At 70.7% G+C, this 54,983-nt stretch carries 53 protein-coding genes and 1 tRNA gene (1 of these 54 running past the window's edge); 29 read left to right on the top strand and 25 right to left on the bottom strand.

Features of this window, described 5'->3' with window-relative positions; all coding sequences use genetic code 11:
• The 3 genes in view from ACMGFG_RS02770 to ACMGFG_RS02760 are tightly spaced (each overlapping or abutting the next) and all read right to left on the bottom strand, a layout consistent with a single transcriptional unit that may run on beyond the window.
• Positions 1-468: the 5' portion of a metallophosphoesterase gene (locus ACMGFG_RS02770; protein WP_436928829.1), read on the bottom strand. It extends 285 nt beyond the left edge of the window; only the first 468 of its 753 coding nucleotides appear in the window; it begins with the start codon at positions 466-468; the stop codon falls past the left edge of the window.
• Entirely contained in the window at positions 468-2,192 is a 1,725-nt protein-coding gene (locus ACMGFG_RS02765; protein ID WP_436928828.1) for an RPA family protein, read from the bottom strand. Before ACMGFG_RS02765 ends, ACMGFG_RS02770 begins: the two co-directional genes overlap by 1 nt.
• Positions 2,189-3,460, bottom strand: coding sequence for a Single-stranded DNA binding protein (locus ACMGFG_RS02760; protein ID WP_436928827.1), 1,272 nt, complete (start codon positions 3,458-3,460; stop codon positions 2,189-2,191). The genes ACMGFG_RS02765 and ACMGFG_RS02760 overlap by 4 nt, the downstream gene beginning before the upstream one ends.
• 254 nt (positions 3,461-3,714) lie before the next feature.
• Here ACMGFG_RS02760 and ACMGFG_RS02755 point away from each other — a divergent pair, with 254 nt between their 5' ends.
• Positions 3,715-4,170, top strand: coding sequence for a hypothetical protein (locus ACMGFG_RS02755; RefSeq protein ID WP_436928826.1), 456 nt, complete (start codon positions 3,715-3,717; stop codon positions 4,168-4,170).
• Between the two features lie 96 nt (positions 4,171-4,266).
• Entirely contained in the window at positions 4,267-4,929 is a 663-nt protein-coding gene (locus ACMGFG_RS02750) for a 2,5-diamino-6-(ribosylamino)-4(3H)-pyrimidinone 5'-phosphate reductase (RefSeq protein ID WP_436928825.1), read from the top strand.
• A gap of 138 nt (positions 4,930-5,067) precedes the next feature.
• Here ACMGFG_RS02750 and ACMGFG_RS02745 read toward each other — a convergent pair whose 3' ends face one another.
• Both ACMGFG_RS02745 and ACMGFG_RS02740 read right to left on the bottom strand, forming a co-directional pair.
• The gene (locus ACMGFG_RS02745; RefSeq protein WP_436928824.1) at positions 5,068-5,358 is read right to left on the bottom strand and encodes a DUF7545 family protein; all 291 of its coding nucleotides are present in this window, start codon (positions 5,356-5,358) and stop codon (positions 5,068-5,070) included.
• Between the two features lie 323 nt (positions 5,359-5,681).
• Complete coding sequence (locus tag ACMGFG_RS02740; RefSeq protein ID WP_436928823.1) at positions 5,682-6,728, bottom strand: NAD(P)/FAD-dependent oxidoreductase; 1,047 nt, start codon at positions 6,726-6,728, stop codon at positions 5,682-5,684.
• A gap of 382 nt (positions 6,729-7,110) precedes the next feature.
• Here ACMGFG_RS02740 and ACMGFG_RS02735 point away from each other — a divergent pair, with 382 nt between their 5' ends.
• Together ACMGFG_RS02735 and ACMGFG_RS02730 are read left to right on the top strand one after the other, a co-directional pair.
• A complete protein-coding gene (locus ACMGFG_RS02735; RefSeq protein WP_436928822.1) occupies positions 7,111-7,239 on the top strand; it encodes a hypothetical protein in 129 nt (42 codons plus the stop codon).
• Positions 7,240-7,350: 111 nt separating this feature from the next.
• Positions 7,351-7,635, top strand: coding sequence for a DUF357 domain-containing protein (locus tag ACMGFG_RS02730; RefSeq protein WP_436928821.1), 285 nt, complete (start codon positions 7,351-7,353; stop codon positions 7,633-7,635).
• 16 nt (positions 7,636-7,651) lie between these two features.
• Here the strand turns inward: ACMGFG_RS02730 and hepT are convergent, their stop codons facing one another.
• Both hepT and mntA read right to left on the bottom strand, forming a co-directional pair.
• Positions 7,652-8,080, bottom strand: coding sequence for a type VII toxin-antitoxin system HepT family RNase toxin (gene hepT / locus ACMGFG_RS02725; RefSeq protein ID WP_436928820.1), 429 nt, complete (start codon positions 8,078-8,080; stop codon positions 7,652-7,654).
• Between the two features lies 1 nt (position 8,081).
• A complete protein-coding gene (mntA, locus tag ACMGFG_RS02720) occupies positions 8,082-8,501 on the bottom strand; it encodes a type VII toxin-antitoxin system MntA family adenylyltransferase antitoxin (RefSeq protein ID WP_436928819.1) in 420 nt (139 codons plus the stop codon).
• A 221-nt stretch (positions 8,502-8,722) separates the two neighbouring features.
• Between mntA and ACMGFG_RS02715 the strand changes: the two genes are divergently transcribed.
• From ACMGFG_RS02715 to ACMGFG_RS02700, 4 genes are all read left to right on the top strand, one after another.
• On the top strand, positions 8,723-10,444 hold the full coding sequence (locus ACMGFG_RS02715; protein ID WP_436928818.1) for a type II/IV secretion system ATPase subunit: 1,722 nt from the start codon (positions 8,723-8,725) through the stop codon (positions 10,442-10,444).
• Entirely contained in the window at positions 10,441-13,023 is a 2,583-nt protein-coding gene (locus ACMGFG_RS02710) for a type II secretion system F family protein (RefSeq protein WP_436928817.1), read from the top strand. The genes ACMGFG_RS02715 and ACMGFG_RS02710 overlap by 4 nt, the downstream gene beginning before the upstream one ends.
• A 27-nt stretch (positions 13,024-13,050) precedes the next feature.
• A complete protein-coding gene (gene ligA / locus ACMGFG_RS02705) occupies positions 13,051-14,760 on the top strand; it encodes an ATP-dependent DNA ligase LigA (RefSeq protein WP_436928816.1) in 1,710 nt (569 codons plus the stop codon).
• A gap of 67 nt (positions 14,761-14,827) precedes the next feature.
• Positions 14,828-15,574 (top strand): MBL fold metallo-hydrolase, encoded by a 747-nt coding sequence (locus ACMGFG_RS02700; protein ID WP_436928815.1) that lies wholly within the window; start codon positions 14,828-14,830, stop codon positions 15,572-15,574.
• A gap of 644 nt (positions 15,575-16,218) precedes the next feature.
• Here ACMGFG_RS02700 and ACMGFG_RS02695 read toward each other — a convergent pair.
• The gene (locus ACMGFG_RS02695; RefSeq protein WP_436928814.1) at positions 16,219-17,247 is read right to left on the bottom strand and encodes an SGNH/GDSL hydrolase family protein; all 1,029 of its coding nucleotides are present in this window, start codon (positions 17,245-17,247) and stop codon (positions 16,219-16,221) included.
• 155 nt (positions 17,248-17,402) lie between these two features.
• On the opposite strand from ACMGFG_RS02695, the gene ACMGFG_RS02690 reads away from it, so the two are divergent.
• The 3 genes from ACMGFG_RS02690 (at position 17,403) to ACMGFG_RS02680 (ending at position 20,333) form a co-directional block, all read left to right on the top strand.
• The gene (locus ACMGFG_RS02690) at positions 17,403-18,287 is read left to right on the top strand and encodes a CAP domain-containing protein (protein ID WP_436928813.1); all 885 of its coding nucleotides are present in this window, start codon (positions 17,403-17,405) and stop codon (positions 18,285-18,287) included.
• 137 nt (positions 18,288-18,424) lie between these two features.
• Positions 18,425-19,429, top strand: a complete 1,005-nt coding sequence (locus ACMGFG_RS02685; protein ID WP_436928812.1) for a mannonate dehydratase — start codon at positions 18,425-18,427, stop codon at positions 19,427-19,429.
• A 1-nt stretch (position 19,430) separates the two neighbouring features.
• Positions 19,431-20,333: an SMP-30/gluconolactonase/LRE family protein gene (locus ACMGFG_RS02680; RefSeq protein ID WP_436928811.1), complete on the top strand. Its 903-nt coding sequence runs from the start codon at positions 19,431-19,433 to the stop codon at positions 20,331-20,333.
• 42 nt (positions 20,334-20,375) lie between these two features.
• Here ACMGFG_RS02680 and ACMGFG_RS02675 read toward each other — a convergent pair whose 3' ends face one another.
• Positions 20,376-20,900: a hypothetical protein gene (locus tag ACMGFG_RS02675; RefSeq protein WP_436928810.1), complete on the bottom strand. Its 525-nt coding sequence runs from the start codon at positions 20,898-20,900 to the stop codon at positions 20,376-20,378.
• A gap of 161 nt (positions 20,901-21,061) precedes the next feature.
• Here ACMGFG_RS02675 and ACMGFG_RS02670 point away from each other — a divergent pair, with 161 nt between their 5' ends.
• A complete protein-coding gene (locus tag ACMGFG_RS02670) occupies positions 21,062-21,634 on the top strand; it encodes a flavodoxin domain-containing protein (RefSeq protein ID WP_436928809.1) in 573 nt (190 codons plus the stop codon).
• Positions 21,635-21,647: 13 nt separating this feature from the next.
• Here ACMGFG_RS02670 and ACMGFG_RS02665 read toward each other — a convergent pair whose 3' ends face one another.
• On the bottom strand, positions 21,648-21,902 hold the full coding sequence (locus ACMGFG_RS02665) for a hypothetical protein (protein ID WP_436928808.1): 255 nt from the start codon (positions 21,900-21,902) through the stop codon (positions 21,648-21,650).
• A gap of 94 nt (positions 21,903-21,996) precedes the next feature.
• Entirely contained in the window at positions 21,997-23,004 is a 1,008-nt protein-coding gene (locus tag ACMGFG_RS02660; protein ID WP_436928807.1) for a TIGR03557 family F420-dependent LLM class oxidoreductase, read from the bottom strand.
• 114 nt (positions 23,005-23,118) lie between these two features.
• Between ACMGFG_RS02660 and ACMGFG_RS02655 the strand changes: the two genes are divergently transcribed.
• Positions 23,119-24,126: an FKBP-type peptidyl-prolyl cis-trans isomerase gene (locus ACMGFG_RS02655; protein ID WP_436928806.1), complete on the top strand. Its 1,008-nt coding sequence runs from the start codon at positions 23,119-23,121 to the stop codon at positions 24,124-24,126.
• Positions 24,127-24,219: 93 nt separating this feature from the next.
• Here ACMGFG_RS02655 and ACMGFG_RS02650 read toward each other — a convergent pair whose 3' ends face one another.
• The gene (locus ACMGFG_RS02650) at positions 24,220-24,618 is read right to left on the bottom strand and encodes a DUF7522 family protein (RefSeq protein WP_436928805.1); all 399 of its coding nucleotides are present in this window, start codon (positions 24,616-24,618) and stop codon (positions 24,220-24,222) included.
• Positions 24,619-24,794: 176 nt separating this feature from the next.
• Between ACMGFG_RS02650 and ACMGFG_RS02645 the strand changes: the two genes are divergently transcribed.
• From ACMGFG_RS02645 to ACMGFG_RS02630, 4 genes are read left to right on the top strand one after another with little or no spacing between them, the layout of a single operon-like run.
• Positions 24,795-25,502 (top strand): DUF4129 domain-containing protein, encoded by a 708-nt coding sequence (locus tag ACMGFG_RS02645; RefSeq protein WP_436928804.1) that lies wholly within the window; start codon positions 24,795-24,797, stop codon positions 25,500-25,502.
• Positions 25,499-26,095: a DUF7269 family protein gene (locus ACMGFG_RS02640; RefSeq protein WP_436928803.1), complete on the top strand. Its 597-nt coding sequence runs from the start codon at positions 25,499-25,501 to the stop codon at positions 26,093-26,095. The genes ACMGFG_RS02645 and ACMGFG_RS02640 overlap by 4 nt, the downstream gene beginning before the upstream one ends.
• Positions 26,092-27,540, top strand: a complete 1,449-nt coding sequence (locus ACMGFG_RS02635) for a DUF58 domain-containing protein (protein WP_436928802.1) — start codon at positions 26,092-26,094, stop codon at positions 27,538-27,540. Before ACMGFG_RS02640 ends, ACMGFG_RS02635 begins: the two co-directional genes overlap by 4 nt.
• Before the next feature lie 58 nt (positions 27,541-27,598).
• Positions 27,599-28,276 (top strand): DUF7519 family protein, encoded by a 678-nt coding sequence (locus ACMGFG_RS02630; RefSeq protein WP_436928801.1) that lies wholly within the window; start codon positions 27,599-27,601, stop codon positions 28,274-28,276.
• A 48-nt stretch (positions 28,277-28,324) separates the two neighbouring features.
• On the opposite strand, the gene ACMGFG_RS02625 is transcribed toward ACMGFG_RS02630, so the two are convergent.
• The 8 genes from ACMGFG_RS02625 to ACMGFG_RS02590 all read right to left on the bottom strand — a co-directional run bounded on the left by ACMGFG_RS02625 (position 28,325) and on the right by ACMGFG_RS02590 (position 36,996).
• Positions 28,325-28,954, bottom strand: coding sequence for an RAD55 family ATPase (locus ACMGFG_RS02625; RefSeq protein ID WP_135362793.1), 630 nt, complete (start codon positions 28,952-28,954; stop codon positions 28,325-28,327).
• Positions 28,955-28,982: 28 nt separating this feature from the next.
• Positions 28,983-29,630, bottom strand: a complete 648-nt coding sequence (locus ACMGFG_RS02620; RefSeq protein ID WP_436928800.1) for a MinD/ParA family ATP-binding protein — start codon at positions 29,628-29,630, stop codon at positions 28,983-28,985.
• A 551-nt stretch (positions 29,631-30,181) separates the two neighbouring features.
• Positions 30,182-31,126, bottom strand: coding sequence for an ABC transporter permease (locus ACMGFG_RS02615; protein WP_436928799.1), 945 nt, complete (start codon positions 31,124-31,126; stop codon positions 30,182-30,184).
• Positions 31,123-32,055: an ABC transporter ATP-binding protein gene (locus tag ACMGFG_RS02610; RefSeq protein WP_436928798.1), complete on the bottom strand. Its 933-nt coding sequence runs from the start codon at positions 32,053-32,055 to the stop codon at positions 31,123-31,125. Before ACMGFG_RS02610 ends, ACMGFG_RS02615 begins: the two co-directional genes overlap by 4 nt.
• Positions 32,039-33,478 carry a nitrous oxide reductase family maturation protein NosD gene (gene nosD / locus ACMGFG_RS02605; RefSeq protein WP_436928797.1) on the bottom strand — a complete coding sequence of 480 codons (1,440 nt, stop codon included), beginning with the start codon at positions 33,476-33,478 and terminating at the stop codon, positions 32,039-32,041. The genes ACMGFG_RS02610 and nosD overlap by 17 nt, the downstream gene beginning before the upstream one ends.
• A gap of 3 nt (positions 33,479-33,481) precedes the next feature.
• The gene (locus ACMGFG_RS02600) at positions 33,482-34,318 is read right to left on the bottom strand and encodes a hypothetical protein (protein WP_436928796.1); all 837 of its coding nucleotides are present in this window, start codon (positions 34,316-34,318) and stop codon (positions 33,482-33,484) included.
• 124 nt (positions 34,319-34,442) lie between these two features.
• Positions 34,443-36,458, bottom strand: a complete 2,016-nt coding sequence (nosZ, locus tag ACMGFG_RS02595; RefSeq protein ID WP_436928795.1) for a TAT-dependent nitrous-oxide reductase — start codon at positions 36,456-36,458, stop codon at positions 34,443-34,445.
• A gap of 1 nt (position 36,459) precedes the next feature.
• Complete coding sequence (locus tag ACMGFG_RS02590) at positions 36,460-36,996, bottom strand: plastocyanin/azurin family copper-binding protein (RefSeq protein WP_436928794.1); 537 nt, start codon at positions 36,994-36,996, stop codon at positions 36,460-36,462.
• Positions 36,997-37,209: 213 nt separating this feature from the next.
• Between ACMGFG_RS02590 and ACMGFG_RS02585 the strand changes: the two genes are divergently transcribed.
• Positions 37,210-37,284 (top strand) — tRNA-Glu (locus ACMGFG_RS02585).
• A gap of 535 nt (positions 37,285-37,819) precedes the next feature.
• On the opposite strand, the gene ACMGFG_RS02580 is transcribed toward ACMGFG_RS02585, so the two are convergent.
• The 4 genes from ACMGFG_RS02580 to ACMGFG_RS02565 all read right to left on the bottom strand — a co-directional run bounded on the left by ACMGFG_RS02580 (position 37,820) and on the right by ACMGFG_RS02565 (position 40,738).
• Positions 37,820-38,905 carry a DUF7972 family membrane protein gene (locus ACMGFG_RS02580; RefSeq protein ID WP_436928793.1) on the bottom strand — a complete coding sequence of 362 codons (1,086 nt, stop codon included), beginning with the start codon at positions 38,903-38,905 and terminating at the stop codon, positions 37,820-37,822.
• Positions 38,902-39,096, bottom strand: a complete 195-nt coding sequence (gene sp36 / locus ACMGFG_RS02575) for a Sp36 family protein (RefSeq protein WP_436928792.1) — start codon at positions 39,094-39,096, stop codon at positions 38,902-38,904. Before sp36 ends, ACMGFG_RS02580 begins: the two co-directional genes overlap by 4 nt.
• A 170-nt stretch (positions 39,097-39,266) precedes the next feature.
• A complete protein-coding gene (locus ACMGFG_RS02570) occupies positions 39,267-40,310 on the bottom strand; it encodes a DUF7972 family membrane protein (protein ID WP_436928791.1) in 1,044 nt (347 codons plus the stop codon).
• A 128-nt stretch (positions 40,311-40,438) separates the two neighbouring features.
• Positions 40,439-40,738 carry a DUF5785 family protein gene (locus ACMGFG_RS02565; RefSeq protein ID WP_436910470.1) on the bottom strand — a complete coding sequence of 100 codons (300 nt, stop codon included), beginning with the start codon at positions 40,736-40,738 and terminating at the stop codon, positions 40,439-40,441.
• A 104-nt stretch (positions 40,739-40,842) separates the two neighbouring features.
• Between ACMGFG_RS02565 and ACMGFG_RS02560 the strand changes: the two genes are divergently transcribed.
• Positions 40,843-41,391, top strand: a complete 549-nt coding sequence (locus ACMGFG_RS02560; protein ID WP_436928790.1) for a GNAT family N-acetyltransferase — start codon at positions 40,843-40,845, stop codon at positions 41,389-41,391.
• A gap of 88 nt (positions 41,392-41,479) precedes the next feature.
• The gene (locus ACMGFG_RS02555; RefSeq protein ID WP_436928789.1) at positions 41,480-44,368 is read left to right on the top strand and encodes a DEAD/DEAH box helicase; all 2,889 of its coding nucleotides are present in this window, start codon (positions 41,480-41,482) and stop codon (positions 44,366-44,368) included.
• Positions 44,369-44,449: 81 nt separating this feature from the next.
• Here the strand turns inward: ACMGFG_RS02555 and ACMGFG_RS02550 are convergent, their stop codons facing one another.
• Positions 44,450-45,334, bottom strand: a complete 885-nt coding sequence (locus ACMGFG_RS02550) for an ArsR/SmtB family transcription factor (protein WP_436928788.1) — start codon at positions 45,332-45,334, stop codon at positions 44,450-44,452.
• A 122-nt stretch (positions 45,335-45,456) separates the two neighbouring features.
• Here ACMGFG_RS02550 and ACMGFG_RS02545 point away from each other — a divergent pair, with 122 nt between their 5' ends.
• From ACMGFG_RS02545 to ACMGFG_RS02505, 9 genes are all read left to right on the top strand, one after another.
• A complete protein-coding gene (locus ACMGFG_RS02545; protein WP_436928787.1) occupies positions 45,457-45,648 on the top strand; it encodes a hypothetical protein in 192 nt (63 codons plus the stop codon).
• Between the two features lie 164 nt (positions 45,649-45,812).
• A complete protein-coding gene (locus ACMGFG_RS02540; RefSeq protein WP_436928786.1) occupies positions 45,813-47,777 on the top strand; it encodes an ABC transporter ATP-binding protein in 1,965 nt (654 codons plus the stop codon).
• A 273-nt stretch (positions 47,778-48,050) separates the two neighbouring features.
• The gene (locus tag ACMGFG_RS02535) at positions 48,051-48,614 is read left to right on the top strand and encodes a hypothetical protein (protein WP_436928785.1); all 564 of its coding nucleotides are present in this window, start codon (positions 48,051-48,053) and stop codon (positions 48,612-48,614) included.
• Positions 48,615-48,739: 125 nt separating this feature from the next.
• Positions 48,740-49,909 carry a TIGR00341 family protein gene (locus tag ACMGFG_RS02530; protein ID WP_436928784.1) on the top strand — a complete coding sequence of 390 codons (1,170 nt, stop codon included), beginning with the start codon at positions 48,740-48,742 and terminating at the stop codon, positions 49,907-49,909.
• Complete coding sequence (locus ACMGFG_RS02525; RefSeq protein ID WP_436928783.1) at positions 49,906-51,081, top strand: DUF7972 family membrane protein; 1,176 nt, start codon at positions 49,906-49,908, stop codon at positions 51,079-51,081. Before ACMGFG_RS02530 ends, ACMGFG_RS02525 begins: the two co-directional genes overlap by 4 nt.
• A gap of 240 nt (positions 51,082-51,321) precedes the next feature.
• Positions 51,322-52,125 carry a copper chaperone gene (locus ACMGFG_RS02520; RefSeq protein ID WP_436928782.1) on the top strand — a complete coding sequence of 268 codons (804 nt, stop codon included), beginning with the start codon at positions 51,322-51,324 and terminating at the stop codon, positions 52,123-52,125.
• 1 nt (position 52,126) lies between these two features.
• The gene (locus tag ACMGFG_RS02515; protein WP_436928781.1) at positions 52,127-53,179 is read left to right on the top strand and encodes a twin-arginine translocation signal domain-containing protein; all 1,053 of its coding nucleotides are present in this window, start codon (positions 52,127-52,129) and stop codon (positions 53,177-53,179) included.
• Between the two features lie 98 nt (positions 53,180-53,277).
• On the top strand, positions 53,278-53,487 hold the full coding sequence (locus ACMGFG_RS02510; protein ID WP_436928780.1) for a heavy-metal-associated domain-containing protein: 210 nt from the start codon (positions 53,278-53,280) through the stop codon (positions 53,485-53,487).
• A gap of 225 nt (positions 53,488-53,712) precedes the next feature.
• Positions 53,713-54,983, top strand: a 1,271-nt coding sequence (locus tag ACMGFG_RS02505; RefSeq protein ID WP_436928779.1) for a permease, incomplete at its 3' end; no start/stop codon positions are given.

Below are 54,983 nucleotides of genomic sequence, written 5' to 3'. Positions count from 1 at the left end.
GTGGCCGACGCAGACGGTGTCGGCGGCGAGCACGTCCGGACTCGGCCAGGTGTGGCCGTGGGCGAACCCGACATCGCCGAGGCGGACGCCGTGACCCGGCGTGACTTCGGCGGGCTGGTCGATCCGTTCGAGGACCGCCCCGGCGTCGCCGTCGTGGTTGCCCTTGACGAGCGTGACCGGCAGGTCGGGCAGCGCGTCGAACAGCGCGCGGACCTCCTCGCGCTCGTCGCGGCCGGGGTCGCCGATCGAGTGCCCGAGGTCGCCGAGGAAGAGGAGCCGGTCCGGCCGCTCGGCGTCGACGAGCGCCCGCAGCGACTCGCGGCGGTCGGGCGCGTGGTCGGGGAGTTCGACGCCGTCGCTGCGCAGGCCCGCCTCGATGCCGGCGTGGAAGTCGGCGACGACGAGCACCCGCTCACCGCCGCAGGTCGCGACCGCCGCGGGCTCGTCGGGGATCGGTTCGACGCCCATCAGATCGGCTTGTACACGTCGTCCTCGGGCTCGTAGCAGCGACCGCCCATCAGCGCGTCCTGGATGGCCTCCCGGACCGCCTCCTCGGCGGCGCCGGTCCGCGCGGTCACCGCGTCGACGATCTCGTCGGCGTGGGCGCCGTCGCCGTCGTCGTGTTCGGCCATCGCGTCCATCACCGCGTCCTCGATGTCGACATCCTCTGCCGGCTCCTCGCCGTCGGCTGATTCGACCTCGTCGGTGGCGTCCGCCTCCGACTCCGGCTCGGTGTCGGTCGCCGGTTCGTCGGTCGCCCCCGTCGCCGGTTCCTCCGCCGTCTCGGTGGCCGTCTCGCCCGCGTCCGACGCGGGCTCGCTCGTCCCGGTGTCGGATTCGGCCGCCGCCGACGCCGACTCGCCGGCCCCGGCCTCCGCTTCGGCCTCGCCCTCTGCCTCGGCGAGTTCCTCGGGGTCGGGCGTCTCGATGTCGGCCTCGCCGGGGTCGCCGACCTCCGTGCCGCTCTGGAAGCTCGTTCCGTACTCCTCTTCGATCTCCTCGCGCTCCTCCTCGTCGAGTTCGAACTCGCCGTCGAAGTCCTCCAGGTCGTCGTCGCCGTCGGAGTCGGCGCCCGTGTCTACCGCATCGGCGCCGGCGTCGAGACCGATATCGTCGCTCCCGCCGCTCTCGCCGGCCGGAGCGGGGTCGGCATCGACGGCGGCGGACTCCGTCGACGCGGACCCGGACGGTTCGGCCTCGGCCCCGGTCGCTCCCTCCGCACCGACCGGTTCGGATTCGGCAGATGCCGGCTCGGAGTCGGCGGAGGTCGGTTCGGAGTCGGCCACAGAGGCCCCGGCCTCGTCCGTCCCCCCGCTCGCGGTGTCGTCGCCGGTCGTCGCTTCCGTCCCGGCCGCGTCGGTTCCGGCGTCCCCCGAGGCGGTGCCGGAGGCGGCCGACGGCTCCGCCTCGACCGGGCCGCCCAGATCCGTCGTCTCGCCGCCGACGCTCGCGGTCACGTCGAGCGCGGCCAGCGTCGCGAGGTCCGCCTCGCCGGACGCCCCGGGCGAGGCGGAGTGGGGTTCGACCTCCTCGCGCTCGCCGGCGACGACCTCGGCGGCCTGGACCGCCGTGTTCCGGACCGCGTCGAGGTAGGCCGCCGTCGTGCCGTAGTGGTCGATGGCCAGCGGGATCCCCGCGGCGAGCCCGGTGTCGACGCCCTCCGCTTCGAGCGCCGCGCGGAGTTCGTCGCCCTGCTGGTCGCGCGCGAGCGCGTCGGCCATCGTCCGCACGCGGTCGAGCGTCTGGCGGGCGGTACCGACCGTCCAGCGGTCGCGCGTCTCGGCGTCGACCTCGTTGACGTTCTCCGGCCGGATCGAGGTGTAGGTCACGTCCGAGTCGTCGGGCTGGAAGGTACGGGCCTTCCCGGTGACGGCGACGAACAGCGGCGGCTCGGCGCGCTCGAAGAAGGCCCGGGCGTCGGGCTGGTACTGGCCGGCGTAGACGACGAAGGCGCCAGTCGGGTCGACGACCCGGGCGCGGAGCACGTCCTCGCTGGCGTTCTCGACCTCGGTCAGGACGCCGACGACGAACAGCCGGTTGATCCGGCCGCCCGTCGGCGAGACGACGTAGTTCGGGGCGCGCTCCTCGTCGCTCTCGGAGTAGGAGAAGTCGGCGTCGTCGAACTCCGCGGCGAACACGCGGTAGGCGACCTCCCGCCGGCCCGCGCCGCCCTGGTCCTCCGATCCGCTCATGGCCGGACCTCCGTCAGCAGGTCGGCGGCGCGACTCGCCGGGTCGTCGTCGGTCTCGTCGAACGACCGGGCGTTGAGGTTGGCGCCGTACTCGTCGACCGACAGCGACCCCCGGACGACGAACTCGCGACCGACGAGCGTCTCGCGGATAGCGTCGGCCACGGCTTCCTGGTCCATCTCGTCGCGGGCGTGTTCCTTCGCGTCCGCCACGTCGCCGCCGTAGACCTCCTCGGTGAGTTCGTCGTCGAGGATGGCCGTCACGGTCCCGGTGCCGTCGTCGAGGATGGCCTTGATGCGCAGGTCGTCGACGCCGTCGACGGCGCCGTGGCTGCGACACTGGCCATTTTGAACGACGCGGCCACACTCCGGACAGCGCTCGATGAGGCCCGAGCCGTCGCGGACGGCGATGACGTTGCCGACCAGCTCCACGTCGAACAGCCCCCCCGACTCGATGGCGTCGCGGACCGCCAGCCGCGGGGCGTCCTCGGTCGCCTCGACGGGCCGGTCGAGCGCTTCCACCTCGGTGAACTCCGAGACGTTCACCGACGGAGCGCCGCGGAACTCGCGGACGAACACGTCCTCCAGGCGGACGGAGGCGCCCTCGGTGATCGCGTCGTGAGGATCCCAGTCGGTGAACGGGAGACGGGTCGTCTCGTCGGCGAAGATGCCGCTGAGGATCTCCGTCTCGCCGTCGCGGCCGTCGATGGTCTTGGTCTCGACCTCAAGGGCCCGTACCTCGACGTTGCGGCCGCGGTCCCCGGGTTCGAGTTCGGCGAGCGTCGAGTCGCCGCCGACCGGGAACGCCACGTCCAGGTCCTCGTCGGCCAACTGGATGGTCGTGCTCTCGCCGAGGTTGAGTTCCGGTTCGCCCTCCCACTCGCGGATGCCGGCGTTGCCGGCGGTGATGGTCTGGCCGGCCTGCAGGCCGAAGTCGTCCCAGGCGGTGTAGGAGATCTTGCCGGTCTCGTCGGCGATCTCCCCCTCGAAGATGACGTGGTCGCTCCCCTGGTAGCGGATCGACCGCTTGCCCACGGTGAGGACTGTCCCGGTGACGGTCAGGTTCGAGTCGCCGGTTGTGATCTCGGCGATGGACTTGGTGGTGGGGTCGCCGCCGTCGTCCGAGCCGTCGCCGTACTTCCGGCGGAGGCTGTCTTTGGCCTCCTCGACGGGGACGCTGTACTCCACGAGGTTCTCCAGGTCGCGTTTGACCTCCGTTTTGTCGACGCCGAGGTCGGAGGCGAGCTCCTCGGCATGGTCGTCTAAGCTCATCACCGGACCTTGTGGTGCCCCGGTGAAAATCGTTCCCGTCGGGTGGCACCGCTGCGCCCGCCCTCGCCCCGGCCGACGCGGCTCGCCACGGACGGGTCGGTCCGCGGCGGAGCTGTCATCGCGAGTTACGGATTATTGCAAGCGTTGACCGGGTCGACCGCACGACTGCGTGCGGTCGATCCCGGAATGACTTGCAATAATCCGTAAGTGACTTTCGCGGCAGCTATTTACCGTCCGACGGTCGAGTCGGGTGTATGCAACCTCCGACCTTCCGGGGGAAGCCGTCGGACGCCCACGTGCTCTGGCGGCGGTCGGGGGCGGGTGCGGACGGGCCCAAGCGGTTCGACGAGGCCCACCTCCGCGAGTGGTGTTCGGCCAGGGGCATCGACTTCGAGACCGACAGACGGGTCGACCACGAGCGGGCCGACCAGCCGCGCGAGCAGTACCGCTGCGTCTTCGCCTGGTCGGACGCCGAGAGCGAGTCGTTCGACATGGGCGACGACGAGTGGGAGATCGCCACCCAGGAGACGCCGCGCACATTCCTCGAGATCGACGACGCCGGCGAGGCGCGGCTGAAGTCGTGGACCGACGAGTACGTCTTCGACATCGAGGAGCTGTGGACCGACGGCGACGCGGTCGTCTTCCGCGCCGCCGGGGTCGACGGCGCAAAACGCCTCGACGCCCGGAAGCTGACCGAGCGACCGGAGTGACCGACGGGCGGGGCGAGGTGGCCCCAGCGGTCGCGCGCCGGCCGACCCCGTACCCACATCGAAAGCGGTTTTCCCGCGAGCGCGTAGCTACCGGGTATGCACGTCGTCGTCAACGCGGCCATGAGCGCCGACGGGAAGCTGTCGACCCGGGAGCGCGAACAGGTCGAGATCAGCGGCCCCGCCGACTTCGACCGGGTGGACGCCCTGCGCGCCGAGAGCGACGCCGTCATGGTCGGCGTCGGCACGGTGCTGGCCGACGACCCCTCGCTGACCGTCGACGACGACGCCCGCCGCGAGCGCCGGCGCGACGCCGGCAAGCCCGAAAACCCCGCCCGCATCGTCGCCGACTCCCGGATCCGCACGCCCACCGACGCGAGCGTCCTCGACGACCGCGCCGAGACCGTCCTCCTGACCAGCGAGGCCGCCCCGCAGGACTTCGTCGCCGAGATCACCGAGGCCGGCGCGGAGGTCATCTCGACCGGCGAACAGCAGGTCGACCTCCCCGAAGCCCTTGCCGAACTGGAGTCGCGGGGGGTCGAGCGGCTGATGGTCGAGGGCGGGGGCGAACTCATCTTCTCGCTGTTCGCCGCCGACCTGGTCGACGAGCTCTCGACGTACGTCGGCGCCGCCGTCATCGGCGGGTGGAAGGCCCCTACCCTGGCCGACGGCGACGGCTTCGTCTCCGACTTCCCGGAGCTGTCGCTGCGCGACGTGGAACGGATCGACGACGGCGTCCTGATCCGCTGGGACGTGCCCTGAGCGGCTCCGGTCCCGTCGTCGGTCGTAGGCTACCGCGACTACCGCGAGAAGCGTCTCATACGGCTTATTGCAAGTCATTCCGGGATCGACCGCACCCAGTCGTGCGGTCGCCCCGGGAAACGCTTGCAATAAGCCGTATCAGTGGCTGTGGCCGGTCAGTTCCGCGAACGAGCGGCCGAACCGCTTCTCGAACAGGTCGAGGGTCAGTTTCTCGGTCTCGGCGACCTCGTCGCTGGGCTCGCCCTCGCTGTGGTGGGCGGCGCTGTGGATGCGCTGTGCGAGGCCGAACATCGCGATGTCGCCGACGACCTCGGGCGGTGACTCGTCCTCGCTCTCGGCGAGCATCTCGACCAGCACGGTCGGCACTTCGAGTTCGTCGGTCGCGTCGTCGGTCTCGAGCGTCAGCGTGACCGTCTCGGATTCTGCCATGGCCTCCGTTGGGAGAGCCGACGTATGACTCTGGTGGATGCGTGCGGGCGGTTCGCGCGACAGAACTAAGCCCCGGACGACGCAACCCGGCTCCATGACGGACCCCGTGCCGGACTCCGGTCCAGTCGGCCGTGCGGACGCATGGCTCCGGTCTAGCCGCACGGCGTGGTACCTCTCGCTGATCGTTAGCGCTTGCCCGGTCGCTCCTGGCAGTCGGCCTCTCCGGAACCGGTATCGGGACTGCCCTCGCTGACGGTGTGGTGTTCGCGGCGGTATTCGTCGCCGCGTACGCCCTGTTCGACCGCTTCGTGTGAACGCCGTCGTCAGTCGTCGGCTTCGGCCGCGGCCTCGGCGCCGCTCTCGGCGGACAGTTCGCGTTCGAGGTAGGCGTCGGCGTCCATCGCGGCCTTGCAGCCCATGCCGCCGGCGGTGATCGCCTGCTGGTAGTGGTGGTCGACCACGTCGCCCGCGGCGAACAGCCCCTCGACGCCGGTGGCGGTCTGGTTGCCGCCCTCGCCGCCGAGCGTGCTGACGTACCCCTCGTCGTCGAGTTCGACGCCCGTGTCCTCCAGGTAGTCGGTGTTCGGCGTGTGGCCGATGGCGACGAAGACGGCGCCCACGTCGAAGTCGAACTGCTCGGTCTCGTCGTCGTCGAGGTTGTCCTTCGGGTAGCCCGACTCGTTCTGGGCGAGCGTCACGTGGTCGACGCCCTCCTCCTGGGAGCCGTGGACCTCCAGCAGTTCGGTGTTTTTCATGATCTCCACGTCGCCGTCATCGACCTTGTCCATCAGCCGGTCGATCCAGTAGTCCTCCGCCCGGAACTCCTCGCGGCGGTGGACCAGATAGACGGTGTCGGCGAAGCGCGTCAGGAAGTCGGCCTCCTCGAAGGCCGCGTCGCCGCCGCCGACGACGAGCATGTCCTCGCCGCGGAAAAAGGCGCCGTCGCAGGTCGCGCAGGTCGAGACCCCGAAGCCCATCAGGTCGTCCTCGCCGGGGACCCCCAGGGTGCGGGCGCTCGCGCCGCTGGCGGCGATGACGGCGTCGGCCGTGTACGTGTCGCCCGTGTTGACTTCTACCTCGAACGGGCGCGTCTCGTCGTCGACGTCCTCGACGATCCCGTGGGTGATCTCGGCGCCGAACTGCTTGGCCTGCTCTTTCATGTCGTTGACCAGCTCGGTGCCGCCGACGCCGTCGGGGAACCCGGGGTAGTTCTCCACGTCGGTCGTCAGGGTGAGCTGGCCGCCGGGCTCGTCGCCCTCCAGCACGAGCGGGTCGAGGTTCGACCGCGCCGCGTAGATGGCGGCTGTCAGCCCCGCGATGCCCGAACCCGCGATGATCAGCCGTCGATGGTCGGCCGTCTCTGAACTCATTGCTCGCCGGTAGTGGAGCGCGGGGTATTTAGCTTGCGCTCGCCCGCCACCGCCGCACAGCCCCGAAACCCCCCGAAACCGCTTGGTGTCGTCGCTCTCGTCTTTGTCGGAGCGTACTACCGTTCAGTCCAGACAGTAGGTGTTGCGGTGAGCGGTTGCGGTGCGGTCGGCGCGCGCTGTCGCGGCCTCCGTGCCGCGACGTAGCCGCGCGAGGGATGAGCGACGATAGGAGCGAATCGGCTGGGGAGGTATGTGGCTGTCTGCGGTGTCGTGCGGGGCAGTCTGCGGTGCGGTCCTGGCGGACTGAAAGGGCGAGGCGCGCTCGCGTGCAGTTCAGTCACCTGAGCGACCCCTACCCGAAGCGGCCGCAGGCCGCGAGGGTATGTCGCTCAGCGACCGCGAGCGCGCCGAGGGCTTTCAGCGCTTACTGTTTCTCGCGGTCGATCCTCCAGTTAGCGAGCGCGCCGAGGGCTTTCAGCGCCTGGTGTCGCCTGCGGTCGCTCTCGAATAACTTCCCTCCACAGCGGAACAACCAGAAACCACTACTCAACTCGCACACCGAACTGACCATCGTCGACTCGCGTCCGAACGCTTAGGCCCGCGGGCACACTCCACTCCGGGTATGCCCGCCGACCTCGAAGAGAAGACCGACCGCTACGAACGGCTGCTCGCGGAGGCGCTCGACGCCGCCGAAGTCGCACCGCCGGAGGGGACCCCGATGGCCGACGCCGCCGCCGAGTGCGAGGAGATGGCCCGCTCGTATCTGGAGGACGGTCGCCACTTCCGCGACGACGACGACCCCGTCAACGCGCTGGCCTCCTTTTCGTACGGCCACGCCTGGCTCGACGCCGGCGCCCGGATCGGCCTGTTCGACGTGCCCGAGGACGGCCATCTGTTCACGGTCTGACCGGGACCGGGAGACCTCAGTCGATAGCGTCTCGGATCTGTGTGAGGTACGCTTCGAACACGTCGAGCTGGTTCTGGAGAGAAGTATAGACGGCTTCGTCGTCGATGTCTGCGCCGTACTGGTGTGTGAGGATGTTTCGGAGTCCGGCAGCGCGCGCCATCCGGTCGGCCGTGGCGTCGTCTAAGACCTCTTGGGCTTCGAGGCGGCGGAACACGTCCCGGTTCGTCTCCGGGACGGCAATGTCTTGCGACCGGAGTAGCATCTCGCCGATATCGATACAGGCTTCGATCGCGGTCTGGAGCTCCCGTTCGACGACGGCACGGTCCTCTCGGCTATCCCGGTACTCTTCGAACGACAGCGAATCGCGTTTTTCGGCGAGTAATTCGACCGCATCCCGGACGTACGACGCTTTCTCCACGACCCGCCGTCTCGTCGGCTCGTCCATCCTACACCACTCGTCTGAGGTCTCCGAGTATGTCGTCGAACGAGTCGAGCGGTGCCTCGTCGGCTTCGGCGTCCGGCGCCGCGAGCAGGTCGCGAGCCCTGTCCAGCGACCCGTACACGACCACTCCATCGCGACGGATCGAGCGCCGGAGTTCCGGCGGCGAGTCGGTGATCGGAACGACATCGATGTCGTCGGTGCCGAGCGCGGCCGACAGCGCGTCGATCAGCGACAGGCGCTCGCGAGTCCGCTCCGACGGGGAATGTGTCCCCTTGAACGCGACCCCGAGGTCGATGTCGCTCCGCCCGTGGTCATCGCCGCGCGCGACTGACCCGTAGAGGACCCCGACCGATACCGGGGCGGCGTCGAGAACACGGCGAACGGCCTCCAGATCCACGCCGGAAATCTCGTCTCGCCGCTCCATACCCCTTCGTTGTCAGCCGACGGTAATAAACGTTCGAGCGGGAGACGATGTGCCGAACGCCCGTGGGACCCTCCTGACGAGGTGGGTTCCGACCTCGTTTCGTCCCGTCAGTCTGTGTTCGGACGGACACCGCCCTCTCGCGAATTTCAGCCGTGATTCCCGGGGCTCCGGGTTTAAGTGACTCGCCGGGATAGTTGGGGTAACACCCTCCGGGGGCACTCATGTCACGGGAAGCGACGGACGGACCGGACGGGCGACTCGCGGCGTTCCAGCGGTGGCTCTCGCGGGCGGCGGGGGCGCTCACCGGGTCGCGGATCCACGTCCCCGACTACGACCCCGCCCGCCACGGGCGGCTCGTCGCCGACGACCCGCCGAGCGGCGGCCGCGAGGTCGACCGCTACTGGCTCAACGCCCCCTTCGCCTACGTCTCCATCGCCTACGACGACGACGAGAACGAACACCGCTACCGCGTCGTCGAGCCGAGCCTCGACGAGACCGAGCGGGAGTTGCTCCACCGCGTGTTCGACGACATCCGCGACCCCCTCCTCTATCGCGACGACGTGAGCGACGACCCCGCCGACGCCCTGCGGGAGGAACTGCGCCAGCGCCTCGAGGAGTACGGCGTCGACGTGCCGACCGAGACGTTCTACCGCCTGTTCTACTACCTCCACCGCTCCTTTCTGGGATACGGCAAGCTCGACCCGGTGATGCACGACCCCCGCGTCGAGGACATCTCCTGCGACGGGTCCGGCCTCCCCGTGTTCGTCTACCACGAGGAGTACACCGACGTGGAGACGACCGTCGTCTTCGAGCGCGAGGAACTCGACGACTACGTCGTCCAGCTCGCCCAGCGGTCGGGCCGTCACGTCAGCGTCTCCGACCCCGTCGTCTCGACGACGCTGCCCGACGGCTCCCGGATCGAGCTCGCGCTCGGCGAGGAGGTCACGCCGCGGGGTTCGGCCTTTACCATCCGGAAGTACGCCGAGGAGCCGTTCACGCCGGTCGACCTGATGAACTACGGCACCTACGACGCCCGGATGCTCGCCTTCCTGTGGCTCTGCATCGAGAACAACAAGAGCCTCATCTTCGCCGGCGGGACCGCGGCGGGCAAGACCACCTCGATGAACGCCGTCTCGATGTTCATCCCGCCCCGCTCGAAGGTCATCACCATCGAGGACACCCGCGAGCTCTCGCTGTACCACGAGAACTGGCTCTCGTCGGTCACCCGCGAGCGCATGGGCGACGGCGACATCACGATGTACGACCTGCTGCGGTCGTCGCTGCGCCACCGCCCCGAGTACATCGTCGTCGGCGAGGTCCGCGGCGAGGAGGCCATCACGCTGTTCCAGGCGATGAACACCGGCCACACCACCTTCTCGACGCTGCACGCCGACTCCGTCCAGACGGTCATCAACCGGCTGGAGAACGAACCGATCAACGTCCCGCGGCCGATGGTCCAGTCGCTGGACGTGCTGAGCGTCCAGGTTCTGACGCGGTCGGACGGCGAGCGGGTCCGCCGCGCCCGGACCATCGCCGAGATCGAGGGCATCGACCAGCGGACCGGCGAACTCGACTACTCCAACACCTACAACTGGGACGGCACCGCCGACACCTTCACCCGCAACAACAGCGAACTCCTGGAGGAGATCCGCGAGGAGCAGGGGTGGACCCGCGCCGAGCTGTTGCGGGAACTGCGCAACCGGCGGCGGTTCCTGACCTATCTCCAGGAGAACGACATCACCGACTACCGGCGGTTCACGGCGATGGTCAACAAGTACTACGCCGACCCCGACGAGGTCGTCGCCATGATCGACGAGGCCGACGTGACCGTCGACGAGGGGACCGACCCGGGCGCCGGGGACGGGGCCGGCCCGGCGGTCGGTGAGGGCGCCGACCAGGCGGCAGGTCACGGAACCGACCCGGCGACCGGCGACCAGCCATGAGTTCGGTCGTCGGGCTCGCGCCGCTGGTCGTCGCGCTGGGGCTGGCCGCGCTGGTCCCGCTGTCGTCGCTCCACCCCGGCCTCGACACCCGGTTCACCCGGACGGCGCGGCGCTACTTCGGCCGGTACGTCCCCGACGAGGCGCCCGACCGACGGCGGCACCTCAGGGAAGCGTACGTCGCCAAGACGTACCGCACCTACGCGGCCGAGACGTACCTCGTGACGGTCCTCGCGGCGATGGCCGGCGCCATCGTCGGCGTGTACGTCTTCGGCGGCGTTCTGCTCGTGCTCCCGGCGGTCGGCGAGTTCGTCCAGGGGTTGCCCGACGCCATCGCGAACACGCTCGGGCGGCCGGAACTGGAGCCCGAGTTGACCCCGAACCAGGTGTTCGCCGTGGTGACCGCCGGCGGCGCGGTCTCCGGGCTGGCCGTCGCCGGGTTCACCTACTGGTACCGCTGGGAGCGTCTCCGGAGCACCGCGGAGGTCCGCCGGCGCGGTATCAACGAGGGACTGCCGCGGACGGTCGCGTTCGTCTACGCGCTGTCGCGAGGCGGGATGTCCACCCCGGCGGTGATGCGGACGCTGGCCGAGAACCGCGACGTGTACGGCCACGGTGCCGACGAGATCTCCGTCGCCGTCCGCGAGATGGATCTCTTCGGCCGGGACATCATCACCGCCGTCCGGAACGTCTCCAGGCGCACCCCGAGCGAGGAGTTCAAGACCTTCAGCGAGAACCTCGCGAGCGTCCTCCAGAGCGGGCAGAACCTCCCCGGATTCCTGCGCGACCAGTACGAGCGCTACCGGGAGGAGGCCACCGACCGCCAGGAGAACATCCTCGAACTGCTGGCGACCATCGCCGAGGCGTACGTCACCGTCCTCGTCGCCGGCACGCTGTTCCTGATGACGATCCTCCTCGTCTTCGGGCTGACGACGGCCCAGACGATCAACTTCCTGCGCCTGCTCGCGTACGTGATGATCCCGCTGGCCAACGTCCTGTTCGTGATATACCTCTCGGGAAAACTCGACCTGCTGGGCGTCGGGAGCGGGAGCGAGACGGGCGCGCTCGCGGCGTCGATCCGCGGCCGGGGTGGGCTCCCGGGCGCCGGCGGGTCCGGGACCGATCCGGCGGCCGACGGGGCGGTCACTGACGGTTCGACGGCCGACGGGGCGGTGACCGACGGCGGGTACACGGCGTCGTCGACACTCCGCGAGCAGCTGGCGGCGTACGACTCGCTCGCCCGCGTCCGGGCCCTGTTCGACCGCCCGGTACAGGCGCTCATGCAGCGGCCGACCGCGATCCTCTACGTGACCGTCCCGCTCGCGGCCCTGTCGATCGCGCTCCGGGCGCCGGACGCGTTCGGCACGGGCGGCGTCCAGGTCCGGGCGCTCGACGACGTGTTGATCCAGGCGACGCTGCTGGTGGTCGGCTCGTTCGCGGTCGTCTGGGAGGTGTACAGCCGGCGGATCCGCAAGCTGGAGGCGGCGCTGCCCGAACTCCTCGAACGGCTCGCCAGCCTCAACGAGGCCGGGATGTCCGTCGTCGAGGGGTTCGAGCGCGTCCGCGAGAGCGACCTGGGCGTCCTCTCCGTCGAGGTCGAGCGCATCCACCGTGACCTCACCTACGGCGCGAACGTCGACGACGCCTTGCGGCGGTTCGGCCTGCGCGTCCGCACGACCGCGACGACCCGCGTCGTCACGCTGCTCACGAACGCCCTCCGCGCGAGCGGCGACCTCGCGCCGGTCCTGCGGATCGCCGGCGAGCAGGCCAACACCGAGCTCAAACTCCGGCGCAAGCGCCGCCAGCAGATGTTCACCTACCTGATCGTCATCTACATCTCCTTCCTGGTCTTCCTCGTCATCATCGTCGCCGTCCAGGAGGTGCTCGTGCCGAGCCTCCCGAACAACGTCCCGACCCCCGAGAACACCGACCGCCTCGCGGTCAACGTCGACGCGTTCGCCCGCTTCGGCCAGGTGAACAAGGCGGCCTACACCCTCGTCTTTTTCCACACCGCCATCGTCCAGGCGGTCCTCTCGGGCTTTATCGCCGGCCAGCTCGGCGAGGGCTCGCTCAAACACGGCGCCAAACACGCGGCGATCATGCTCGCGGTCGCCTACGGCGCGTTCCTGCTGCTGTCCTCCCCGGTCGCGCAGGTCACCTTCGACGACCAGACGATGGCCGGCGAGACCGTCACCGTCGACTCGGTGTCGCTCTCGGAGGGCGGCTACGTCACGGTCCGCGCCCGGAGCGCCGACGGCGAGATCGTCGGCCACAGCGCGTACCTCGCGGCGGGCGGCCACGAGGACGTGCGGATACGCCTCGAATCGACCTACAGCGACGAGATGGAACTGTACGCCGTCCCCCACCTCGACACCGACGGCGACGAGCGGTTCGGTTACACCGGCGGGGCCGTCGACCGCACCTACCCCGAGGAGCGCACCCGGATCTACGACGTGGCGACCGTCCGGCGGCCCGACAGCGACGGGACCCAGTCCGTCGAATTCCTCCAGCGTGGGGTAGGGCGAACGGAACCTGTGGGGCCGACGAGGCTGGCGGACCGGCTCGGGGTCGGCAGCTTTTAGCCCGCCGAGGGACCTACCGACGAGGCGATGGAGTTTGCCGCCTTCGCCGAGCGCGCCCGGGCGATCGAAGCCGAGAGCGCCGACTCCGACGTGTGTGAGCGCGTGACCGACCTGCTGGCGGCGGCGGGCGATGACCTGCCCGTCGTCGCCCGCTACGTCCAGGGGCGGGTGTTCCCTGCCCACGACTCGACGAAACTCGACATCGGGCCGGCGCTGTGCTACGAGGCCATCGCGAAGGCGGCCGGCCGGAACGTCACCGCCGACGACGTGGAAGCGCGGGTCGCCGACGTGGGCGACGTGGGCGAGGTCGCCGCGAGCTACGACTTCGGCGGCCAGCAGGGGCTGGCCGCGTTCGGCGCCGGTGGCGGAGGTGGCGACGGTGCGGACGGCGAAGGGGGAGCCGGCGGCCTGACCGTCGCCGAGGTGGACGCCGAGTTGCGCGACCTGGCCGCGACGGCGGGGTCGGGCAGCCACGACTCCAAGCGTGACATCCTGTTCGGCCTGTTCAACCGGACGGAGGGCGACGAGGCGCGCTATCTCGCCCGGCTCGTCCTCTCGGAGATGCGCATCGGCGTCGGCGACGGGACCGTCAGAGACGCTATCGCCGACGCGTTCGACGTGCCCGTCGAAGCGGTCGAGCGGGCGCTGCAGGTCACCAACGACCACGGCGAGGTGGCGGTCGTCGCCCGCGGCGATGGGCTCGACGGGCTCGAATCGCTCGGGCTCGAAGTCGGCCGGCCGGTCGGCGCGATGCTCGCCCAGGCCGGCACCGTCACCGACGCGCTGGACGACTGGGAGCGCGCCGCGGTCGAGTGGAAGTTCGACGGCGCGAGAGTCCAGGTGCACCACGATCCCGACGGTATCGACGGCGAAACTACCGCGCTGTTCTCCCGCAACATGGAGGACGTGACCGACCCGCTCCCGGAGGTCGTCGAGTTCGTCGAGGAGAGCCTGGACGCGCCCGCGATTCTGGACGGCGAGGTCGTGGCGGTCGCCGACGACGGCTCGCCCCTGCCCTTCCAGGAGGTCCTCCGGCGGTTCCGCCGGAAACACGACGTGGCGAAAGCCCGCGAGAATGTGACCGTCGAGTTTCGGGCGTTCGACTGCCTCCACGCCGACGGTGACGACCTGCTCGACGACCCCCTCGTCGACCGCCACGACCGCCTCGCGGCGACCCTCGGCGACACCGGCGCCGGAGCGCTGTCGGAACTGACCGTCTCCGACGACCCCGACGAGATCGCCGCCATCGAGGCCGATGCGCTCGACGCCGGCCACGAGGGGATCATGCTGAAGAACCCCGAGTCGGCCTACACCCCGGGCCGGCGCGGGAAACAGTGGCTGAAGCGCAAGCCCGACGTGGAGACGCTGGACCTGGTCGTCACCGGCGCCGAGTGGGGGGAGGGCCGGCGGGCCGAACTCCTGGGTACCTTCGAGGTCGCCGCCCGCACGGACGAGGGGTTCGCCCCGCTCGGCAAGGTCGCCACCGGCATCACCGACGAGGAACTGGAAGAGTTGACCGACCTGCTCGAACCCCACGTGCTGAGCGAGGACGGCGCCGACGTGACCATCGACCCCGCCGTCGTCTTCGAGGTGGGGTACGAGGAGATCCAGACCTCCTCGACCTACGCGGCCGGCTACGCCCTGCGGTTCCCGCGCTTTCTCGGCGTCCGCGAGGACAAGGACCCGTCCGACGCCGATTCGCTGGAGCGGGTCGAACGGCTCGCCGAGCGGCAGTAGACAGGGAGACCCGGAAGGCGCCACCCGAAGCCGAACCCTTAACCGCGTCTCGGCGGAAATCAGGGGTATGACTGTCCGACACGACGGCCTGACCGTCGACTGGCTCGGCTACGCGACCCTGCGCATCGAGGGCGACGACACGGTCGTCTACCTCGACCCCGGCCGCTACGGCACGCTGACCGGCGAGTGGGAACCCGACACGCCCGGCGTCGGCCACCCGCCCGGCCAGGACTACCGCGCCGAGGACGCCGACGTGGTCTGCGTCACGCACATCCACCACTACGACAGCGACGGCGTCGAGCGCGTCTCGAACGGGGACACCACGGTCGTCGCCTTCGAAGGCATCGACGTGGGAGACACCGACCGCGACCTGACGCCCGTCGACGACCTCCCCTACGAGGTCGTCGAGGTCGGGATGGAGGACGAACTCGTCGTCGGCGACGTGCCGATCGCGACCGTCCCCGCGTACAACGACCCCGACGGGAAGAACGTCGACGAGGACGGCGAACCCTTCCACCCGAAGGGGATCGGCTGCGGGTTCGTCGTCACCGTCGACGACACCAACGTCTTCTGGACGGGCGACTCCGACGCGCTGGAGGGCCACGAGGCGCTCGACGTGTCGCTGTTCGCCCCCTCCATCTCGCAGTCGTTCACGATGGACCGCCACGACGCCGCCGACCTGGCCGAAGCGATGGACCCCGACCTCGTACTCCCGATCCACTACAACACCTTCGAGGCGCTCGAAGCCGATAGCGGTGCCTTCGCCGAGGACGTGGCCGAGCGTGGCGTCCCGGTCGTGCTGGACGAGCGGTAGACGGTCCAACGTGGTCGCTTCGCTCACTGAATGCTCAGTACAGGCAGTAGCTGTTGCAACGGGCGGTTGCGGTGCGGTCGGCGCGCGCTGGAGCGCGCGTTCATGCGCGCGACCGTAGCCGCGCGAGGTCTTCGGGAGCCTGCGACCGAAGGCTCGTCGGAGCGTGCTCCGACGGCGGATTCGCGACTCGCGTGTCGCGAATCGGCTGGGGAGGCTCGTGGCCGTCTGCGGTGCTGTGCGGTTGCCGTCGCGGAGCGGTTGCGGTGCTGTCCTGGCGTCCGCGCGAACGTGTGAGCGCGGGCCCGGGAGAGCGTGCTCTCCCGGTGGACTGAAAGGGCGAGGCGCGCTCGCGTGCAGTTCAGTCGTCTGAGCGGGCACTATCCGCGCGGTGCGAGGCGCTGTGCGCCTCGAAGCGAACGGCTGTGCCGTGAGCGGGCGGTGCAGAGAGCGCGGATATCCCGCCTCAGCGACCGCGAGCGCGCCGAGGGCTTTCAACGCTCGCTGTTCCCTGCGGTAGATACGACAGTTAGCGAACGCGACGAGGGCTTTCAGCACTCGCTGTCGATTGCCAACGAGACGACTGCTAGCGAACGTGCCGAGTGGATTGAGCACACACCAACGACTGCATCCACTGCCACCCGACATCAGCCGTCGAGGGCGTCAGCGACTCGCGGGGCCAGTCCGTCGGCGATGGACTCCATGCCGGCGTCGCCCGGGTGGAGCAGGTCGGTGGTCAGGCCGTCGGCCGGCGACAGTTCGCGGCCGTCGACGAGGGAGACGTTGCCGGATCCACATCCTTCGACGACGGATGCGAGCGCCTCCCGGTAGGCGCGGGCGCGCTCACGGTCGCCGCTCTCCCGGAGGTCGGCGTGGTAGGGGAACAGCGTCACGCAGACGACCGGGCGGTCGTGGTCCGACGCCGCCACGGTCTCGACGAGGTACGCGGCGCGCTCGCGGAACTGCTCGACGGTGAACCCGCGGTTGGCCATGTTGACCGACAGCGATAGCGTCGCTACCTCCCAGTCGTCGCGCTCGGCGATGTGGTCCGCGACGGCGGGCTCGCAGTAGGCGGCCCCGGACATGCCGAGGTTCACCGGATCCAGCCCGCAGTCGCGGGCCACGCGGGAGACGTAGGTCAGGTGGGTGGCCGACGCGGCCGCACCCTCCGTGATCGAGGTGCCGTAGGCGAGGTATCGGCGGTCGGGCACCTCGTCGGGCTCGGGCGGACGACACTCGCCCCGTACGTCGTGGAGCGCGACCGGCGCCCAGGGTTCGAACCGGAGCCGGCACACCAGCGGGTCGAACGCGCCGGCGGCCTCGGCCGCGGCCGCGGGGGACAGGTCGGTCAGCGGCTCGGGCACCGACAGCTCGACGTCGGTGGGCTCCGGGCCGAGTTCCAGCACCGTCTCGCCCTGGAAGGTGCCCCAGAACGGGCGAACGACCGTCTCGGCGGCCGCCGAGAGCGTCAGCCGGACGGGGCCGCCGCCCCGCGAGACGAACCTGACCTCGCACCCGGCGGGGTGGCGGATCCGGTCGCGGGCGGCGACGTTCAGGTTCCCGGCAACCCCGTCAGGGAGGCGCCGGAGTTCGTCGCCCGCGTCGGTCCAGTCGGGCTCGGCCAGCTCGGCCACGCCGTGCAGTGCCACCGACGGGTAGTCGTCTCCCGGGGACATCCGTTGATACACGACCTGTCGGTAGCAGGGCCGAAACCGTTTCGGTCGGGGCGGACCGTGCCGGGGTCGTCGGGTGTCGACGGGCGCGCCGGAAAATATCAGGAGACTGTGGCGTATTGGGAAGATTTAAGTCTCGACTCGGGCACCGAACGGGTATGGTCGACCGGAAGGTGGTCGTCGCGGGCGCAGTCGCCGCGGTCGCCGTCCTCGTGCTCGGGGGGATCGCGGGCGCGATGGTGCTCGGTGGCGGTGGCGGCGGCGACACGCCGACGCCCGACGAAGCGGACAGTTCGGACGAGGCAGACGACGGCGGCGGGTCCGCGGACACGCCGACACAGGCTCCGACGACTGCCGGCAACGGGACCGCGACGAACGGGACCGTCAACGGGACCGCGACGGCGTCCCCGACGCTGACGCCCACGTCGGCGCCGACGCCGACCGCGACGCCGACCGCCACCCCGACGGTCACCCCGACGCCGACGGCGGTCCCGACGCGGACGCCGACGCTCCCGCGCCGGTTCAGCGAGCGCGAGGTCGAACTCGAACTCCGCCGGCTGATCAACGACTGGCGGCGGGCCAACGGCCTGAACGCCTACGCCAACGCCAACGGGTCGCTGGTCGAGCGTATCAACCGGATGTCGCTGAACCACAGCGAGGCGATGGCCGAGCGGGGCGAACTCGTCTACAGGACCCACAACCTGTCGGTCGCCGGGCGCTACAAGGAGTTCGGGCTGTTCGAGACCTGCAAGTTCAAGAAGAAGGACGCGCAGTTCATCGTCAGGCCCGACAAGAACCAGTTCCAGGTGATCGGCCAGACCTACATCGGCCGCAACTTCCAGGAAGGCGGCGAGACGGTCTACCACGAGAACGAGACCGCCGTCGCGCGCGAGATCTTCAGGGACTGGACGGACAACCGGGTGTACGCCGACGTGCTCAACTACCCCAACGCCAACCGCCTCGGCCTCGGCATCGAGATCACCGAGGACAACGAGGTGTGGGTGACGGGTAACATCTGCGGCACCGGCGACGACCCGAGCTGACGACCGCCGCGTCGCCCGGCGCGGCCGCTGCTCGCCGTTTCCGCCCGCGGCATCTCTCGCTCCCGCTCGCGACAGCGGACCGACTCCCGCTTCCGGGACCGGAACGCCGATAACACAGAGGCGTCCAACGGACGGGTATGGTTCAGCTATCGCTCGTGTTACCCCGCCAGCCGGACGAGCGCTGGCAGCTCGCGAGGCAGATGGGCGTCGAGCAGGCCGTCATCCACCCGCTGGAGGTCGGCGACGACAAGACCCACTGGTCGTACGACGACCTGCTGGGGACGAAAAACTGGCTCGAGGACGCCGGCCTGCAGTTCGGCGTCCTGGAGGGTAGCGTCCCCATCAGCGACCGTATCAGGCTCGGACTCGACGGCCGCGACGAGGACATCGCGGAGTTCAAACAGTTCCTCCGGGACTGCGGCGACGTGGGGATCCCGGTGGTCTGCTACGACTGGATGGCCGGCGTCCGCTGGGCGCGCACCGAGGCCCACCTCCAGTCGCGCGGCGGGTCGTACACGACGGGCTACGACAACGCGAAGATGCGGACCGGCCGCGGCGAGGCCGCCGACGTGAGCCGCGAGCAGGTGTGGGAGGCCATCGAGTACTTCCTGGAGGAGGTCGTCCCCGTCGCCGAGGAGGCCGGCGTCAAACTCGGGCTCCACCCCGACGACCCGCCGCGCGAATCCGTGGGTGACATCCCCCGGATCGCAAACAGCGTCGAGAACTACGACCGCGTGCTCGACATCTACGACAGCGAGTACAACGGCGTCACGTTCTGCCAGGGCAACTTCGCGGCGATGGGCGTCGACGTACCCGAGACGATCCGCCACTTCGGCGAGAAGATCAACTTCGCGCACTTCCGGGACGTGGAGGGCGACGCCGACCGCTTCGTCGAGACCTGGCACGACGACGGCCCGACGGACATGCAGGCGGCGATGGACGCCTACGTCGACGCCGGCTTCGACGGCCCGATGCGACCCGACCACGTCCCGACGATGGCCGGCGAGGACAACTCGAATCCGGGGTATCACACCAAGGGCCGGCTGTTCGCCGTCGGCTACATGCGCGGCCTGCTCGAATCGGCCGAGGGAGCGGACGGAGCGACCGACGGGACAGACGGAGCGACCGACGGAGGTGCCTGAGATGGTCGGGGCGTCGCCGGATCCGTCGGTCGTCGCCGATACGCGCTGTCACACCGGCGAGGGACCGCTCTGGCACCCCGACGAGGAGGTCGTCTACTTCGTCGACATCCCCGAGGCAGACCTCTACCGCTACGACCCCGCCACGGGGTCCCACGAGCGCGTCCTCGACGCCGAGGGCGCGGTCGGCGGGTTCACGATCCAGGAGTCGGGGGACCTGCTACTCTTCTGCGACGAGGGCCGGATCCAGCCGTGGAGTCCCGAGTCGGGGCTGGGCGACCCGCTCGTGGACTCCATCGAGGGCGAGGGGGAGTCGCGGTTCAACGACGTGATCGCGGACCCCGAGGGCCGGGTTTTCTGCGGGACGATGCCGGCGCCGGACGGCGAGCCCGGGACCCTCTACCGACTCGACACGGACGGCTCGCTGTCGGTCGCCGTCGAGGACGCACAGCTCTCGAACGGGCTCGGGTTCACACCGGACCGCGAGGGGATCTACTTCACCGAGACGGAGGCGAGCCGGATCTCCCGGTACCGCTACGACCGGGCGACGGGCGAACTCTCCGACCGGGAGACGTTCCTGGACGCGAGCGACCTTGTGGGCGACCCCGACGGGATGACCGTCGACGCCCAGGGCTGCGTCTGGTCGGCGTTCTGGGACGGCGGCCGGATCGCCCGGTACGACCCCGACGGGACGGAACTGGAGCGCGTCGAGTTCCCCGCGAAGAAGGTCTCGGCGGTCACCTTCGGCGGCCCCGACTACCACACCGCCTACGTGACGACCGCGCTCGGCCCCGGCGAGGGACCGGCGGGCACCCGCGAGGAGGAGGGCTCCGGCGCCGGGGCGCTGTTCGCCGTCGACCTCGGCGTCGCGGGCGTCCCCGAGTTCCGGTCGCGGATCGAGTACTGACGGAGCGGCGACTCGGGGGAGCGGGGGTCCCGGCCGGGGGTCTCAGTGCAGCGTCCCCTCGCGCTCCTCCACGTCGTAGGCGAACAGCGCGTAGCCCACGTCGTCGACGGAGTGGCTGGTTTCGTCGGCGATCTCGCGGATCGGATCGATCATCGTCACGTAGTCGGCGGCGTCGAACGACTCCTTGCGGCCGTCGAGATAGCCGAGCCTGTCGAGCGACGCCCACACGCGGGTGTCGACCACGGCGTGGCGTTCGGGGTCCAGCGCCGTCAGGACGCAGGAGGCCGTCGGTGCCTTGAACCCCGAGAGGCCGGTCAGTAGCTGGATCTTCGAGAAGTCGCCGTCGACCGCGAGGACGTTCTCCGTCACTTCCCGGCACCGCTCGGCCGGGTTCGACTCGACGTGGTAGGCGCTCCGGGTGGAACTCTCGTAGGCGACCTCGTAGAGCTGGTCGCGTGTGAGATGGCCCTGTTCGCGGTAGGCCCGGCCAAACTCGTCGAGCCGATCCGGGTCGAGCCCCTGTGTCTCGGCGTAGGCGTCGAGGGCGTCGGCGATCAACTCCTCCATACCCGCCCGGACGGACGCTCCGGGTTTCAAAGTCGCAGGTTTCCATCGACCTGCACGCGGGCTCGACCCCTCGCCGTTCGAACGGCTTACCGGCGACAAACGACGGCTTACCGCCCCACACCGTCGCGAGTGTTTTCCGCCGGCGCGGCGTCGGTCCGGCTATGGGCTCGTTCCTGGTCTGCTACGGGTCGAGCGAGGGACAGACCGCGAAGATCGCCGACTGCGTCGCCGCGCGGCTGCGCGACCGCGGCCACGAGGCGACGGCCGTCGACGCGGGCGCGCTGGAGACCGACTACTCGCCGACCGACTTCGACGCGGTCGTCGTCGGCTCGTCGATCCACGTCGGGCAACACCAGGCGTCGGTCCGCTCGTTCGTCGACGCGAACGCCGCGGAGCTGACGGCGCTGCCGACCGCCTTCTTCCAGGTGTCGCTGTCGTCGGTGGCCGACGACCCGGAGCGGCGCGCGGAGGCGGCCCGCTACGTCGACGAGTTCCTCGAAGACACCGGCTTTCACCCCGACCGGATCGCGCGGTTCGGCGGCGCGCTCCGCTACTCGAAGTACGGCTTCCTCAAGCGGCTGCTGATGAAGCGGATCGCCAGCGAGACGACGGGCGACACCGACACCTCGCGGGACTACGAGTACACCGACTGGGCGGAGGTCGAGGCCTTCACAGACGACTTCGCCGCGTTCGTCGAAGGGCGGCTGGCAGTCGGGCCGACGGAGGCGGCCTGACAGCCGGACGTGGCTACGGCGACCCGAACAGGCGCCCGCGAGCCGAGGCGTCGGCGGTCGCCAGCCCGTCCTGGCCGAACTGTTCGGCCGACAGCTGTCGCGTCCACAGCGCCCGCCGCACCGACCGCACCGACTCGGGGTCGCCCCGGAGCGCGACGCCGCCGTCCGCCGACTGGACCACGTCAACCGCCTCCACGCTTCTGGCCGCGCGCCTGAGTTCCGCGGCTGCCTCCGCTCCGATCCCGTCGACGCTGTGTTCGGTTTCCATATCGCTCCTGAGGACGCTCGCCGGGTATCGACACTACCAAACTCGTTAGGTTCGGCCGAGCGGCGACCGGACAGCGGACCGACGGAGCGGCGAGTTAGTCGAACGACGGGGCGACCTCGCGTTCGAAGACCTCGCAGAAGGCGGCCTGGTCGGGGCTCGAACTCTGGAAGACCACCTCGTCGAAGCCGGCGTCGACGTAGGCCGCGGCGGCGTCGACGATGTCCTGCGGGTCGGTCGTGATCACGAACGTCTCCCGGAGTTCGGCCTCGCTCACGTCCTCGGCGTGTCGCTGGAGTTCGCGCGGGTCGGCCAGGTCCGCCTCGAACACCTCGGGTTTCAGCGTGAGCCGCCAGGGGAGACAGGGTTCGAGCGCCGCCCGGTCGGTCTCCGCGTAGGAGACGTGCAGGTGGACGGTCCTGTGAACGTCGCCGGGGTCGTCGTTGCGGTCGGACCTGGCGACGCCGCGTTCGACGGCGGGGAACAGTTCCTCGCGAGCCGAGTCGGGCGTCTCGTAGACGGTGACGAAACCGTCGCCGAGGTCGCCGGCCATCCGGGCGGCGGTCGCGCCGTTGCCCGCGACGTGGATCGGCGGCGCCTCGTCGGGACCGGTGTAGCAGTTCGCGCCGTCGAGCGTCCAGAACTCGCCGTCGAAGTCGACGAACTCCTCGGCGAACAGCCGGCGGACGATACGGATGGCCTCGGCCGTGCAGCGGGCGCGCTCGCCGTAGTCGGGCCAGTCGTAGCCCAGCGGCGACTCGTTGAGCGCCTCGCCCGTCCCGAGCCCGAGGAACACGCGGTCGGGGTAGAGTTCCGCCAGCGTGGCGAGCCGGTGGGCGACGTTCGCGGGGTGGTAGCGGTTCAGGATGGCGGTCACGCCCGTTCCCATCCGGATGTCGTCGGTGCGTTCGAGCGCCGCGGGCAGCCACTCCCAGCAGTTGCCGCCGTTGGCGGGCGACCCGTCGCCGAGTCGGTCGAACCACGGGTGGAAGTGGTCGTTGACCCAGGCGCTGTCGAAGCCCGCGCGCTCGGCGCGCTCGACCTGTTCGAGGCAGTCCGCGGGCGAGAACTCCTCCAGCGACGCGAAGTAGCCGAACTCGACCATACCGACACGGGCGCTCGCGGCGGGCTTAATCGCTGGGACTGGTCGTCGGCCGGACTGGGGGGCGACCGGCCCCGAAACGTTGTTCTTAAGAGTGCAACGCGAGTCGTTGACGGTATGAGCAACGAGTCCGAGGCCGACGAGGCCGAGCAGGACGCAGCCGACGAGACAGCCGCGGACGCCGACGAGGCGGCCGACGCCGAGACCGAGGAACAGACCGAGTCCGAGGCAGAGGCCGAGGGACTCCAGCACGGCGACTTCATCGAACTGGACTACACCGCCCGCACCGTCGAGGGCGGCGACCTGGTCGACACGACCGACCCCGACGTGGCCGAGGAGGAGGGCGTCGGCGAGGACCAGGAGTTCGGACCGCGCACCATCGTCCTCGGCGAGGGCCACGTCTTCGACGCAGTCGAGGAGGATATCGTCGGTAGCGAGGTCGGCGACACCGGCACCGTGACCGTGTCCGCCGAGGAGGCGTTCGGCGAGTTCGACGAGGACGAGGTCCGCACCATCAGCGCGGACCGCATCCCCGAGGACGACCGCTACCCCGGCGCCCACGTCGACATCGACGGCGAGCACGGCCACATCAACACGATCATCGGCGGCCGCGCCCGCGTCGACTTCAACCACCCGCTCGCCGGCGAAGACGTCGAGTACGACTGGGAGGTCCTCTCCGAGGTCGAGGACCGCGAGGAGCGCGCCAGCGCGCTGCTCGACGTGTTCCTCGACATGGATCTGGAGGTCTGGTTCGAGACCGACACCGTCGAGGAGGAACAGCTCGTCGAGTCCGACGACGACGAGGACGACGAGGAGAGCGAACCCGAGTACGAGACCGTCGAGGTGGAGAAGGAGACGCTGTACATCGAGGCGACGCCGCAGCTGACGATGAACCAGCAGTGGATGATGGGCAAACAGCAGATCGCCCAGCAGCTCACGGACCTGCTCGACATCGACCGCATCATCGTCCAGGAGGAGCTCGGCGGCGGCATGGGCATGATGGGCGGTATGGGCGGTATGATGGGCGGCATGGGCGGCGGCGGTGGCGACCTCGAAGAGGCGCTGGAGGACGAGGACATCGACGCCGAGGAGATCGTCGACGAACTCGAAGGCGCCGAGGAGTAACCGGCTCGCTTTTCCGTTCCGTCTCGTCGTCGCGTTCCCGGTCAGCTGTCGGTTCAGCGCCCGGCTGTCGGTTTCGCCGTCCGTTCTCGCCGGTCAGTTCTCGTCTTCGGCGTCCGGCTGTCGCCCGTCGAGGACGGCGTTGCAGCCGTTGACGAACTGGCCGAGCCCCTGGGCCACGTCGCGGTCGAGCGAGACGATGATGCCGACCTCGGCCCCCTCCCGGAAGTGGAGGACGGCGGCGTGGTCGTACAGCTCCACGGTGGCCTGCGCCTCGCCGAGGCGGTCGTACTGCTCCGGCGGGACTATCGACTCCTCGGCCCGCGCCCGGTCGGTGATCGGCCCGAGCGCCTGTTTCAGGTCGCCGGTCGCCACGTCGTCACGGAGATACAGCGCCTCCCATCCCTCCGCGTCGTAACGGACGGCGCCCCGGAACGCGTCGCCCGCCCTGTTGTGGACCAGCTGGAGGAGCGGCTGGTACCGTTCGTTGGGCATGTCCGGTCGAACGTGACAGAGCCGTTTCAATCTGTGGGCGGCCCGTCGCGCTGCCGGCCCGCCGCACCGTCGGACCCGACGTTTATTTGACCGCCCGCCGACAGCACGCTCACGACGTCACTCGATCGCCCGTCCCCGGAGACCACCGTCGCGAACCCGCGTCCCCCCTCCAGTACATGCAGCACCGAGGATCCACCGACCGGAAGCGCGCGCTCGCAGCGACGGCCGCCGCGCTCTGTGCGGTCGCGCTCGCCAGCGCAGCGACGGCGCTCGACGCGTCCCTCTCGACGGCGGTCGCGTCCGATCCGGGAAGCTCGACCTCCGACGGCACGTCCCTGTTCGCGCTGCTGCTCGCGCTCGCTCGGGCGTTGCTATCGGTGTTCGGGATCTCGTTCGAGATGACGGGCGGCGGGTTCGGGGGCGGGTCCGTACTCGGGCCGTTGCTCGCGGCGGTGGGCGCGGTCTACCGGCACCGGCTCGCGCTGGTCGGTGCGGTCACGATCCTGACGCTCGCGACACTCGTGTCTCGACGGAGCGGCGGTCTCGCCACCCTGGCCGGCCGTCGGCGAACGGGCGGACCGTCGAGCGGCGACAACGAGGGCCGAACGGGGGCGGAGTGGCCGCGGGGTGACCCCGGCGAGGCGATCGCCCGGGCCTGGGTCGACCTCGTCGAGCGTGCGGACGTGGCCGACCCGGCCGCCCGCACGCCCGCAGAGGTCCGCCGAATCGCGGTCGAATCGGGACTGGACCCCGACGCCGTCGCGACGCTCACGGGGGCGTTCAGGGCGGTCAGGTACGGTGGGGAGCCCCCCACCGATCCCCGGCGGGCCGCCGTCCGCCGGGCCCGTCGCGCGCTGGCCGACGAGGAGGACGAAGCCGAATGACTGGGTGGCGGACCCGGGTCCGGCGAGCGACGACCGCCGTCGGCGCCGTCGCGCTCGCGGTCGCACTCGCCCTCGACTGGGCGGTGACCACGGGCGCCGTTCCGGCCGCGTGGGTGCGCCTCCCGTGGGGTGATTCGGCCGCCGTCGCGGGGTTCGCGACGGTGGCCGTCTGCGCGCTCGCGCTCGTCGTGAACCACCGGTGGCTGCTCGGCCGTTCGTCGACCGCGTCGGAGACGCCGGAATCGGCGGCTCCGGTCCCCCGGTCCGGCGCCGGCTTCGACGAGGCGCTCGGGAGCGTGTTCTCGTCGACTCATCGCACGGAAGCGGCGCGACGACGGACGCGTGACCGTCTCCGGGAGGCCGCTGTTCGGACGGTCGCCCGTCGGCGGTCGATCCCCCGGGAGCGAGCGGAGCGCCTCGTCGAGAGCGGCGACTGGACCGACGACGACGCGGCCGCCGCGTTCCTCGGCGACCCGTCCCCACCTCGTCGCGTCCGCCTGCGGCGGCGGATATCGGCGCGGGTCGCGTTCCGGTACCAGGCGCGTCGGGCCGCTCGGGCCGTCGTCGCGGCCGACGGGAGGTCCGAACCGTGACCGACGACGGCGACGGAGACCCGAGCGGCTCCAGCGACGGGCACCCGGAGCGCGAACGGACGGGCCGATGGCTGACGGCCGTGGCGATCACGCTCGCGACCGGGTCGACCGGCGTCTACTTCGGGCGTCCGCCGCTGCTCCTCGCGGCCGTCGTCGGCCTCGCCTACACGGCCTATCCGCTCGTGACGACGGAACCTGCTGGGACTCTCGCCCTCTCCCGGGCGGTCGACGACACCTCGCCAGCGCAGGGCGACGCGGTGACCGTCACGGCGACGCTGACGAACACGGGGTCGCGGACCTTGCCGGACGTTCGGTTCGTCGACGGCGTGCCGCCGAAGTTGGCCGTCACCGACGGAACCCCGCGGTGCGCCGCCGCGCTCCGGCCCGGCGAGTCCGCGACCGTCCGCTACGCGATCGAGGCCGAACCCGGGACGCACCGGTTCGAACCGGCGACGGCGACCTGCTACGACCGCAGCGGCGGCCGCCGCGTCGAGACCGCACTCGCGGTCGGATCCGGGTCGGGGCGTCCCGACGGGGCGAACGAGACGGGTGGGACTGACGGAGCCGAGGAGTCAGACGACGCCGAAGCCGTGTCGTCACTGGAGTGTTCGGTCCCGGTCGAGGGGGTCCCGCCGCCACGACGGACGGCGCGGGCGACGGGGCGGACGGTCGTCGACGCGAGCGGGTCCGGCGTCGAGTTCGACCGCACCCGGGAGTACCGACCGGGCGACCCCGCAGACCGGATCGACTGGCGTCGCTACGCCCGCACCGGCGCGCTGACGACCGTCGAGTTCCGCCCGGACCGTCGTCGGTCGGTCCTCGTCTGTCTCGACGCCCGACCGCGGTCGGTCCGCCGGGCCGGCGACGGCGATACGGACGCCGTGACCGCCGGCGGGGCCGCGGCGGCCGCCGTGGCGACCGCGCTGCTCGACCGCGGGGCCCGGGTCGGCGCCGTCCGCCTCGGCCCCCGGTTCGAACTGGTCGTCCCCGGCGCGGGTCGCCACCACCGCGAACGCGTTACGACACTGCTGACCGACTCGCCCGACGGCCCGAGGGCTCCGTCCGACGGCGACGACGCCGGTACCGGATCCGCCACAGGGCTCGACGGCGTCGACGGGTCGGCCGTCGAGTCGGACCCGGCCGAGGAGTTCACGGGGCAGGTCGACGAGGTGCTGGAACGGACCGGCGGGGCCGCCGAGGTGGTGCTGGTGACGCCGCTGCTCGACGGGTTCGGCGTCGACGCCGCGCGCCGCGCCGCCGAGCGAGGACGGGGCGTCGCGACTCTCAGTCCGGACGTGACGAGCGACGGCTCGCTAGGGGCCGAACTCGCCGGCGTCGAGCGACACAACCGCATCGAGGCGCTGCGGTCGGCGGGCGTCCCGGTCAGCGACTGGCGAGTCGGCGACCCCGTGCGGTGGTCCCGGGTGGACGGGGGTGCCCGCTGAGATGGACGGCGGCCGCTCGCCCGATACCGGTCCGGCGTTCCCGGGGAGTGCGGTCGCGGTGGTCGCCGCACTGAGCGCGGCGGCGTCGCTCGCGTCCGACCCGCTGCAGTTCGCCGTCGTGGCCGTCGACGGGGTCGGAGCCGGGGCCCTCCTCCTCGGTGCGTATCTGCGATTCCGCGGCCGCCGCCTGGCCGGTTCGATCGCGTTGGCCGCCGGGTTCGGAACCGTCGTCGTCGCCGCCGGGCTCGCGGTCGTCTATCCCGCCGGGCTGGTCACGCGGCTGGCGCTCGTCCTCGGGACGGTCGGACCGGGAGCCCTCGCCGTCGGCCTCGTCCCGCTGCGTCGCTCGTGGGCCGGCCGACTGGTCGCTCTCGCCACCGCACTCCTGGTCGGCGCCGTCGCAGTGCAGGGGTTCCTGGCCGCGACCGGTCGTGTCTCGCTGCTCGTCGCCCTCGTCGGCGCGGTCGTCGCCTGGGACGCCGCCGACCACGCGGTCCGACTCGGCGCCGACGTGGGCCGCGGCGCGGCGACGGCCGGGGTGTCGACGACGCACCTCGTCGGTTCGCTCGCGGTCGGACTCGTCGCCGTCGTCGCGGCGGTCGGACTGTACGGGGTAGGCCCCTCGTCAGTGCCGCTCGTCTCCGTCGTCGCCCTGTTCGCCGCGGCGTTCGCCCTGCTCGCTGCGCTCGCGGTCGGCCTCTTGCCCGGCGGTGACACTGCGAGGCTGAAGCGCTGAACTCCTCAATGGGCGGAGAACCGTCGGAAGAAGACGGGGCCGAGGCGGCTACGCGATGTCCCGGCTCGTGTCGATCGACACCTGCTCGACGAGGTCGAGCTTGATGATGTCGGTGGGGGCGCGGCCGCCGCGGAACTTGGGGATCGCGAGGCGGTTCTCCACCTCGTCGGCGTCGGTCGTGGTTTTCAGCTCGAAGATCACGTCGGCGAAGTGCTCGGTGGTGTCCCGCAGCGGCGGGACGCTGCGGCCGTCGAGGCAGTGGACGATCGCGAGACTCCCCGTGTTGACGATGTGGTTCTGGAGGTCGTTCATGAACGAGCGGTACCGCGAGGGGGGCTCCTGGGCCTCGAGCACGTCGAGCGGGTCGACGATGAGGTTGGAGGTCTCCGGGAGCGCGGAGACGAGCTTGCTGGCGTTGTCCAGCGGCGCCTCCCCGGAGATGTGGCGGACCGTCGGGTCGCCGGTGGTGGTGGGCGACTGCTCGATGCTGGCGGTGACCGACTGGGCGGTGCGGTCGAGCGAGAGGTACAGCGTGCCGCGGGTGGCGGTGAGTTCGTAGAGGAACAGCTCCGCCTGGCTGGCCGGCTGGGCACTGAGGGCGACGATGCTCCCCTCCGGGATCCCACCCCCGAGCTTCCGGTCGAGGACATCGATCCCCGTGTCGAGCCGGTTGACCATGCTACTGGACCATAACGATCCCACCAGATTAAATATTCCGCCTCCCGAGCGCCGTTGCGAGCCGATCGTACGACGCGCGTCCGACCCGGTCGTCCAGCACGTCCCCGTCGATCTCCGGGACCGTCGCCAGGACTGGCTCCGGCGCGCGACCCGAACCGCCCGACCCGGAGACGGCCGACGGAGGGTCGTCGGTCCTGGTGAGAACGCTCCCGGCCACCCGCGCGCCCAGCGTCTCGGCCATCCGCGCGGTCTTGGCGGCGTCGCCGAGGCTCGCCGGTGCGCCCGTGGAAACGACCAGCGCCGAGTCGGCGTGGCGCAGGGGCGCGGCCGCCCCGTCCGACCCGCCCGCGGGACAGTCGAGGATCACCCGCCCGCGAGCGCGCCCGAGCCGGCGGAGCGCCGTCCGGTCGAGCGACCCCGACGCGTCCCCGGCCGGGAGCACGTCGACGCCGGGGACGACGGTGCTCCGGTGGGTTACCGCGGCGATCGAGTCGCCCTCGGCGACGGCGTCGACGCCCGGCGAGCGGTCCGTCCCGGCCATCGTGTGCAGGTTCGGCATGTCGCAGTCCGCGTCGACCACGAGCGGCCGCCCGCCGTCCCGGGCGAGCGCCGCCGCCAGCCCCAGCGCCGTCGTCGTCTTCCCGCAGCCACCCTTGCCGCCTGCGATCGCGAGCATGGTCCGCGGTGGCCCCGCCCCCGTACTTGAACCTTCGGAGCGCGCGTGGGGTTCGGCGGACGTACGGGAGGTTGCGGTGCGGTCGGCGCGCGCTGGAGCGCGCGTTCATGCGCGCGACCGTAGCCGCGCGAGGTCTTCGGGAGCCTGCGACCGAAGGCTCGTCGGAGCGTGCTCCGACGGCGGATTCGCGACTCGTGTGTCGCGAATCGGCTGGGGAGGCTCGTGGCTGTCTGCGGTGCTGTGCGAGGCGGTGCTGTGCGGTTGCGGTCCTGGCGGACTGAAAGGGCGAGGCGCGCTCGCGCTCGTCCAGTCGCCTGAGCGGGCGACTATCCGCGCGGGCGGTGCGGAGAGCGCGGATATCCCGCTCAGCGACCGCGAGCGCGCCGAGGGCTTTCAACGCTCGCTGTCAGTTGCAGTCGCAGTCACTGCTAGCGAGGGTGCCGAGGGCGTTCAGCGCTCACCGTCGAGTGCGGTCGCGATCGCCGCTATGCCGTCCACAGAGGACGAACTCGAAACGACCGACCGGAACACACGAAAACAGGCTACTCCACTCACGCGCGTCGGGCGAGCAACCGGCCACCGACGGCGAGCGGCGCGACGATCCAGGCCACCAGTCCGGCCACGAGCGCGGGCGTCGAGACGGCGGTGGTCGCGAGCAGGGCCCCGACCCCGCCGCCGCTGGTCGGGACCAGCGAGAGGACGACCAGCCTGAGGGCGTCGGCGGGGTTGCCGACGACCAGCGCGGAGAGGAGCCAGCCCGGCGGGTCCAGCGCCACCACGACGCCCAGCGCGGCCAGGTCGTAGACCAGCACGAACAGCACCCACGCGAGCAGGGCGCCGCCGAGCGCGCGGGCCTTTTCGGTCGTCGCCGCGGAGACGCACACCCCGAGCGACAGGAACGCGGCGCCGACGGTCACGGCGGTCAGCAGGTAGTGCAGGTACGCCGGCAGGACCGCCGGGCCGAACCGGGTGAGGACGACCACCGCCCCGGCACCGAGTCCCAGCGTCATCCCGACGGCGAGCGTCGCGGCGCGGCCGAGGTACTTGCCGACCAGCAGTTCGGTCCGTCCGAGTGGGACGGACATGAGCAGTTCGAGCGTCCCGCGCTCGTCGGCGCCGACGACCGTTCCGTAGCCGAGCGCGAGCGCCGCCAGCGGGACGAGGTACACCGACAGCTCGGCGAGCGTCACCAGCAGTGCGCCGGCGCCGCTCGGCCCTGTCGCCGTCCCCGCCAGCCCGACGACGGCCAGCGAGAAGGCGCCGAACAGTGCCGCCAGCCCGTAGGTCCACCGGGCGCGGGAGAGCACCCGGTACTCCCGGCGGGCGACGCCGAGTACCTGCCGCACACCGCCGACCGAGAGCGACTCCGTGGTCGTCATCGTCGCGTGTGCGGTCGACCCGCCGTCGGGCCGGGCCTCGTCGGAACGGCCGTCCGTTTCGCCGGAGCGGTCGTCGGTTCCGCCGACTTCGTTCCCCCCGGGAGTATCGTCGCTCATCGGTCCGCACCTCCGGGCGCGATGGCGTCGCGGACGGCCGTCTCCAGGTCCGGCTCGTCGACGCCGACGGACTGGGGGTCGGTCTCGACGACCGCCCCGAGCGCGTCGGTCACCGCGTCGGGGTCGACCGCGAGTTCGAGCGTCCGCTCGCCCGCGGAGATGTCCGGATCGAGGTCGCCGCCGCCGTCCCCGAGCGCTGCCCGGACCGACTCCGTGGCCGAAGCGAGCGCGTCGGAATCCCCGTACTCGGCGGTGACCGTCACCTCGTCGCCGGCCGCGCGGGTCACCTCCGCGACGGTGCCGACCGAACGGAGCCGTCCGTCGTCGAGGACGGCGACGCGGTCGCAGAGCGCCTCGACCTCGCTGAGGACGTGCGTGCTGAGCACGACCGTCACGTCCCGCTCCGCCCGGACGCGCTCGACGACGCGGTTGAACGCGTCGACGCCGGCGGGGTCCAGCCCGGCGGTCGGTTCGTCCAGCAGGAGCACGTCCGGATCCCCGAGCAGGGCCACCGCGAGGCCGAGCCGGCGGTTCATCCCGTTGGAGTAGCCGCCCACGGGCCGGTCGCCCGCGTCGGAGAGGCCGACGACCGACAGCAGCGTGTCGACTTGCGGCGCCTCGACGGCGCGCATGTCCGCGTAGTAGCCCAGCACCTCCTCGCCGGTCAGCGCGGGCTGGAACCCCGCGTCCTCCGGCAGGTAGCCGACCCGCTCGCGGACGCGGGTGCCGTCAGTGGGGTCGACGCCCGCGACGCGGACCGTCCCCGCGTCGGGGGTCTCGTGGCCGACGAGCAGCCGGAACAGGGTAGTCTTGCCCGCGCCGTTCGTGCCGACGAGGCCGAGCGATGCGCCCGAGGGGACGGACAGCGAGACGCCCGCCAGGGCGTCGACGCCGTCGTACCGTTTCGTCGCGTCAGTGATCTCGATCATAGTAGTCCCTCCAGTCGTGGGGCGGTTCGGCGAGCGGTCTGTAGTCGACGACGCCCGGCGCCTCGACCACCGGCAGCGTCCGCTCGGCGAGCCGGACGACCTCGAAGGCGGGGCTGCCGGTGAAGACGCTCGCCTTCGGGTGCTCGCCGGTGAGATGCTGGACCATGCCTGCCGGCCGATATCGCGTCTCGCCCACGCCGTCGCCGTCCACGTCGCGGGCGCCGGCGCCGGCCCAGTAGTTGCCCGCCGACTCGTTCCAGGCGACCTGCTCGCCCACGTCGGCCCGCACCTGCACGCGGTTGCGGGCGAACGTGTTGTGGTGGACCGACTCGCGGACGCTCCCCGCCGAGAGGTGGACGCCCGCGCCGTTGCCGGCCACGAGGTTGTCGGCGATCTCGTTGTCCAGCGAGTTGTAGACGAACAGCCCGTTCTCGTTGCCGACGACGTGGTTGTTCCTGACCGTGGTGTGGTCGATGCTCTTGAGCATGATGCCGTGGCCGCTCTGGCCGGTGTTGTTCACGGCGGTGTTGTTCAGGATCTTCAGACCCTCCGAGAGCATCAGCGCGTAGCCGGCGTCGTTGCCGACGGCGGTGTTGTTCACCAGCCGGCAGTCGTTGGAGTACATGTAGTGGACGCCGTAGCGCAGATCCCACAGCGTGTTGTCCCGCGCCTCCACGCGGTCGGCCCACGAGTAGTAGATGCCGTCGCGGGCGTCGGTGATCCGGTTGTCCGCCACGTAGGCGTCGGCCGTCTCGTACAGCTGGATGCCGTTGCCCCGGTCGGTCCGCGATTCGATCTCGTCGCGACCGACGACGGTGTTGTCGACGAGCCGCACGTCGGCGGCGCTGTCGACCCAGATCCCGAAGGTGGTGTCCGTGACCCGGCTGTCGCGCACGGTGACGCCCGCGCCGTCGACCCACACGGCGGCGTCGTTGTCCTCGGCCGCGTAGCCGGCGTTGCGGACCCACACACCGTCGAGGGAGACTCCGGAGGCGTTCAGCGCGAGCACGTCGCCCTCGCCGGCGCCGTCGATCACCGGCATCTGTCCATCGGTCCCGGTCCGGTCGCCGTCGCCCGCGGTCGCCCCGCTCGGCGGGTCGTCCGCATCGCGGATCGTCACGTTCGGCGTCTCGACGACGACCGTCGCTTCGGGGTCGAACCGGCCGCGGAGTTCGACGGTGTCGCCCGGTTCGGCGGCGTCGAGGGCCGGCGCGAGCGCGTCGAACCGTTCGCCGTCGACGGTCGCGACGCCGGGCTCGTCGGTCGCCTCGAAGTCGAAGGTGTCGGGCACGCCCGCGTCGAAGGCGATGTCGTCGCCCGTGGGCGCCGCGTCGGTGGGGACGGCGACGACCGTCCCGGCGGCCGCGACCAGGAGCGCGGCGGCGACGGCGGCCAGCGCCGCGTCGGCGGACGGTCGTCCCACGGCTCAGTCACCCCCGCTGGCGCCCGGGCCGCTGCCGGCGTCCGGGCCCCCACTGGCGCCCGGGCCGCCGTGTCCGGAGTCGGACGGGTCGTCGCCCTCGCGGTCGTCCCACTCGTCGTCGCCGACGGTGTGCTCGTCGAGCCACTCGCGGGCGCCCTCGATCCGGCCGGCGACCCGGTCGGGCAGGTCGCCGAACGTGGCCGGCGTGTCGCGGTAGTAGAAGGCCACGACGAGCAGGCCGATGGCGATCCCGGTGAGGTAGGCGCCCGCGCCGAACCGCGAGCGGCTGGTGATGTTCGCCACCTCGTAGCTGCCCCACAGCGGCGGGGTGAACCCGTCGACGCCCATGACCGGCGCGTCCGGGTCGAGCGTGTGACCCGCCTGGTAGAGCCGGTACTGGATGTCCGCCAGCATCACCGTCAGCACCGTCACCGAGCCGACCAGCTGGTAGGTCAGCCCCTTCTTCAGCCGGTCGGTGTCGGGCGCGAAGGCGACGAACAGCCCCGCGGCCGCGACGGCGGCGAACGCCAGCGGCCCGAGCGACCACTCGGGTACGTCGACCGCGTAGGGGTGGGGCTCGTAGTTCGGCGGCCAGATCACCGAGTCCGGGTAGTAGAACCCGATGTACTTGTTCAGCGCCGCCATCTCCTCGTAGTCCCCGCCGATGAACGGGTAGGCGTGCAGGTGCAGGTGCAGCGTCGTGTCCGGGTACTGCACCGCGTTGACCGCGATGTGCCACATCGGCAGGACCGGTGCGACCACGAGCATGACCGCTGCGACGACGGGCAGGCCGCGCCGCAGTTCGGTGAACTCGCGGAGGTCGGGTGGTTCGTAGTTCATGGGTGTCACCGCGTTATCGTGGGTCGTTTTGTGGGTCGTGGGCAGTTCGCGCGCGATGCGTGTCGGACTCGGAGAAGCCGCCGGGCGGTGAAACCCGCGCGGCTCGGAGCGGTCGACGGGGTTCTTACTCGCGCGGTTCGACGATCATCCGCGAGCGCATCTCCAGGTGCAGGGCGCTACAGAAGTACGTACAGTAGATCCAGTAGACGCCCGGCTCGTCGGCGGTGAAGGTGACCTCGCGGGTGTCCTGCGGCGCGACGGCGAGGTTCACGTCGTGTTCGGGGATCGCGACGCCGTGGATGATGTCGCGCACGCCCTCGACGTTCGTCACCGTCATGCGCACCTCGTCGCCCTCCTTCACGGTGAAGTCGTACATCCCGTACTCGGAGCGCTTCGAGGACGCCTTGACGTGGACCGACTGCTCGCCCGTCCGTTCGACGCCGGACTCCTCGGCGGTGATGAACGGCTTCTCGCCCTCGTAGTCCTCCTTGTCCCAGGTCGTTGCCGGGTTTATCTTGTCCCGGTGGGCGAACACGCAGTCGTGGGGTTCGGGGTAGGCCGGGTGGTCGGCGACGATCTCCATCTCCTTCTCGCCGTCGCCGATGTGGATGAGCTGGTCGTTGTCCGGGTGGATCGGCCCGACCGGCAGGAACCGGTCCTTCGAGAGCTTGTTCAGCGAGACGAGCCACTCCCCGTCGGGGTCGGTCGTCATCGCCTCCAGCGCCTGGATGTGCCCGGGGTTGTAGTGGACGTCCTGCTTCTCGAGGATCGGTTCGGTCGAGCCGTTCTCGGCCTCGACGGCCGCCTCAATGTCCCACTTGGCGACCTGCGAGTCGATGAACAGGCTTGTGTAGGCGTGGCCGTTGCCGTCGAAGGTGGTGTGCAGCGGCCCCAAGCCGACCTTCGGGCGACCGGCCACCGCGTCGGTCGGGTCGTCGACCTCGCCGATCCTGTCGAGGTCGAGCATCGTCACCGTCGGCGAGAGCTTGCCCGCGATGAAGGCGTACTTGCCGTCGGGGCCGACCTCGACGCAGTGTGGCGACTTCGGGGTCGAGACGTAGCGGACGATGGGGTCGTCGCCGGAGTTGAGGTCGCTCTCGCGGGTCCCGTCGACGACCGGGACGCCGTTGACCTCCTCGTACTCGCCGTTCTCGACGGCCGCCTCGATGGCGGGGATGTCGAAGACCTTCGCGTAGTCGCGGTCGTCGCGGGTCATCCCCTGGATGTCCGTCGCCTCCTCGCTGTTGTAACACGACGAGATGGCCCACCGGCCCTCCTTGCCGGTGTCGACGATGTCGAGGTTGCCGTCGACCTTGACCTGCCAGGCCGTCTCCATCGACTCCGGATCGACGGCGGAGAACAGCGCCGTGTACTCGTCGGGGTTGTTCACGTCCCGGCCGTCGTTGGGCAGGGGCGTCCTGAACTCCCCGTTGCCGAGGACATACTTCGTGTCCGGTGACAGCACCGCCGTGCCGTGGACAGCCTGGACGTTCGGCACGTCCACGATGGCGTCCGTCTCGAAGTACTTGAGGTTGACACGGGCGATGCGGCCGTTGGCCTTGTCGTTGACGTAGAGGTACTCGCCGTCGTAGTCGCCGTCCGTCTCCGAGAGGTTCGGGTGGTGGTTGTCGCCCCAGGTGTAGTCGCCGGCCTGCTCCAGCATCTCGCTGGTCTGGTCGTCGTAGCCGTAGCCGCGGGCCCCCTCCGTGTTGAACACGGGGATCCGCGTGAGTTCGCGCATCGACGGGATGCCGATGACGCGGATCTCCCCGGAGTGGCCGCCCGACCAGAAGCCGTAGTACTCGTCTTTCTCGCCCGGCGGGACGAAGTGACCGTGGCTCGCCGAGGCGCCCTGCGAGCCGCCACCACCGCCGTCGCCGCCGTCGGCGGGCGTCTTGCCCTCGGGCAGCGCCGTCTGACAGCCCGCGAACGCGCCGGCCGCGCTCGCCACGCCCGCCGCGGCGCCGGCCTTCATGAAGTCCCGGCGGTCCAGCTCCAGGCCCGCAAGCTCCATCGAGAAGCCGCCCTCGTCGTCGTCGAGTTCCGCCGGGTCCTCCACGTCCTGGAGGAGGTCGTTGATCCGCTGTTCGTGTTCCTCGACCAGTGCCTCTGCGTCGTCCGTGTCGCTGGTGTCGTTCATGTTAGACCACCTTGACGTAGCCGACCATCCCGTTCAGCTCGTGGGGGATGCAGTAGTACTTGTACGTGCCCGTCGTCTCGAACGTGTGTTCGTACGATTCGCCCGAGGGGATGTTGCCCTCCTGGCCGTTGCTGTAGCCGTCCGAAGCGGCGCTCTGTGACTCGAAGCCCCCGGAGGCGAAGTACGTCGCGCCGTCGGGGATCTCGTCCTCGTAGGCCGTGACGGTGTGACCGATGTTGCCGGTGTTCTCGAAGGTCACCGTCGTCCCGGCCGACACCTGGATCCGCTTGGGCTCGTAGGCGAGCTGGTCGGTCATCTCGACCGTGCTCGCCTGGGTCCACTCGCCGCCGGACCCGCCGTCGCCGCCGCTGTCGGCGGTGGGCGTCGGCGTCGCCTCGTCGGCGTTCCCGTCGTCGCCGTCGCCGCCCGCGTCCGACGATTCGCCCGGCGCGGCCGAGCAGCCGGCGACCGCCCCACCGGCGAGCGCCGCGCCCGTCAGCCGCAGTATCCGTCGCCGCGTTGGATCGGAACTGGTCATCGACACCCGCAACTGGTCGCCTCTCACCCATATACCGTCGAGCGCGTTCCCGACCCCCCGGAACCACCGCGAATCGGTTCGGCCGAGGCTTATAAATACCCCACAGCCGGGGGTCCCGGTCGGCGTGCGACAGCCTCCACCACACCGTCCGGAGAGAGACGAGTTTTTATACCCCGAGTGCAATCTCCCGAGTGCGACGCGCGGTCGTCGTGGGCTCCGTTGGTGTAGTCCGGCCAATCATTTCGGCCTTTCGAGCCGATGACCTGGGTTCAAATCCCAGACGGAGCACTACCATCTTTTTCCCGGAGGGGTGTCCTCGCTCACTGCGTTCGCTGCGGGCACCCCTCCGGCAAAAACATGGGTGAAAAAGCCGCATCTCGGCCTTCGGCCTCGATGCGGTGAACCGCCTCGCTTCGCTCGGCGGATGCTCAGTGCAGGCTGTAGCTGTTGCGGTGAGCGGGTGCGGTGCGGTCGGCGCGCGCTGGAGCGCGCTCTCGTGCGCGCGACCGTAGCCGCGCGAGGGATGAGAGAGTGAGTGCAACGAACGAGCGAATCGGCTGGGGAGGGTCGTGGCCGTCTGCGGTGCCGTGCTGTGCAGTTGCGGTCCCTGGCGGACTGAAAGGGCGAGGCGCGCTCGGGTCCGGTTTAGTCGCCTGAGCGGGCCACTATCCGCGCGGGCGGTGCGGAGAGCGCGGATATCCCGCCTCAGCGACCGCGAGCGCGCCGAGGGCTTTCAACACTCACTGTCGAGTGGGATCGCGGTTGATTCCGTTTGTTCCACGACAAACCCAACAGAAACAACTACTCAACTCGCACATCGAAGTTATCGCTGTGAACCCCGGAGGATGAGCGGGCCGATGGCGAGTGTCCGTTTGGCGACGACCGCGATCCGGACGATGTAGGCGACGAACAGCAGAAAGGGCACGAGCGAGGCGGTGAACCCGGCGCCGACGACCCAGAGAACGTTGGCGACCCCGAGCGTTTGCCCGGGAACGGGCCCGCTTCCGACGAACGCGAGCAACGACCCGGCGACGACCAGCGCGGGGACCGACGCGTAGAGGATGTACTGCGAGAGGTCGATGAGCGCCCACTGGAAGTACAGCGTCTTGACGTGCTCGCGCGCGGGTCCGAACATCGTCAGCGTCGTCCGCAGATCCGCGAGCCGGCCGTCGATCTCCTCGTCGATCGCCGCTTCGTGGTCCGAGCCGATGCGCTCGATCTGGAAGATCTTCCAGGCGTAGTTGAAGTTCAGCGCGGCGAACAGCACGTCGAACGTACCGAACGTGGCGCCGTCGAGCTGGTCGCGGACCTCGTCGGCGTTGCCGGTCACGCTGTCGGTGAACTCGTCGACCTCCTCGCGCAGGGCGTCGTCGTCGCTGCCGGCCACGGCGTCCCGGAGCGCCTTCGCCCGGCGCTGGACCGCGTTCACGTGCTCACGCAGGAACGCCGAGGGGTCGACCGGGACAGGCTCGTCGTACATTTCCCCGACGTAGTCGCGGAAGTCCATCGTGTTGCTCATCCGCTGGTGTTGGTCGCCCAGCGGTCCGTTCTCCTGGGAGATGACGAGCTGGCTGATCGTCACGACCAGGGTCGTCCCGGTGATGATCGCCCCGAGCATCGTCGAGAACAGCGTCGCCTTCGTGTCGCCGCTCTGTAACGTCTCGGCGAACCCGTCGACGCTGCTCCCGACCGCCACGAACGTGAGGAAGACGACCACGGCGAGTGCGCCCGCGACGTGCAGGCGGTTGGCCTTCAACAGCAGCCACAGCTTGAACCGACTCTCGTCGGCGCGCTCGCGCATCGTGTTCGCGGTCGAGATGTCCGTGTCACCGGACGTGTCGATCTCGGTGTCGGATTCGGCGGGGGCCGCCTCCGTATCGTCGCTTTCCGAGTCCGTCCCGCCGCTCATGACTCGTCGGTCGGGCGCCTGAGGACGAGGAACTTCGTCCCGCCGCCGACGTAGTCGACCGTCTCGACGAGCTCCCACCCCTCGGCGCCCAGCTCGTTCAGCTCGGCCTTCGGGTCTGTGGCTTCCTTCTTGGTCTCGCCTCGCGGGGGTTCGAGGGTCTCGTACTCCCAGGCGTCCGGATCGCCGGCCATACCGTCCCGTCGTGGGGCCCGTCCAAAAACACCGGCCCTGCAACCGCTCGCCGTTCGGGACCGGACTCGCGAGCCGGGCGTCGCCGGTCGGGAGTCGCCGGCGGGATGTCACGAGCCGGGCGTCGCCGGTCGGGAGTCGCCGCCGGGAGTCACGAACCGGGAGTCGACGATCAGGAGTCGCGGTTCCACTCCACTTCGGTCACGTCGTCGGTCTCACGGAGGATGAACGGGCCGATCGAGAGGGTGTGCTGGGTCACCGTCGCGATCCGCATGACGTACGCGAGCAAGATCAGGAACGGGACGACGGCGACAGTGGCCGCGACCGCCATGACCAGCACCAGCGTCTCGACGCCGAAGACGGTCGCGCTGTAGGTGGCGTCGTTGAAGAAGATGATCATGACCGCCGAGACCAGCAGCGCCGGCACCGACGCCACGAGGATCTGCCGCGAGAGGTTGATCAGCTCCCACTGGAAGTACAGCGTCTTGAAGTGCTCGCGCGCGGGTCCGAACAGCTGCAACACCTCGATCAGCCGGTCGAGCGCGTCAGTGCCCTCCTCGTCGAGGTCGTCGCCGTACTGTTCGCGGATCCGGCGGGCGGTGAAGATCTTCCAGGAGTAGTTGAAGTTCAGCGCCGAGGAGATCACGTCGAACCTGCCGAACCGGGCGTCGTCCAGGCCCGCCGAGACCCCGCTGGCGTTCTCGACGAGGCTGTCGGTCAGGTCGGCGATCTCCGAGGCGACCTCGCCGTCGTCCGACTCGGAGACCGCCTCGCGCAGTTCCTCCGCGCGCTCGCCCGACACCTCGACGAGCGCGCGGAGGAACTGCGCGGGTCGGGAGGGGCTGACCGCCGACTGGATCACCTCGGCCACGTCCGCGCGGAACTCCATGGCCCCCTCCATGCGCTCGCGCTGGTCCTTGACGGCGCCCAGCTCCTGGGAGAGGACGAGCTGGTTGAGCGTCAACACGAGCGTGACGCCGGTGATCGTGGCGGTGAGAAAGCCCTGGAACAGCGTGTCGACGGAGTCGCTCGTCCGGATGGCGTTCTCCGCTGTCGGGTAGAGATAGCCCGTGCCGGCGAGCACGAGGAAGACGAGGGTCAGGAAGATGCCGGCCACGAGCCAGCGGTCGGCCTCGAGGAGGACCCACAGCTTCCACCGGCTCTGGTCGGCCCGCTCGCGCAAGCGGTCGCTCGGCGCGTCCCCGTCCCCTGCCATGCGACCGGGTACTCGCGGCGGTCGGGAAAAGACACCGGTCGCGGCGGTGCGGAGAATACATCTGCCACACCGGCCGCTGGCACCGCCCGGCGCGTGTCGTCGAGAGCGATCGGGATGCGGGCGGCGCTTCAGGCGTGTTCGAGCCGGTAGGGCCAGTAGTCGGCCTCGCGCAGGGCCGCGCCGACGGCCTTGTGGAAGTCGGGGAAGTCCGCGAACTCCTCCTGGTCGACGTGCTCGAAGATCTCGGAGACGCTGACGACCGTCTCGTAGTCGATGCGGATCGGGTCGTCGCCGAACTCCGAGACGAACTCCGACTGCGTGAGCGGGAAGTCCTCGCCCTCGTCGATCTTCTTGGCGAGCACCGCCTGCCCGTACTTGCGGCGCCCCTCGCTGCCCTCGTCCCCGTCGGGGTCGTGCGGCCAGTCCATACCCGACACTGTGGTCGAATCGGGCAAAAGGATTTCTCTCTCCGCGCGACACTCGGCCCCACCCGGGCGCAAGACCCATACCGGTCGCCCGCGACGCTGGGCGCATGCCAGGCGCACGCGTCGCGAGCGGCGAGAGCGTCACGCTCCGGACCGTCGAGAACGAGGACGTGGCGTTTCTCCAGCGCGCGAGCGCGAATCCGGCGATCCGCTACCCGCTGGGCAACCCGCTCCGGACCCGCGAAGCGATCGACGTCGAGGAGGCGGACGGCACCGACCGGCTACTCGTCTGTCTCGACGGCGAGGACGCCGGCCCCGGGCGCCCCGACGAGGAGGACACACGCCGCATCGGTGCCGTGAGCGTCGAGGGCGTCGACTACCGCCGGCCGGAACTTGGCTACTGGCTGGTCCCCGAAGTCCACGGCCAGGAGTACGGCAAAGAGGCCGTCGGGCTGGCGGTCGACTACGCCTTCCGCTCGTACGACAAACCGGCGGTCGGCGCGGGGGCGTTCGACCACAACGACGCCTCGCGGGGGCTGCTGGAGTCGCTGGGCTTCGTCGCGGAGGGGCGGCGCCGGAAGTTCATGTTCGTCGACGGCGCCCACCGCGACGTGGTCCAGTACGGGCTGCTCCGCGAGGAGTGGCACGACGAGTGAGGCGGGCCCTGCTCTCCACGCGGCCGACCGTCGTCGGTGGCGTGTCGCGACCGGGGCGCTTAATCGGTTCAAACGCGTAGCCCGGGCGATGACAGACGCCGGAGCGACCGGTGACGCCGACGGTGCCGACCCGACCACGGACGGCCCGGCCTCGGGCGACCCGGGGGCGTTCGCCGCGCTGGGGTCGGAGGTCCGGGCGGCGCTCTCAGAGCGGGGGTTTTCGACGCCGACGGAGCCACAGCGGGAGGCGATCCCACCGCTGGTCGACGGCGAGGACGTCCTCGTCGTCGCGCCGACCGGGACCGGGAAGACCGAGACGGCGATGCTCCCAGTCCTCGACGCGCTGGAGGGCGAGGAGCGGTTCGGTATCGGCGCGCTGTACGTCACGCCGCTACGGGCCCTGAACCGGGACATGCGCGAGCGCCTGGAGTGGTGGGGCGAGCGGCTGGACCTCGACGTGCAGGTACGCCACGGCGACACGACGGACTACCAGCGCCAGCAGCAGGCCGACGACCCGCCGGACGTGCTGGTGACGACCCCCGAAACCCTGCAGGCGATGCTCACCGGGTCGAAGCTCCGGACCGCGCTCGCCGACGTGGACCACGTCGTCGTCGACGAGGTCCACGAACTCGCCGTCTCCAAACGGGGCGCCCAGCTGACCGTCGGGCTCGAACGGCTACTCGAACTCGCCGACGACTTCCAGCGGATCGGGCTCTCGGCGACCGTGGGCGACCCCGACGAGGTCGGCCGCTTCCTCACCGGCGACCGGGGCTGTTCGGTCGTCGAGATCGACGTGGGTAGCCGCCTCGACGTGCGCGTCCGCTCGCCCGAGGTCCGGGCGGAGGACGAACGCCTCGCCGGCGAGCTGATGACCGAACCCGACTTCGCAAGCCACGTCCGCTACATCACCGAACTCGTCGACGAGTACGAGTCGACGCTGATCTTCGTCAACACCCGCCAGCTCGCGGAGGCGCTGGGCTCGCGGTTCAAGGAACTCGACGCTGACATCGGTGTCCACCACGGCTCGCTGGCCAAGGACTCGCGCATCGAGGTCGAGGACCGATTCAAGGCGGGCGAACTGGACGGGCTGCTCTGCACCTCGTCGATGGAACTGGGCATCGACGTGGGCCACGTCGACCACGTGGTCCAGTACAACAGCCCGCGGCAGGTGACGCGGCTGCTCCAGCGGGTCGGCCGGGCGGGCCACCGCCGCGACCAGGTGTCCCGGGGGACCGTCGTGACGACCCACCCCGACGACACGCTGGAGGCGCTCGCCATCGCCCGCAAGGCCCGCGACGGAGAGGTCGAGTCCGCCGACATCCACGACGCCAGCTTAGACACCGTCGCCAACCAGATCGCAGGCCTCGTCATGGACTTCGGGGAGGTCCGGGCGATGCGGGCCTACGAGATCCTCACCCGGGCGTACCCGTTCCGCGACCTCGACGAGCGGGCGTTCAAGTCGGTGGTTCGGGAGTTAGCGGGGAACAAGGTCGTCTGGCTGGAGGAGGACACCGACGAGATCCAGAAGCGCAGCGGGACCTGGCAGTACTTCTACCACAACCTCTCGATGATCCCCGACGAGGCGACCTACACCGTCGAGGACGTGGCCAGCGGCCGCGACGTGGGGACCTTAGACGAGCGGTTCGTCGTCAACTTCGCGACGCCCGGCGAGATCTTCATCCAGCGCGGCGAGATGTGGCGCATCACCGAGATCGACGAGGAGGAGGAGACCGTCACCGTCTCGCCGGTCGAGGACCCCGGCGGCGAGGTCCCCTCGTGGACCGGCCAGGAGATCCCGGTCCCCTACGGCGTCGCCCAGGAGGTCGGCGAGATGCGGGCGATTGCGGGTCGACAGCTCCAGCAGGGGGCGTCCGTCGACTCGGTCGCCCGGGAGTTCACCGCCCGCTACGACGGCGACGAAGACACGATAGCGGTGGGGCTCGAACAGCTGGCCGACCACGACTCCGACCACCCGATCCCCACCGACGACACCATCCTGATCGAGTTCCGCGGGCGGGAACTCGTCGTCAACGCCGCGTTCGGCCACAAGATCAACGAGACGCTCGGGCGACTGCTCTCGGCGCTGCTGGGCCAGGCCACCGGCTCGTCGGTCGGGATGGAGATCGACCCCTACCGGATCGAACTGGAGGTGCCCCGCACCGCTTCGGCGACGGACGCCCTCGAAGTGCTCGAAGACACGGACCCCGACCACGTCGCGGAACTCGTCGAGCTCTCCCTGAAGAACGCCGACTCGCTGAAGTTCAAGGTCGCCCAGGTCGCGACGAAGTTCGGCGCGCTGAAGCGCTGGCGCGGCCGTGGGTCGAGCGACCGCTTCGGTCGCGACCGGCTGATGGACGCGCTGGAGGACACGCCGGTCTACGACGAGGCCGTCCGCGAGATCCTCCACGAGGAACTGGACGTGGACGGCGCGAGCGAGGTCCTCGAACGGATCCAGTCGGGCGACCTCTCGGTCGAGTTGCTCGGCGACCGGACCCCGATCGGCCTCGGCGGGCGCAGCGCCGGCCAGGAGCTGCTCTCGCCGGACCACGCCGACGCGAGCGTGATCCAGACAGTCAAGGAGCGGATCCGGAACGACCGGATGATCCTCTTCTGTCTCCACTGCCAGGACTGGAAGCGCAAGAAGCCGGTCAAGCGGGTCCGGGACCAGCCCGAGTGTCCCGAGTGTGGGTCCACCCGTATCGCCGCCCTCAATCCGTGGGCCGACGAGGTCGTCTCGGCCGTCAAGGCGACGGACAAGGACGACGAACAGGAGAGCGAGACCGAGAAGGCCTACAAGTCGGCAAGTCTCGTCCAGAGTCACGGCAAGCGTGCCGTGATCGCGCTGGCCGCCCGCGGCGTCGGCCCGCGCAACGCCGCCCGGATCATCAACAAGCTGCGGGAGGACGAGGACGAGTTCTACCGCGACATCCTCCGCCGCGAGCGGGAGTACGCCCGGACTCGGAGTTTCTGGGACTGAAGGGATTCTGGCCGACCGAGAGAGGTCCGGGACCGAGTGCCGCGTCTCGGCGGTTCGGTGGTCGGTCCGACACTGCTCCGCTCACGGCGACTCGTCGACCTCGACGACCGACGCCGACCCGTCGACGACCAGGCTGACGAGGCGCTCGCCCGTTTCGGGCGACTCGACGTCGATCCGGAGCCGGAGCGGGTCCTCCGAGAGGACGGTCGGCTGCTCGTTCTCGTGGGGGAGCTGGGCCTGGTCGCGCACGTCGATCCCCTCGTCGTAGTAGGCCGAGACCACGGCCGGATGCGGGGAGACCAGCGAGCCGACGAGCCCGCCGATCGGGTAACCGCACCGGTCGCACTCCGCGCGGAAGAGGTAGCGCTGGTCACCGAGTTCGTCCCCGAAGTCGGGGAGCTCCCGCGTGTCCACGATCTCGGCGGTCGTCTCGCCGTAACACTGCGGGCAGGTTCCCTCCCGCGCGAGCTCACCCACGTGTCGGTTGACCTGTCCGCCGATCACGAGTAGCTCGGACAGGTCGTGCTCGGCGGTCGCCCCCGGCGGGATGTCGCTGAGCCACCTGTGGGCTTCGGCCTCCCGGCAGTCGACGTACAGCAGCGAATCGCGGTACGACAGCGTGGCCCGGCCCTCGCAGACCGGACACTCGGCCTCGGCTGTCGTCTCCGGTTCGTCCCCGCTCGCGGCGTACGCGTTCGCGAGCAGCGACCCGACCAGTCTGAGCCCGGGTCGGGTGAGCCTGTATCCCTCGCCGGACTCCGTGACGAGCGATCCCGTGAGCCTGTCGAGATGGTAGTTGAACTGGCCCGAGTCGGCGGTACCGACGCGGGAGCGCAACTCCGAGAAGGAGAGCGCGCCGTCGGCGTCGGCCAGGCACCGCAGGATGCTCAGCCGCGTCTCGTTGCCGACGAGCGCGACCGCCTCGTCCGCGTCGACCCCGCCGGCGTCCGCTTCGTCGCTGGCCATACCGACCCGTTCGCGGTGCGGAACCCGTAGTGCTTTCGCCGCCCCGTCGGGGACGAGCGCATCGCCGAACCCGGCGACTGCGTCGGGTTTATTGCCGCCGGTCCCCGACTCCCCACGACCGAATGACGAGCTACTCAGTCGAACTCCCGGAGGGCGAGGAACAGGGGATCCGCATCGAGTGCGACGAACACGGCGAGTGGACGGAACTGCCGGCGGACCGCCGCAGCGGGGCCTTCTACTGCGAGGGTTGCGGCCGCGAACTCGAAGTCGGTCTCAACACCGAGGACTGGCGCGACCTCGCCGAGATGTGCTGAGCGTTGGCCCCGCACTGGGACCGACCGACGGACCGGCGGCGGCCGCTACGGCGGTCGGTAAGCGACCGCCGGCGGCCCCGCACTGACGCGGAACAAGCGGCGAATCTGTGGCGGACCGGCCCCTTTTTAGCCGGTGATGGCTAACAGGCGCGACAGTCGAACCCGTGAGCACAGACCAGGCGATCGACGCGGAGTACATCGAGCGGCACAGGGAGGAGATAGATCACCCGCTGTGGCAGCTGTTCATGCAGTTCGGCGACGGCCACCGTCGCTGGTTCGTCCTCGGCGTCCTCGCGAGCATCGGCTCGCGGTTCTTCTCGCTGGTGCCGCCCGTGATCCTCGGGCGGGCCATCGACGCGATCTTCCGGGACGACGCCGCCTTCACCCTGCCGTTCGTCCCCGCGAGCTGGCTCCCCGAGACGACGATGGGCCAGTTCTGGTTCGCCATCGGCACGATGGCCGTCGCGATGCTCGGGCAGGCGGTGCTGATCTTCACCCGTTCGACCTCGCTCAACCTGTTCTCCCACCGGGTGAAACACGAGGCCCGCACCGCCACCTACCAGCAGATGCAGCGGCTGGATATGAACTTCTTCAACGAGGTCCAGACCGGCGAACTCATCTCGATCCTCTCGAACGACACCAACCGGCTGGAGCAGTTCCTCGACTCGATGATGGGCGAGATGATCCAGCTGATCGTCCTCATGCTGGGGACGGCGGTCATCCTCCTGTGGATGAACCCGATGCTGTCGGTCGTGACGCTGACGGTCATCCCGCTGTCGGCGGTGTTCACCCTCTGGTACATGCGGCTGGCCGAGGAGCGCTACGCGGACATCCGCGAGTCGGTCGGCGACCTCAACTCGCGGCTGGAGAACAACCTCGGCGGCATCGAGGTCATCAAGACCTCCAACACCGAGGACTACGAGGACGAGCGCGTCAGGGACCACTCCTACCGCTACTTCAAGCTCGACTGGCTGGCGCTGCGGCTGAGCTTCGTCTACCGCCCTGGCCTGCGGGCGCTGACCTCCCTCGCGTTTATCGCGACGTTCGTCGTCGGCGGGATCTGGATCCTGAACGGCCCGCCGGGGCCGCTGTCGAACCAGCTGACGTTCATGGGCCAGACCTACGACACCACCCTCACCGTCGGGACGCTCGTCACGTTCCTCCTGCTAACCCAGCGGCTGGTCAACCCGCTCGCGCAGATGTCGAACATCATCGAGCGCTACGAGGACGCCAAGGCCTCGACCAAGCGCATCCTCGGGCTGATGAGCCTCCCGGTCCGCATCCAGGACAAACCCGAGGCGGTCGACCTCGGCGACGTGGCGGGCCACGTCGAGTACGACGGCGTGACCTTCAGCTACGACGAGGACGAGGTCGTCCTGGACGACATCGACATCGACGTCGAGCCCGGCGAGACGGTCGGGCTCGTCGGTCCCACGGGCGCCGGCAAGACGACGATCGTCAAGCTGCTCCTGCGCCTGTACGACGTTGACGAGGGGGCCGTCCGCGTCGACGGTCACGACGTGCGCGACGTGACGGTCTCCAGCCTGCGGGGGTCGATGGGCTACGTCGGCCAGGACAACTTCCTGTTCGACGGCACCGTGGCGGAGAACGTCAAGTACGGCCAGTTCGACGCCACCCGCGAGGAGGTGGTCGAGGCCTGCAAACGCGCCGAGGCCCACGACTTCATCCAGAAGCTCCCCGAGGGCTACGACACCGACATCGGCGAGCGGGGCGTGAAGCTGTCGGGCGGCCAGCGCCAGCGCGTCGCCGTCGCGCGGACCATCCTCCAGCACCCCGCGATCATGATCTTCGACGAGGCGACCTCGGCGGTCGACACCGAGACGGAGATGCTCATCCAGCGCTCCATCGACGAACTCGCCGCCGACCGCACGACCTTCATCATCGCCCACCGGCTCTCGACGGTCCGGGACGCCGACACCATCCTCGTCATCGACGACGGGGAGATCGTCGAGCGGGGTACCCACGACGAGTTGCTCGACGGCGACGGCCTCTACGCCAACCTCTGGCGGGTCCAGGCCGGCGAGATCGAGGACCTCCCCGAGGAGTTCGTCGAGCAAGCCAGCGAACGCGTCGCCCAGCAGGCCCTCGACGCCGCCGAGGACGACTGACGACGCGCCGCTCCCAACCGGCGCTATTGTATCTGGGAACACATTTCTTTCCAACACTTCCGGGGGCGTCGAACGATATCGGATTAGAGGCGCTAAAAGCGCCAGTCAGCGCGATTTCTATCAGTTCCGATAGTGTCGATGAAAAGTCCAGAATACGGTAGCATCTCCGATACTTATAATCATCGATAAACAAGATGGGGCGACGCCGGCCCGGGTGACGCGGCAGCGGTGCGAGCGCGGATGACCCCCGGCCCGACCAGACCCGACTGAACCATGATCGGCACTGACCCTTTCTGTCCGGAGAGCGGTGCGCCACTCTCGCGGGACAGACACTACGACGAGACGGGCAGGGGCAAGCGGGCGGTGACCACGACCGACCGGTCCGCCGCGGCGGGGACGGCCGGGGAGCTGACCAACGGCGCCGTCAGGTCGGCTCGGACGGCGCTGCTCACCTACTTCGAGCGGTGCCACCGCCGACACGCCGACGCGGACGAGGAGCTGTACCGTCGCGCCGCCGTCGCGCTGCGACGGCTGAAATCCGGCGCCAGCGGGCGCCAGGAGTGGGACGTTCACGTCTGGTTCGCCCTCAAACACCGGCTGGCCTCGACGAGCCACGGGGTCGAGTGGATGAACGACCACGCGACGTTGCGGTGTCCGGAGTGTGCCGGCCGGCTCCGCTACCGGCGCACGCCCGGGTGCGTCGTCGCCACCTGCGGGGTGAACTGCGACGGCGCCGACGGCGACGCGCTGGCCGCGATCCGCGAGACCGTCGCGTCGCTGTACGCGACCGCGTTCGACGACGACCCGCCGGACACCGGCGAGATACTGCAGTTCTGACGCCGCGACCGCGCGGCGGTCCCCGGCCGATCCGCGTCGTCGAGGCCGGTCGCTCCAGCCCGTTCGGCCAGGGGGCCGGCCAGGGGACGGGACGGCGGCGGCGGTCGCGGGACGACTCATTCCACATGACAGAGCAGAACGATCCGGGCGACTCGCCCGCCGGCGACGACGGGTCCGGCCTGGGCGGGTCGCTCCCGATAGATGCACAGGACGGCCTCGAACGGGCGTTCGTGGTCGAAGACGATCTGCGAGCCGTCGAAGTACTCGTGCTGGACCCGGACACGTTCCAGCAGGTCGTGGGTGTCCTCCGCGAGTTTGACCTCGACTACGTCGTCACGGACCGGACCGACGGCGACGGGACCTCGGTCGTTCGCTTCCCGCTGCCGGCACAGACCGTCGAACACGTCCAGGACCGCTTCGAGGCGATGGGGATCGACGACGACCTCTACACCGTCGTCGTCGACCCGGAAGTGATCATCTCCGACCGCTTCGACGGCCCGACCGAACCGTACCACGAGGTGAAGGGGCTGGGCTACCAGGGCATCTCCCGGACGGAGCTGCAGGGCAAGACCGCCGACCTGCTCCCGGACCTGAGCATCTACGTCCTGCTGACGGTCATCAGTTCGCTCGTCGCGACGGCGGGCGTCCTGCTCAACTCCGTCGGCGTGCTCATCGGGTCGATGGTCATCGCCCCGCTGATCGGCCCCATCGTCGCCACGGCGGTCGGCACCGTCGTCAACGACGACCGGCTGTTCGCCAAGAGCATCAGGTACCAGCTCCTCGGGACCGGCGCCGGGCTGGTCAGTGCGACCGTGTTCGCCACGCTCGTCAGGTTCAGTTCCCTGGTCTCGCCCGGCTTCGAGATCGGCGCGCTACTCAGTCTCAGCAGCCACACGGCGCCGAACCTCCTCCTGCTGGTCGTCGCGCTCGGCGCCGGGTTCGCCGGCGCCCTGAGCCTCTCGACCGGCGGGACCATCGACCTGGTCGGCGTCATGATCGCCGCGGCCATCATGCCGCCGATCGGGATCGCCGGCGTCGCCGTCGCCTGGTGGGCGACCGGGATCGTCGTCGGGTCGCTGGCGGTCGTCTCGATGAACCTCTTCGCCGTCACGCTCGCGGCCGTGATCAGCCTCTGGTACCTGGGCTACCACCCCGAGAGCCTCGAGGCGCTGCGCCGGGCGCGCAGGGTGATGCTGACGAGAGTCCTCGTCCTCGCCGCCGCCATCGCCGTCTCCGCGACGGTCCTCGCGCACGTCTCCGGCGCCGAACTGCCGGTCCTGGCGGTGGTAGCGTGACGACCGACGCTGGGCGCTCGTCCGAACCGACCGACGCCGAGCGCCCGTCCAATCGGACCGACGACGGCCACCCCGTCGTCCGCGCCGCGGCGCTCGCGGTCGGGGTGGTCTGGTTCGCCCTCAGAGTGGTCGTCGCCGGGGGCGTCGTCGCGGCGAGGCTCGCCGCCGATCCGGAGCGGCGCGCCCGGGCCCGGCGGTGGCTCCTGCTCTCGGGGAACCGCTGGCGGATCGTCGCGCTCATGGTCGGCGCCGTCGGTCTCGGCACCTTCCTGCTGAGTCTCGCCGGCGTCGTCGGCGTCGCCGAGGGGTCGTTCGTCGCGACGGCCTTCGGCGCGGTCATCTCGGGGCTGTTCTCGTTCGTGCCGATCGTCGTCGCCGTCAACCAGCTCACCGTCTCCCGGCTGTTCGGCTCGCCCGGGCAGGTCCGCGAGGAGGTCGACGACGTGGCCGCGTTCCGCCGCGAGTTCGAGCGCGACCACCCCGAGGTGTCGGTGAGCCCGACCGAACCGGCGCCGTTCCTCGGCCTCGCCGTCGCGGTGGTCGCCGACCAGGCCGACGCGCTCGCCGACGCCGTCGACTCCCTGGAGGGTCGCCCCCGGGCCGCCGTCGACGCCTACGTCGACCTCGTTCGCACCCAGGTCGCCGACGTGCGGGCCCACCTCGACGGGAGCCACCAGCGGCTCATCGAGGTCCTCCCGCCGATGATGGGCGACAGCTACTCCCGGAACGTCACCGACGCCCGCCGTATCCGCGAGCGCTACGCCGACGAGCTGCCCGGCGCCGCCCGGGAGGGGCTGGCCGAGCTGGAGGAGTCGTTCGTCGCGCTGGACGTGCTGCGCCAGTACTTCAAGGCGCTGTATCTCACCCAGGAGCTGTCGTACCTCTCCCGGTTCATCGGCTACACCGGGGTCGGCGCGTTCCTCGTCGCGACGCTGGTCATCATGACCTTCGCCAGCGGCCAGCCGCTCGGCGGCCACCCGGTCCTGCTGGACGGCCTGCTCAGCCTCGCGGTCGCGGCCGTGTTCGTTCCGTTCGCGGTGTTGCTCTCCTTTCTTCTCCGGGTCGCGACCATCGCCAAGCGGACCGCGGCGCCGGGGACGTTCACACCCCGGCGCGAGACACCGGAGTACGCCACCCACCGGGACGGCGGCGACCTGCCGAGCCGTGACTGACCGACGGACTCCACTCACAGCGCCATGACACGACACACGTCTCACCGGTCGGCCGGGGCTCCCGCGCCCGCCGTCCGACCGGCGACCACCGACCGGCTGGACCGACCACCGCCGCGCCGACGGTCCACCGCCGACAGCCCGCCACCGACCGCACCGCCGACCGACCGAGAGCGACCGGCCGCGACGAACCGCGGCCACAGCGCGACCGCGGGGCCGCGTGCCCCGCCGACCAGTTCATCCATGTCCACACACGCACGACTCCGAGAGTACCGAGACCGACTCACCGACGCGGTGGTGCCCGACCGGGTCCCGCCAGCACCGGTCGGCGTGACCCTCGTCACGCTGGCCCTCTGGACCGCTATCCTCGGCGGGTTCCTCCCGCTCCCCGCGACGGACGGACCGATGAGCGCACCGGGTGTCTTCGAGGCGATGGGCACCTCCAGCGGCCTCGCCGGTGCCCTCGCCTATCTGCTCGCCTGGGGAACGATGATGTCGGCGATGATGTACCCGGCCATGCTCCCGCTCGTCCGCCGGTACACCCGCGAGTCCGCGACCGACGGCTGGGGCGCCGGCGCGGGCGTCGCCGCCCTGCTGGTCGCCTACAGCTCGGTCTGGACCGCCGCGGGAATCGTCCCCCTGCTCGTCGACGCCGTCGTCGGCATCCGCGGGCTGGCGGCCGCCCAGGGCCCGCTCCTGGTCGGCGGCCTCGGCCTGTTCGTCGCCTGGTACCAGCGGACCGACCACAAGCGCTCGGCGCTGCGGGCGTGCTGTGGTTCGGTCTCGTTCGACGGCGACACCCTCTCCGTCGAGCAGGGCGCGCGCAAGGGCATCGAACACGGGATCGAGTGCGTCCGCGCCACGTGGCCGCTGTTCGCGCTGCTGGTCGTCGCCGGTTCGATGAACCCCGTCGTCATGCTCGGGCTGACGCTCGTCGTCGCCGCCGAGCGGTTCCCGCCCTGGGAGGAGGAGATGGCGACAGCGGTCGGCGTCGCCGCCGGCGTCGGCGGCCTGGCCGTCCTGCTCGTCCCGGGACTGCTCCCCTGAGATGGCCCCCGACCGACCCGCCGCCGACCCGCCCGGTCGCGACCGGCTCGCCGCCGACCGACTCAGCTCCGACCGGTTCACCCGGCGGGAGTTCCTGGCGACGGCCGGGTCCGCCGCCGCGGCCGTCGGTCTCGCGGGCTGTGGCAACCGGACCGTCCCCCACGGCTGGCTCGACGTGGGCGCGCCCGTCGACGGCGCGCTCCGCGACGTGGCCGTCACGACCGCCGGCCCCCACGCCGTCGGCGAGGGCGGCGCCGTCGTCTCCCGGCGGGGGGACGCCTGGCGGACCGTCCTCGGGAACGGCCCCGCGGGACAGGGAAACGGCCTGCACGGCGTCGCCGTCACCGACGACGGCCGCCGGGTCTGGCTGGCCGGCGAGAGCGGCGCCGCGGGCGCCTACGACCCCGTCTCGGACACGCTGACGGACGTATCCGGCCCCGCGGGCCACACGAGCACCTGGACCGACGTGGCCGTCGCCGGCCGCGCCGGCTCCGAGCGGGTCGCGCTGCTCGACGGCTCCGGCGAGGTGCTCCCCGGACGCGCCCGCCAGGGCACCGTCCGCTGGGGGGAACTCACCAAGCCGACCGGCGGCGAGCCCGGCACCGCCGTCGACGCGGTCGGGCGGACGACCGTCGTCACCGACGCCGCCGGCGGCGTCTACGGCCACACCGGCCCGGTCGCCCCGGCCGAGCGCGACGAGCCCGGCTGGACGACGATGGGCCTGCGCGGCGTCGAGACGGCGCTCCGGGACGTGGTCGCGATGGAACCGGACCTGATAACCGCCGTCACCGACGACGGCGCCGCCTTCGACTACGACGGCTACGGCTGGTTCCGCACGCCGGTCGCAGACGGGGCGCTCCACGCGGTCGACCGCCGCGCCGACGACGCGCTGACCGCCGGCGTCGACGGCGCCGTCTACGAACTCGCCGACCACTCCTGGCAGGAGGCGGACACGCCGACCGGGGCGACGTTCCACGGCTGCGCGCTCGGCACCGACGCCTACGCCGACGTTGCCGTCGGCGCGAACGGCACCGTCATCGAGCGGTTCGGCTGAGCGCCGTCACGGCGTCCGTCCGCGCGAGTTCCGGGGACAGTCCCGGCCGCGGGAGCGTCTCGCCCCCTTACGTGGGCGCCGACACTACCCGGGGTGCAATGGCCGAACACACGATCCCGGTCGACGGCATGACCTGCGCGAACTGCGAGCGGACGGTCGCCTCGGCCGTCTCCTGCGTCGCCGGCGTCGAGTCGGTGGAGGCCGACGCCGACGCCGGACGCGTCACCGTCGACTGTCACGAGGACTGCTGCCCGACCGTCCGCGACTGCATCGCCGGCCTCGGCTTCGACGTGCCCGACGAGGAGTGACGGGTCGAACCGGCCGACGGGGCTCGCGCGAACCGACCGACTGACCGACCCGCATCGACCGACTGACCGACCCGCATCGACCGACTGGCCGACCCGCATCGACCGACTGACCGACCCGCATCGACCGACCGCCGGCCGACGGCCGCCGTCGCCGTTCGGCGCAGGCGGTCGAACCGCCGTTCACCCCGCGGTCGCCGGCGTCGCCGGGCGACCGCCCACCCTTCCATGTCGCTCACCGACGCCACACTCAGAGCCGTCGCACTGGTCGCGGAGATGACCTGGGACACCTGGTGGGCGCTGGTGCTGGGGTTCACGCTCTCGGGCGCCGTGGAGGCGTTCGTCGGCGAGGACCGCATGACCCGCGCCCTCGGCGGCGACGGCTGGCGCGAGGTCGGCCTCGGCGCCGCGCTCGGCGCCGCCTCCTCGTCGTGTTCCTACTCGGCGGTCGGCACGACGAAGACGCTGTTCAAGAAGGGCGGCTCCGGCGTCGCCACGCTCGGCGCGTTCATGTTCGCCAGCACCGACCTCGTGGTCGAGCTCGGCTTCGTCCTCTGGGTGCTGCTCGGCTGGCAGTTCGTCGTCGGCGAGTACCTCGGCGGCGTCGTCGCCGTCCTCGTGCTCGCCGTCGTCTTCCGCCGTGTGATTCCCGACTCGTGGGTCGAGGACGCTCGCGAGCACGTCCGGGCGACCGACGGCGCCGCCTGCCCGGCCTGCTCGGCTGAGGTCGACCCGACCGACCCCGACGCCGTCCGCATCGAGACCGGCGCCGGCGTCGAGTTCGCCTGCTGTGGCGGCTGCCGCCGCGTCTACGAGGCGCGGTCGGCCGACTCGGACGACACCCGTCTGCGGGACCGCGTGCGCTCGCGGGCGGGCTGGGCGAGCGCCGCCCGCGCGACGATGAAAGACTGGGAGATGGTCTGGCGCGACGTGGCGCTGGGGTTCGTCGTCGCCGGCCTCGTCGGCGGGTTCGTCCCCGACGCCTGGTGGGCGGCCGCCGTCCCGGAGGGAACGGGGCTGGCCGCCGTCACCGCCGCGACGGTCGTCGCCGTGGCCGTCGGCGCCGCGACGTTCATGTGCTCGGTCGGGAACGTCCCGTTCGCGCTCGTGCTCTGGACCCACGGCGTCCCCTTCGGGGCCGTCCTCTCCTTTATCTACGCCGACCTGCTGATCCCGCCGCTCGTTCGCCTCTACCGCGAGTACTACGGGATCCGGATGGCCGCGACGCTCACCGCCGCGCTCGCTGTCGCCGCCGTCGTCGCCGGCGTCGTCGTCCACTACGTCGCCGGCGGCCTCGGCATCGTCCCGCCCGCCGGCGAGGTCGGCGGCACCGTCCCCGGCGGCTACACGCTCGCGCTGAACGCCCTCGCGACGCCGGTCGCGCTCGCCCAGGTGACGGTCACCTACGGGCTCGACGCCGTGCGCGCGCGGACGGCCGCCGCGATCCGGACCGCCGACGACCGCGGGCGGGCCGCGCTCCGCGTGGCCGGCGGCGGGGT

This window comes from Halosimplex halobium (assembly GCF_051414055.1).
Classification (GTDB): domain Archaea; phylum Halobacteriota; class Halobacteria; order Halobacteriales; family Haloarculaceae; genus Halosimplex; species Halosimplex halobium.
The sequence above is the reverse complement of the archived record's forward strand: the minus strand, read 5'-3'. Positions and strand labels throughout refer to the sequence as shown.

What these genes read in the sequence shown, in the direction of transcription:
- ACMGFG_RS02765 (WP_436928828.1), bottom strand. Translation starts at nt 2,192, where the DNA reads ATGAGCGGATCGGAGGACCAGGGCGGCGCGGGCCGGCGGGAGGTCGCC.
- ACMGFG_RS02760 (WP_436928827.1), bottom strand. Translation starts at nt 3,460, where the DNA reads ATGAGCTTAGACGACCATGCCGAGGAGCTCGCCTCCGACCTCGGCGTC.
- ACMGFG_RS02755 (WP_436928826.1), top strand. Translation starts at nt 3,715, where the DNA reads ATGCAACCTCCGACCTTCCGGGGGAAGCCGTCGGACGCCCACGTGCTC.
- ACMGFG_RS02750 (WP_436928825.1), top strand. Translation starts at nt 4,267, where the DNA reads ATGCACGTCGTCGTCAACGCGGCCATGAGCGCCGACGGGAAGCTGTCG.
- ACMGFG_RS02745 (WP_436928824.1), bottom strand. Translation starts at nt 5,358, where the DNA reads ATGGCAGAATCCGAGACGGTCACGCTGACGCTCGAGACCGACGACGCG.
- ACMGFG_RS02740 (WP_436928823.1), bottom strand. Translation starts at nt 6,728, where the DNA reads ATGAGTTCAGAGACGGCCGACCATCGACGGCTGATCATCGCGGGTTCG.
- ACMGFG_RS02735 (WP_436928822.1), top strand. Translation starts at nt 7,111, where the DNA reads ATGTCGCTCAGCGACCGCGAGCGCGCCGAGGGCTTTCAGCGCTTACTG.
- ACMGFG_RS02730 (WP_436928821.1), top strand. Translation starts at nt 7,351, where the DNA reads ATGCCCGCCGACCTCGAAGAGAAGACCGACCGCTACGAACGGCTGCTC.
- hepT (WP_436928820.1), bottom strand. Translation starts at nt 8,080, where the DNA reads ATGGACGAGCCGACGAGACGGCGGGTCGTGGAGAAAGCGTCGTACGTC.
- mntA (WP_436928819.1), bottom strand. Translation starts at nt 8,501, where the DNA reads ATGGAGCGGCGAGACGAGATTTCCGGCGTGGATCTGGAGGCCGTTCGC.
- ACMGFG_RS02715 (WP_436928818.1), top strand. Translation starts at nt 8,723, where the DNA reads ATGTCACGGGAAGCGACGGACGGACCGGACGGGCGACTCGCGGCGTTC.
- ACMGFG_RS02710 (WP_436928817.1), top strand. Translation starts at nt 10,441, where the DNA reads ATGAGTTCGGTCGTCGGGCTCGCGCCGCTGGTCGTCGCGCTGGGGCTG.
- ligA (WP_436928816.1), top strand. Translation starts at nt 13,051, where the DNA reads ATGGAGTTTGCCGCCTTCGCCGAGCGCGCCCGGGCGATCGAAGCCGAG.
- ACMGFG_RS02700 (WP_436928815.1), top strand. Translation starts at nt 14,828, where the DNA reads ATGACTGTCCGACACGACGGCCTGACCGTCGACTGGCTCGGCTACGCG.
- ACMGFG_RS02695 (WP_436928814.1), bottom strand. Translation starts at nt 17,247, where the DNA reads ATGTCCCCGGGAGACGACTACCCGTCGGTGGCACTGCACGGCGTGGCC.
- ACMGFG_RS02690 (WP_436928813.1), top strand. Translation starts at nt 17,403, where the DNA reads ATGGTCGACCGGAAGGTGGTCGTCGCGGGCGCAGTCGCCGCGGTCGCC.
- ACMGFG_RS02685 (WP_436928812.1), top strand. Translation starts at nt 18,425, where the DNA reads ATGGTTCAGCTATCGCTCGTGTTACCCCGCCAGCCGGACGAGCGCTGG.
- ACMGFG_RS02680 (WP_436928811.1), top strand. Translation starts at nt 19,431, where the DNA reads ATGGTCGGGGCGTCGCCGGATCCGTCGGTCGTCGCCGATACGCGCTGT.
- ACMGFG_RS02675 (WP_436928810.1), bottom strand. Translation starts at nt 20,900, where the DNA reads ATGGAGGAGTTGATCGCCGACGCCCTCGACGCCTACGCCGAGACACAG.
- ACMGFG_RS02670 (WP_436928809.1), top strand. Translation starts at nt 21,062, where the DNA reads ATGGGCTCGTTCCTGGTCTGCTACGGGTCGAGCGAGGGACAGACCGCG.
- ACMGFG_RS02665 (WP_436928808.1), bottom strand. Translation starts at nt 21,902, where the DNA reads ATGGAAACCGAACACAGCGTCGACGGGATCGGAGCGGAGGCAGCCGCG.
- ACMGFG_RS02660 (WP_436928807.1), bottom strand. Translation starts at nt 23,004, where the DNA reads ATGGTCGAGTTCGGCTACTTCGCGTCGCTGGAGGAGTTCTCGCCCGCG.
- ACMGFG_RS02655 (WP_436928806.1), top strand. Translation starts at nt 23,119, where the DNA reads ATGAGCAACGAGTCCGAGGCCGACGAGGCCGAGCAGGACGCAGCCGAC.
- ACMGFG_RS02650 (WP_436928805.1), bottom strand. Translation starts at nt 24,618, where the DNA reads ATGCCCAACGAACGGTACCAGCCGCTCCTCCAGCTGGTCCACAACAGG.
- ACMGFG_RS02645 (WP_436928804.1), top strand. Translation starts at nt 24,795, where the DNA reads ATGCAGCACCGAGGATCCACCGACCGGAAGCGCGCGCTCGCAGCGACG.
- ACMGFG_RS02640 (WP_436928803.1), top strand. Translation starts at nt 25,499, where the DNA reads ATGACTGGGTGGCGGACCCGGGTCCGGCGAGCGACGACCGCCGTCGGC.
- ACMGFG_RS02625 (WP_135362793.1), bottom strand. Translation starts at nt 28,954, where the DNA reads ATGGTCAACCGGCTCGACACGGGGATCGATGTCCTCGACCGGAAGCTC.
- ACMGFG_RS02620 (WP_436928800.1), bottom strand. Translation starts at nt 29,630, where the DNA reads ATGCTCGCGATCGCAGGCGGCAAGGGTGGCTGCGGGAAGACGACGACG.
- ACMGFG_RS02615 (WP_436928799.1), bottom strand. Translation starts at nt 31,126, where the DNA reads ATGAGCGACGATACTCCCGGGGGGAACGAAGTCGGCGGAACCGACGAC.
- ACMGFG_RS02610 (WP_436928798.1), bottom strand. Translation starts at nt 32,055, where the DNA reads ATGATCGAGATCACTGACGCGACGAAACGGTACGACGGCGTCGACGCC.
- ACMGFG_RS02600 (WP_436928796.1), bottom strand. Translation starts at nt 34,318, where the DNA reads ATGAACTACGAACCACCCGACCTCCGCGAGTTCACCGAACTGCGGCGC.
- nosZ (WP_436928795.1), bottom strand. Translation starts at nt 36,458, where the DNA reads ATGAACGACACCAGCGACACGGACGACGCAGAGGCACTGGTCGAGGAA.
- ACMGFG_RS02590 (WP_436928794.1), bottom strand. Translation starts at nt 36,996, where the DNA reads ATGACCAGTTCCGATCCAACGCGGCGACGGATACTGCGGCTGACGGGC.
- ACMGFG_RS02580 (WP_436928793.1), bottom strand. Translation starts at nt 38,905, where the DNA reads ATGAGCGGCGGGACGGACTCGGAAAGCGACGATACGGAGGCGGCCCCC.
- sp36 (WP_436928792.1), bottom strand. Translation starts at nt 39,096, where the DNA reads ATGGCCGGCGATCCGGACGCCTGGGAGTACGAGACCCTCGAACCCCCG.
- ACMGFG_RS02570 (WP_436928791.1), bottom strand. Translation starts at nt 40,310, where the DNA reads ATGGCAGGGGACGGGGACGCGCCGAGCGACCGCTTGCGCGAGCGGGCC.
- ACMGFG_RS02565 (WP_436910470.1), bottom strand. Translation starts at nt 40,738, where the DNA reads ATGGACTGGCCGCACGACCCCGACGGGGACGAGGGCAGCGAGGGGCGC.
- ACMGFG_RS02560 (WP_436928790.1), top strand. Translation starts at nt 40,843, where the DNA reads ATGCCAGGCGCACGCGTCGCGAGCGGCGAGAGCGTCACGCTCCGGACC.
- ACMGFG_RS02555 (WP_436928789.1), top strand. Translation starts at nt 41,480, where the DNA reads ATGACAGACGCCGGAGCGACCGGTGACGCCGACGGTGCCGACCCGACC.
- ACMGFG_RS02550 (WP_436928788.1), bottom strand. Translation starts at nt 45,334, where the DNA reads ATGGCCAGCGACGAAGCGGACGCCGGCGGGGTCGACGCGGACGAGGCG.
- ACMGFG_RS02545 (WP_436928787.1), top strand. Translation starts at nt 45,457, where the DNA reads ATGACGAGCTACTCAGTCGAACTCCCGGAGGGCGAGGAACAGGGGATC.
- ACMGFG_RS02535 (WP_436928785.1), top strand. Translation starts at nt 48,051, where the DNA reads ATGATCGGCACTGACCCTTTCTGTCCGGAGAGCGGTGCGCCACTCTCG.
- ACMGFG_RS02530 (WP_436928784.1), top strand. Translation starts at nt 48,740, where the DNA reads ATGACAGAGCAGAACGATCCGGGCGACTCGCCCGCCGGCGACGACGGG.
- ACMGFG_RS02520 (WP_436928782.1), top strand. Translation starts at nt 51,322, where the DNA reads ATGTCCACACACGCACGACTCCGAGAGTACCGAGACCGACTCACCGAC.
- ACMGFG_RS02515 (WP_436928781.1), top strand. Translation starts at nt 52,127, where the DNA reads ATGGCCCCCGACCGACCCGCCGCCGACCCGCCCGGTCGCGACCGGCTC.
- ACMGFG_RS02510 (WP_436928780.1), top strand. Translation starts at nt 53,278, where the DNA reads ATGGCCGAACACACGATCCCGGTCGACGGCATGACCTGCGCGAACTGC.